Here is a 57,671-nt window from a genome sequence, read left to right on the forward strand (position 1 = left end):
GCTTTCAGTACCCAAAGCCAAATGTTAAAGTGGAAATCAATGACCTATATCAGCAAGGAACCTGGATCACTACGGGGCGTTTTACCGAAACCCGGGACCAATTGGGGCGAGTGGTGGAACTCAAAGGCGAAAGCTACGTAGAGGAGGAAAAAAAGTACCAGCCCAATTCCAAACTCCTCATCTATCCCCGTGGCAATTTCTCTACTTTGATCGACTCAATAGCCATCTACATTTGGAACGACGACAGCAACAACTGGGAAAAAACCTTACTTCAAACCAATTCCTACAATGCCCAAAACCGCCTGGCCAGAGAATTTGCGGAAATCACAGTTGATGGATTGAAGTACCAGTCAATGGTGACTTACACTTACAATGCAGCAGGTAAAAACGACACGATCAAAGAGATTAACATTTTCTACGGCATCATTTCGCCCGTTTCAAATACAGCCATGACCTATACTGCCGATGGAAAATTGAAAGAAGTATGGGTGAGTAAATACGAGAAAGGTGAATTTGTACTCAGTGAGCGGGAGACCTATGCTTATGCCCCTGATAAGTATAGACATGAGCTGTTCCAAAAGGATGAGACTTATGGAGTTTGGCACAAAATCCAAAGTCTGCTCTATAAACTTGATACCTGGAACCGTATCGTTTCTGTGGAAAAGTCTTTCTTTGGATTTGATGAAGATCCGGATACGCGGGAATTGGTTTTGTACACCTATGCCGTAGCTGGTGATCAACCGGATTATCAAAAGCTATCCCTTGAGCAGACTTTGCAGTGGGACAATGCTGCTGAAAAATTCAATCTGAGCGACCGCAAGTTTTACCATTACCGCGGTATCAGTACCGACCTGCCAGATCTGGAAGTCAAGACAAAAACATTGCTCATTTACCCAAACCCTAGCCAGGAAAAAGTACAGCTGTCGCTGGAAGAAGATGCACAGGTTTGGGTGTTCAACGCCTTGGGGCAGCAGATGTTGTCGCGGAGATTGGCGGCAGGGCAGTCTTTGGATGTGATGAACTTATCTAGAGGAATCTATTACGTCGTTGCAAAACAAGAGCAGATTTTGTACACGGGGAAGTTGATTAAGCAGTAAACGTGAATCGCCTCTGGGTTCTTGGGGCACAACCAAAGCGACATTTTTTTACCACAAAGAAAAAAACAAGGAACACAAAGGGCACAAAGTTAGACGTTGACGACGCTTCGCTTTGTATCCTTTGTGTTCTCTCTTTTTTCCTTTGTGCTAAAAAAATGTCGCTTTGGTAACTTTTTGAAAATTTGGGATGACTTATGTTCTTACAACTGATCCCCCACCCAATACAAAAACGCATCCGGGCCAAAGGATGAATTGCCCCAATAATGCCCCAAGCGGACAATCACCAAATTTTTGGTAGGGTGAACGAATACGAATTGGTTGAGCACACCTGCCGCATAATAAGCTGGAGAACGATAAGCTACCCGATAAAACCGGCTCCGTCCATCTCGGCCAGGACGACTGTTTACTACGCTGGGATAGGGAGTTGATTGACTGAATGCATAGGCTTCGGTTGAATCCCGAAAGGTGCGGGTCGATGGACGGCTCCACCACTGGTTTTTATAGCCATTGTATTGTTCCATAAGTTTGGGGTCTGTACAAGCCCTGACCCAATCTGTAGAAACAATTTGCTGGCCATTCCATTGCCCCTGGCACAAATACAAGCGGCCTAATTTGGCAAAATCTCGGGTAGTGGCATTGATGCAACAAAAGGCCCGAACGGTTTTACGGGCGTCGGTATTCCAACTCGCATTGCTTTCCATTTGCAAAGGAGTCCAAATTTTGGCTTGCAGGTAGTCCTGTAGTTTTTGCTGGGTGGCCCTTTCCACAATCAGCCCCAACAATTGAGTATTCAGATTTTTATAATCTTTTTCGCCTGGCGTTTTTTCGGTTTTGGATTTGAGGGCAATTTTGGTGACGTTATGCCCAAAACTCAATTTGATCACATTACTAAAAGGGCTGTTGGCAGTTTCCAGGCTTTTGATGCCACTGCGCATGTCCAGCAAGTGTTGGATGGTCACTTTTTCCAGGTTGGGATCGCGTTTTTTTAGTTCTGGTAAATAAGTGGTAATGGGATCATCCAAACTGTGGATTTTGCCTTCATCTCGCGCAATCCCTACTAAGGTAGCTACAAAAGATTTTGCTACCGAAAAAGAAGGCAGCTGCGTTTCGGGCTTGATGTTGCCAAAATAATTTTCATACAAAATGGAATCATTGCGAATGATCAAAAATGAATAGGTATGGGTTGGGGCCAGGATGGAATCCAGGGTTCGTTTCAAACGGGTTTTACTTGTACCAGCTTCAATGAAATGAAAGGGCTCTTCACTCTTTTGCAAAGGCACCGAAGGGAGTGAAGACAAAGACTCCAACTTGAGGTGGCGGTACTTGTAGGCTGTCAAAAGATAACAGGAGGGCAATGCCCCAAAACACATCAACAGCAGCAATATACAATAGCAGAGACGCATAGGTTTTTCATAGTTTTTAGTAAAAACGAACTTTTTTACAAAAATGTCATCAAAAATAAATCCAAAATTCGGCCCCGACTCGTACCCCATTAAGTTCTCAGCATTACACCTAAAAATAAAAGTATCCCTATTAATTCAAACTAAAACTGGCCGTTGTTTCACAATCACTACCACACCTTAATGTAGTTTAAAAATTCAACAATTCGAAGATGAGAAAAATTGACCTGTTTTTACTCGTCCTGGCTGTAGTATGCCTCAGCTCCTGGATGGGTATGCGCAAACCGTATTCACCAAGTGATGATTTACCCTTGGTTACTTATCAGGCTTTTGATATTGCAGGCATTAGTGATGAGGATGGCGAGGCCTTGGCCCAAAAGGTACGCCAATGGTCTGGCATTACGGCTACTACTTTTAATCCAGACTCCGATTTATTGGTATTGAGTTACACTGAGGCGCATACCGAAGCTGCCCTGCTTTCCAAAATTCAAGCCAATACGAGCACGACCGTCAGCAAAAAGGTGTTCGAAAAACCAGCTGGGCCAGCGTGCCCGGTGCCCATGAGTTTGATTGTAGCTTTCCCCACTTACTTATTCTGGGCGGGTATTTTTTTTAGTATTTGCCTGGTAATCAGCTTTTATTTCCTCCCTTTTCAAAAGCGTTTCAACTTCGGCTAACAAAGTAAAAACTGTAGTGTACCCCCTGTGGTGTGCACAACTCAATCGAACATTATTCATCAATCCAATTCATTCATTTATGAAAAACTCATTCCGATTGTTGGCCATTTTGCTTGCGGCCTCCTTTACCCTTACCTTTTGTGACAAAGACGATGAGGCTACGCCCGCTACTTTGTACGATCGGCTAGGCGGCATTGCTGCCATTTCAGCGGTAACCGATCAGTTCCTCACCAACGTGGTAGGTGACAATGTAATCAATGCCCGCTTTGCTGCAACAGTTGCCAACCCGGCACGGACTCAATTGCTGCGCAACAACCTGATTGACCAAATTTGTGCCGGATCGGGCGGCCCTTGCCAATACAAAGGCAAAACCATGTTGGAGTCGCACAAGGGGATGAACATCACCGATGCGGAATTCAACGCATTGGTAGGTGATCTGGTTGCTGCACTCGACAAATTCAATGTACCCCAAAAAGAAAAGGATGAGCTACTGGCCATTCTTGGACCAATGAAGTCTGATATCGTTGGAAAATAATTGAAAAATTTGGTTTTGAATGTCTGATGAATCCCCGACAGTGTCGCACTGTTGGGGATTCTTTTGGGTTAATATTTGGTTCCTGCCGTCGAATCATCCTGTGGGCGGAAACTGTGCAACAAATCCCGGCAAGCTTTAATCAGCAACAAAGTGTCAATTCCGATGGCTACCATATTGGCACCCGCAGCAATGTATTCATCGGCGGTAGGTTTGTCCAGAGCCATTACCCCAGCAATTTTTCCAGCCTTGCGGATGCGACGCAGGGCATCAAGGACCGTACTTTTTACGTCGGGATGGTTGGAATTGCCCAAATGCCCCATGGAGGCTGCCAAATCCGCTGGTCCGATGAATACCCCGTCTAAATCTTCTATTGCCAAAATCGCATCCAGATTTTGAATCCCGGGTACATTTTCCACCTGTACAATCATGCAAATTTCGGGGCCTGCCGTAAATAAATAATCCTCATTTTGGGCCCAATGTGCCGCTCTGGCCATAGCTGTTCCGATCCCCCGGATTCCTCGGGGTGGGTACTGGGTAGCTTGCACCATGAGCTCGGCTTCTTCCGCCGAGTCAACCATGGGGACCAGGATATTCTGCACCCCCAGGTCGAGGATTTGTTTGATGATGATGGGGTCACTTTTGGGGATCCGCACAAAAATGGGCACCTCGTAGCGTGAAGAGGCCTGCAATTGAATCAGGATGCTTTGCAAGTCGAAAGGCGCATGTTCTCCGTCGACCAGCACCCAATCATAACCTGCACTAGCCAATATTTCGACAACTGAACTATCGACCAAGCCATTCCATAAGCCCAATTGGGGTTTGTCGCTATTGGCTGCAGCGGTACTTTTAAAGGTATTCTTTTTTACTTCCATGGTGTCTGTTGATGAGCCTACAAAAATAGTAGAATCACCCAGACGGGCAAGGAAAATATTTATTCCACCAGCAATTTGAGTACACTATGCTTGCCATTGGAATCTATAGTGGACAAAAAGTAAAAACCTGATAAAAGAGGATAAGTTGATAGTGAAAGGGGATTCACTCCTTTTTCCAACCACATTTTCTTAGAAAAGCGGCTTCGCCCGCTTTGATCATTCCAATTGAGGTGATAGATACCCGCTTCAGAAGTAACAATGTTCAATTGATTGCACGAACTACACGGGTTTGGAAAAACCTGGATTCTGTCAATCCCAACTCCATCTATAGCTTGGACTTTGCTGTAGGTAATTTTCCCTTCGGTATCCACCATCTTCAATCGATAATAGGAAAACCATTGATCAAGAGGCATTTCAACTTGATAAGAGGTTTCTTCCTGAGCAAAAACTTTGCGTGAAGGGGCAAAACTTAAACCATCCCGGCTCTTTTCCACTTCAAAATAGGCAGGATTGGAATACGCATCAACGGCCCAGGTAATGAGGGCTTTTTGTGCTTCAGTTCGCTCCACAGCAAAGCGCAACAAGGTAATGGGTAAAACGCCGGTGTTGTTGTTGACCGTCCACTCCGAAAATGAAGTAACTCCGCTCAAAGTTTGGGCCCAGGCGTTTGCGCCTACACTGGATGCCGCACTTACTTGTGGGGTATAACCAGTATATACGATCGAACTTCCACTTACCTTGTAAACACTACAGGCAGTACGATTAAAGGTCCCCCCCTCTGAGCCTTGATCCCATTGCAGGGTGATGATGGCCGTATTCCCGCCAGCAGTATTTTCATCGATGGTCCAGGTGCATTTCACCGCATCCTGGGAAATGCCCGAGTTGACCACCGCAACAGTAAATGTTTCGGCGGGGCCTGCCGTATTGACAATTTTGACAGCTGCATAATTGCTCAGAGTTGGACCTACCGGAAAAGAAGCGGCTCCGCCAGAATTCAGCGTGATGGCCAAACCACCTGAACTGGAGGCGCTCCCAAGGTTATCTCCGGTCACTACAAAAGCGGTAGGGCTACCACCACTGATTGCTGCAACTTCTAACAAGCGTCCATTCGTGTAAATTGGGCCATTCAGGCTCAGTGTTCCCGATAATTTTATGTCGTTGCCACTCATCAGTACCCCTTGCGGATTGGAGATGGTCAGGTTGTTTAAAGTCAGCGGAGAACTACCCAAAACCTGCTGCAAATTGGATCCAACCATGCTGACATCCCCCGAAAAAACGCCACCGTTGTAAGTTAAGTTGCCCAAAACCTTCAGCGTGCCACCGGGGGCAACGATCAAGTTTGAAATAAATCCTCCTTTGGTAAGATTGTTACAAGACCCACTGGCGCTACTAAAGATGTTAACCTGGCTGCCAAAAGCATTGATGATTACGTCATCAGCGCTAGTAGGTACAGTTCCAGTACTCCAGTTGGCTGCAGTATTCCAATCGTTGTTGGTTCCACCAATCCAGGTGCAAGTCACTGCAAAACTTTGTTGCTGAGCCATCAAAAAGAGGCTCAGCAAAGTGATCATGATTCTCATAGTTTTTGGGATTTTGATGTTTGTTGGTGCATAAAAAAAAGGAGCAGTAACCTGCCCCCTCAATCAAAATGTTCAGAGATTATACATGTACTACTTTGATCCTTTGGGTTAAAAAAATGAAATAGGAAGTGCTCCTTCCCCTTTGAAGGAAATAAAAAACTTACTGACCGACCTTTCAGTCAAGTATATGAGAAATCCCGTCCCTAAGTTATTTGGCGTTTTCGCAGAGAAATTTATCTGCAAGAACCCCGTCCGCATAGTGCTTTGAGGAACCATACTTCCCAGCTCCCGTATATTCCTGCACAATGGTAATGCTGTACAGGATACAATTCCCGTCGTTCTTTTTGGCAACTACAGCTGCCTCCTGGGTCCGGGCAATGATATTCCCGGTAATGTTGTGGTAAAGCGTTGACCAATCCCTGGTAAGCAAATTGATTTTAACAACACTTTCCTTCCAGCCCATTTCCGCAATTACCTTTTTGAACTCTGCTTCCAAGGCTGGATTCACCGTTACTGCTGCTGGCATTTTGGTGTTTTTCATTTTTTCGACCTCGTTTTTATTGAACTTGGCCAACATTTGAGCCTCGCTACCCAGGCGCACTAAGGCCGCTTTGACCGCTTGCGAGGCGGCGGCAGGAGCAGGTAAATTTGGAAAAATTTTAACGATGGCACCCCAATAAACGTCCATCCCCACCAATTCTCGATGGGTAGTCAAACCCGCTTTGGAAGTATTTTCATTGATGCTTTTTTCATATTCCGCCACCGCTCCTGCGACAAAATTGGCCTTCTGGGTGGCGATTGATTCCTTGCTTTTGATCACAGACTGGTCTGGATTGGACGCCAAGAATTGGTTTACTTTGTCCGTAAATGCCTGAATTTTCGCTTGATGCGCAGGTATGCCCTGTTCAAGATTAAGGTTGGAGGAATAAGAAGTTTGGTCACTTTCAAACAAATCAGACATAAAGCGAATGGTGTTCGCGGCGATATCCCGAGTTGTTTCTTTCTGAGTGTTGGCACCTTGGTGCTCCGCTTTGTATTTATCCAATTCAGCTTCAAGCGCTTTGGTATCGTAGTTGGGGTCGCGCATTTTGATGTTGCGCAAATTGGTTTCCGCACTCGTTATATTGCTGTAGTACAAATTGTATTGCTGCCCTGCCGACGCTGCTTTGAGTTTATCAATGGCCTTCCAGAAGTTGGCGATGAAACTTTTGGCCGGGCTACTTTCAGCAGTGGCATCCAGAGCCGTAGCCGTATTGGTACCGGTTGAAGTGGCGGCAGGTCTGCTGCTGCTGGAGGAGGGAGCAGGAGTTGGTCTACTGGTATTGGGATTACTGGGCGCGGGATCTCTTTTTTCAGGAACACTCTTGCCTAAATCCTTAGCCGCTTTGATGGGGTTGATTTGGCCTATGCCCGGTACATTTACATAAATCAAAATTACCCAAATCAAAAGATATGGAGGTCTTTGGCGCATAAAATCGGTTTTTGAGAACATTAGGCTTAGCAAACCACAATTACTAGGTCATCAAGCCTTTCGATACACAATGATAGTGTACACAATTCATTTACTGGTCGTGAATAGGATCAACGATAGCTTTGATTGAGTGTTCGAGAGGGATGTTTTATTCACCCAACTGTGCCGAATTCAGCTGATTGAGCAATTCCAGCAAATGGGTCTTTTTGCGCTGCGCTACGGGTAGCAATGCTCCGTCGCTCATTTCCACTTCTCCTGAAAAACGATTGTAATAGCGCCGCAGGTGATCCAAGTTGATCAGGTGGGATTTGTGGATGCGTTCAAACTGGTAGGGAGTCAGCAACAACTCTAATTCTTTCAAAGTTTTGGCTACCAGCAATTTACTCTTATCTTCAAAAAAAACGGTGGTATAGTTCCCATCCGAGGCGCAACGGACGATGTTTTTTACAAAATACAAATGAATCCCTTCCGCCGTAGCTAACGACACCCGTGGGCTCAATTGAGGGGCGGCCAAATGGCTGAGGTAACGGCGGATTTGTTGCTGGATATCGGATTGTTGCTGGCGGAGGGCTTTGTATACGGCAGCCTTGAGTTCATCAGCATCGATAGGCTTGAGCAAATAATCCAGGGGGCTGAACTTGATGGCCCGCAGCGCGTATTCGCTATAGGCAGTGGTAAAAATAGTTTTGAACCGATCGGTATCCACATTTTGCAATACATCAAACCCATTGCCATCAGCCATTTGGATGTCCAAAAACAACAAGTCAAAATGAACAGTTGATTGAATGACCCGAATCCCTTCCAGTACCGAGTCGGCTTCGGCCACCACCATAATTTCCGGGCAGTGCAGGCGGATCTCCAATTCCAGGGAGGCTCGTGCAGCGGGTTCGTCGTCGATGATAATGGCTCGGATCATAACATTTTTTTGTATTGGAAAGGAATGAGTAGTACCACTTCGGTGCCCATTGGTCTGCCCAATTCGTCGACTACATCAAGAATCTGGATTGGTGTTTTTTCCGTTTGCCCCAATAATTTTAGTCGATCGCTCGTGATTTGAGTAGCCAGAGGTTTGTGCATATCCCGAAGTTTGTGTTGCCCGGAAGCCGCCCGACCTACTCCATCATCTTTTACCTGCACCACCAGGTCCTGTTCTTGGACCGAAAATATGACCTGGATAGTCCCTTTGCCCTTTTTAGGCACCACCCCGTGGATGACCGCGTTTTCCACAAAGGGTTGAATCAGCATGGATGGAATCAGAAGCTCAGCCGGATTGATTCCGGGAGCTATTTGCATATCGAGCACGATTTTATCAGGGTAGCGAATTTGGGAGAGTTGCACATAAATACGAAGCAAATCCATTTCTTGGTCCAAGGGAATCAAACTGTCCGAATAGTCTAGGTTCAATCTCAAGAGTCGTGCAAATTTTCCAATAAAGGCATTGGCCTCCACCACTTTATCCTGCCCATAATAGCCTTTGATGGTGTTGAGTGCATTAAAGATGAAATGGGGATTCATTTGCAGGCGCAAGGCCAACATCCGCAAATCCGAGATGCGTTTTTGCAATTCGGAGTTTTCGCGGCTGCTTTTCATCAACAGATTTTCAATTTCGTATTTGCGCCGCAGCTTTTGTTCCCGGGCTCTCACATACCAGACGATGGACAAAATAATCAAGGCGGTAAGCAAGACATAAAACCAGTTTTCCCGCCAAAAAGGCGGTTTGATCCGCAAACGCAGCTGGGTACTGTGCACACTGGCAATACCCGACCCGTTCAGCGCAATGACCTCAAAGGTATAGTATCCCGGTTGAAGGTTGACGTATTCCACCGCTTCGACGGCGGTTTCGTACCATTTTTCATCCAGTCCCAACAAGCGGTAACGGTAACGGATATTCTGTGACTCCCGATAAGAAAGTCCCTCGTATTCAATGCTTAAAGGTCCCTGTGAATAGCGCAGTGGAATGGCTTTTTTTGAAGAAATGGGTTGTACAACATTGTTGATTCGCAAAGACTTGAGCAAGACCACAGGTGGTGGCGACGCTGAGGCCAAAACCGCACGAGGCACTTGTAACAAACCATCATCTTTGCCTATATAAATGTGATCTTCGCTGACTTCTATGGCGTTGATTTTTTCTGAACCCAAGCCCAATACGCCCCAATAATCGATCAATTTAAGTTCACCTGGTTTGCCCACCACCCGAAACAAACCTCCTGCGGTACCGATCCAGATTTCGTTGTGCTGATCCCTGCATAAATCCCAACAGATGACTCCACCACGTTTGTTGGCAATCGCAATGCTATCAACCAGTCGGCCGTGCCGAATGGCAAACAAACCCTTTGACTCAGTCAACACCCAAAGCGTTTGATTTTTTGTATCAAAATCCAGGTCTTTGATGCCATAAGGTAGAATCTGTTTTTCGGTTTCATTGCCCTTAAAACTGAATAATCCATTGGGGGTAGCCAGCCATTTTCGGTTGTTTTCATCAAAAACAAGTCGCTCTACTCGAATTCCAGGTAGTCGATTGATTTTCACCCGGCTGTACAAATTTTCTAGTCCAAATCTTTGCAATTGCTGATGAGACACCAATACATCAGGCAGTGTTTTTAGATCCAAATGAAACAGCCCCGTACCACCCACCCAATATTCGCCTGACTGATCAATGTTGACATCCAGGGAACGGTGACAGAGGTATTTTTCAACACCTTTATTTAGATACAAAGTAGCAGCTTTGCCGACTACAAGCGTAGTCCCATTGGTAAAGTGGCGGATGTTGCGGATGTTTTTGTTTTTGACATTTTCAGGAAAAATTTGCCTGGATTGGATCTTTTTTCCATCATAAATTGAATACGCACTACTTTCCGAACCGATCCAAAGGCGATGCTCCGCATCCTGACTCAAACAGGTGATGCGGTTAAAAATCAGTCCATCCTGAGTTGTAAAGTGCTGGATGTTGGGAGCTGGCACGTAAAACAGTCCATCTTCAAAAGTGGAAAACCACAAACCGCCCTCCCGGTCCTCCAAAACTGAGGAAACTGATCGACCGGCGAGAAAATAGCGTTTAACCCGTAAGGAAGGATAATCCAATAAATACACTCCGTTGCGGGTTCCACACCAGAGCTGTGCTCCACTTCGCCGCAAATAGATGAATTCATTGTTTTTCTCCAAAGGAGTAGGCAATTCCCGATATTGAAATTGGCCGCTCTTGGGGTAACAGTGGTATAACTTATGACTGGTGGAGATCAATACAGAGTCGCCAGCCGGAATCGCCCGAGCCGGTTGAAGGATGGCCGGGGGAATCATCTCCGGTTGAATTCCATGCTTAGTGATGGGACCAAAATCTCGTCCTGCGCCCATCAATTGACCAAAACGATTTTTCCAGGCCAAAATAATCCCTTCGCCACAGGAGCGTTCTTCTACTTTTTTGTGAAATAGATCAATGATCAAGACCTTATGCGTAGAACAGTAGGCGATGCGCCCGTCCTCCAGTTCGATGATGTTGATGATCATGCCCTGAACGTCACAACGCTTGAGGAAAGGAAGGTTATTTTCACTAAAAATGCTGTCGCGGAAGTAAAAGCAAGGCTTACCCCTCAATGTAGCAAACCAGAGGCGGCCATCGCGGGCCTCGTACATCGAAAACACCTCGTTGTCAGGCATGCCATGGGCCGTGTTGTAGTTTGTGAAGTTTTGCCCATCAAAGCGGCTTATACCAACGTCGGAACTGACCCAAATGTAGCCCTTGCGGTCTTGAAATACAGAATAGATGTAATTGGACAACAGCCCGTCCTTGATTTGGTAGTTTTTAAAAAAAGGCTGCTGGGCAATCAAAGGCTCAATTGCAAAAAGGACAACCCACAAAACAGCAATAACTCGATACATGCAGCATCGAAGATAATGCTTTTTAAATAGGTGGCTAAGGCGTAAACTCAGAGAATTCTCCCGCTAAATCAATCAAGGCCTACAAAATTACTTGGGGTCGGCCCCAAGGGCGCAACCATTCAGCACATCTCCATCCCGCTCCACAATAGCTGTGTACGGAAATTTTTGGGCATCATGGCCAACACTGCAAGAATCTGGAATGATTTTGATGGTCATTTTACTTTCTTTGTCATAAAGATTCAACCTGGTATTAAAAACCGTAGTGTCTCCTTTTTTTTCTTCCATCCGTTTGAGGTAAACGAGTTTTTTTCCACCACCTCGTTCATACACAATACTATCGGGATAAATATCGACTAACCACAATACCGGGCTTGTTCCCCTACAGGCAAATTTAACCACGGCGGGTTCAATCGGTTTTGCTTCAACTACAGGGACCTGTTTTGGGTTTTGACAAAACTGAACAATTAGTCCAGCCCCCAACAAGAGAAAAGGTGTTTGTCTCATGGTGGAACATTTTTTAACACGTTACCTACAAATAAACAGCGTATTAACGCAAAAAAGGGAACGACGGAGGGAACCAAAAAAAATGGGTATGCGTGGGGGCAATCCTTCGTAGTTGCCCATTTACAATTTAATACCGATAAGCTTTAATGGTATCTACAAATACCCGGACCGATTCCAAATCGAGGTCAGGATACAATCCGTGGCCCAGGTTGACGATGTGTTTGGGGCCAAAATCCTGCACCATTTGTAAGGCACCTGCCCGAATGGTTTCGTGATCGGCGTAAAGAAAACAAGGATCCAAGTTGCCTTGCAACACTGGGCGCTCCCCTACCCTAGCTCGTGCCTCCTTTGGCGTGATGTTCCAGTCGAGGCCAATCACCTGGCAATTGAGGGCAGCAATGTCTTCGAGGGCAAACCAGGCCCCTTTGGAAAACACCGTCACTGGCACTTCAGTAATGGCGTCACAAATTTTGCTGATGTAATGTGTGGCAAATTCGCGGTATTGCGCCGGGCTCAGAATACCGGCCCAGGAATCAAACAATTGGATCAAGTCGGCCCCATTGGCAATTTTGCGCTTGAGGTAAGCAATGGTGGTATCGGTAATGCGCTCCAGCAACAGATGAGACAAGGCTGGCTCGCGGTATAAAAACTGTTTGGCTTTGGCAAAAGTTTTGCTTCCCTGACCTTCCACCATGTAGGCGAAAATGGTCCAGGGCGCTCCGGCAAAACCGATGAGTGGAACTCGCCCGTTCAGCTCCCGTTTGGTGATGCGCAGGGCTTCGTACACGTACTCCATGTTGTCGGCGGCAGCTTCACCACTGATCAGGTCGGCAATGTCCTGTGCCGTTTGGATGGTTTTGGGGAACAGTGGGCCCCGCTTTTCCACCATATCGTAAGGCAGACCCATGGCTTCGGGCACCACCAAGATGTCGGAAAAAATGATCGCAGCATCCACGCCCAATTCGTCAATGGGTTGGATTGTCGCCTCTGCGGCGGCAGCTGGATGAAACAAAAACTCTCGGAATCCCGCAAATTGGGCGCGTAAAGCACGGTATTGGGGCAATACCCGCCCGGCTTGCCGCATAAGCCAAATGGGAGGACGATCGGTGCTTTCACCTTTGGCTACGCGTAGGAAAATGTCGTTTTGCAGTGTTGTCGCGGTTTCGGTCATAGTTGTTACTCTGTCCCGCAATGATAGGGATTTTTTGGGTGATTTGTTGAGAAGAGTTTGTTTTTTGAAAAATGTGTGAAAAATGTAAGGTTTGCGTTTTTTGGTAAAACCTTATGGCGCCCAAAGCCGCTACCCCCTCACCTCCCGAAAACAATCCAACAACACCTCAAAATCATCCGGCGTATTGTACACATTGGGCGCAACCCGAATCGCATTCCCACGCGTGGACACATATACCCGGCGTTTTTTGAACTCCGCCTGCAAGCGTGGCATGTCCATACCCTCTGGCAGTCGCACCCCGATCAAGTGATGCGCCAGGTGGGTATTTGGGTCGATCTGGCAGCCCATTTCCCGCAAGTCCTCAATGGCATTGGCGGCAATGCGTTGGCAATATCCCTGCACATTGGCCACACCCCATTCCAGGAGTTGTTCGATTGCAGCGGTCAACATGGGGGCCAGCACAAAATTGCTTTGCTCGCCCATCATGTAGCGGCCAGCCTGAGGCTTGTATTCGTCGCGGTAATTGATCAGGCCACTAAAATCTTCACTGTTCAGGCGGTTGATCCAGTTTTCTTCGAGGGGGGTACCGTTGTCAAAGCGGGGCCCGTAATAGGCTACCCCCAGAGAATAAGGGCCCATCAGCCACTTGTAACCTCCACACACCAAAGCATCCAGGCGCAGCTCACTCACATCCAGGGGTAAGGCACCAACGGACTGCGTTCCATCAATCACCAGCAGGGCTCCGACCTCTTCGGTACGCACTCGAATCCGCTTCAAATCGTACAGCGTCCCATCCGCCCAGTGCACATTGCCCAAAGCGACCATTGCAGTATTGGCGTCGATGGTTTGTAGGATGGCTTCGGTCCAAAGGGTTCCACGAGGAGAGCCCGTCGGAGCTTTGACCACTTTTAATTCAGCGCCACTTTCTTCCACTACCCGTTTCCAGGCGTAATAATTGCTGGGAAATTGTTCTTCAGCTACGATGACGTTTTGGCCGGATTTAAGGTTCAGGTTGCGGGCCACCGTTCCCAACCCGTAGGACACGGAGGGAATCACGGCGATCCGGTCTTTTTCCTGGGTATTGATTAAGCGGGCAAAAGCAGATTTGAGTGCTTCGCCAGGTTTGAAAAAATCGTCGGGTTGGATCAACCAGGGTTGGCTTTTGCGGCTCACCATTTCCTGGCCGATGCGCTCCACTTGTTTGAGTTGGGGCGACATGTAGGCGCAATTAAGATAGGTGATTTCTTCAGAAATACTGAACAGGGATTTTTGGCAACTCAGCATAGTCGTAGCTGTTATTTTAAAAGTAAAATTGCCTAAGGTGTCTCTTCGGTGTCTATGGTTTCTTAGGTGGTTCAAAATATACTCCAAGCGACTTATTGAACCACCTAAGAAACCATAGGCACCGAAGAGGCACCTCAGTAGAGAACTGAACATTCCTCTATAAAGCTAAAATCACATTATTCAATGGTGTTGGGCGAAATAGCGCATCAAATCTACCAATACCTGCACACTTTCCAAGGGCAGGGCATTGTACATCGAAGCCCGAAAACCTCCCACCGTTGGGAATCCCTTGATACCCACCACATCATGTTGAGCAGCGAAGTTCAAAAAAACTTCTTCCAGTTCTGGTCGGGTAATGCGGAAACAGGCGTTCAAGGTCGAACGATCAGCAGCTTGTACACTACCCTCGAACAATGGGTTAGCATCGATTTCATGATACAATAATGTGGCCTTTTCAGCATTGCGTCGCGCCATTTCCTCCAAGCCTCCCTGGGCCAATGTCCAGCGAAGCGCCAAACAAGCCACGTAAATTGGGAAAGTCGGCGCAGTATGGTACAAAGATTGGGTCTCGATATGGGTTTGATAGTCAAATATGGTTGGAATTGCCCGTTTTTTGCGTGTATTCAACCAGTCTTTGTTGATCACCACGCAGGTACAGCCTGCAATGCCAAAGTTTTTTTGGGCACTGGCAAAAATCAACCCAAACTTTTCAATGGGCAAAGGGCGAGTCAAAAAATCAGAGGTCATGTCCGCCACAATGGGAACAGATACATCCGGATACTTTTGCCATTGGTTACCATCAATGGTTTCATTGGAAATCAGGTGCAGGTATTTGGCGTCGGTGGGAAGTGTCCAGCTTTTAGGAATGTGGTCAAAACGGCTCTGTTCCGAGCTAGCCAATACGCTTACCCGGCCAATTTCACTGGCTGCCTTGATTGCCTTTATCGCCCAATAACCCGTATTGATCAAGGCTACAGAATGCTCCTCGTCCAAAAGGTTCATTGGCGCAATCGCCAATTGAGCCGATGCTCCACCCTGCATCCAAATGACTTCATACTGATCGCCAAGACCATAAAGGGTTTTGACCAAAGAACTTGCTTCCTCAACCACCGCCATCACTTGTGGCGCCCGATGGCTCATTTCAGCAAAAGACAAACCACTCCCCTGGTATTCGAGTAGACCCTGGGCGGCTTCTTCCAACACTGAAGTTGGGATGATGGCTGGACCTGGGTTGAAATTGTGTTTTTTCATCGGTGATTTAGTTGAGGAGTTGAGAGGTTGAGGAGTTGAGGCTACCGCGAGCGACACTTCGACTTCGCTCAGTGACCGCTCGCAGCAGGCTAAACTTCTCAACTCCTCAACTCCTCAACCTTTTATGGTTTTAAGGCTTCAACTTTCTTCCGCAAATACCCCAGCATTTCCGGCCGGGTACAAGTATTTTCCAATTCATCATAGGTAATTGGATCGCCGATGTGTACCCGAATTTGGCGCTTCATTTTATTGATGGTTTCGTACAACAACATGCCCAAACGCAAGGCCATACTGAACTGGCTGACCATTTGAAACATCCGGCTGTTTTGCCCCTCAATATACAAGGGGACTACAGTAGCCCGGGATTGTTGAACCAGCTTCAGCACAAAATTTTTCCATTCCATATCTTCGGCAGGACCGAAATAAGTTTTAGACGTAGACACTGCTCCAGAGGGAAAGATGGCCAGTGCCTCACCTGCCTTGAGGCGTTCAATGGCTTTATCCCGGGAATCCAGATTGGTACGCAGGGCTTCTTTGGTTTCTCGAAAGTCGATTGGCAACAAAAAGGGCTTGAGGCGCTCGTCGCGCGTGAGGACTTCATTGACTAAAAAAACAAATTCATCGCGCAATTCTGCCACCAGGGCGGCCAGCATCAAGCCATCAACGATTCCAAAGGGGTGATTGGAGATAAAAATGAGTGGCCCCGTTTTAGGCATACTCATCAGTTTTTCCCGATCGTACAACATGTCAATTTGCAGCTGTTGTAAGCCCAGGCTCCACAAGGATTTGGCCGGTACATCCAGGTCGCGAATCCGGTTGTACAAGCGTTCGATTGTACCCCGACCAGTAGAAAATTCTACCGTTTCAATCAGCTTTTTTTTCCACCAGGGGTCGTTCTCATCCGCATAAGAAAAACTGGTCCAACGCCCAGCGCCAACTTCTAATACATTGTTTTTCATATCAATTAAGCTATACAGTGGGGCGAAGATAAGTGTTCCCTTTTTTGGCAAAATGAACACTTATCTTTTTATGCCCCTATTCTTGCGATACTTGCGATCATTTTACGAGCTACATCGCGGTAATCAAAAGCTGATTGGATCAACCCCCGGGCAGCTGCACCTAATTGTGCTGCAATTTCGGGTTTTTCCAGCAGAAAGCTTACTTGCCTGACAAAATCTTCGGGAGTATTGGCTAGTAACACTTGGCGGCCGTCTTGTGCAGGAATTCCTTCCAGTGCAATTGAGGTTCCCAGCACTACCCTACCCAGAGCCATGGCTTCCAATACTTTTACCTTTAAACCACTCCCAGAACGCAAGGGAGCAAGGGAAATAGCATGGGCCGCAACAAAATCTGCGGCATTGGGTACTTCGCCCAGGAACTGCACTCCTGGGATATTTTCCTGTAAAAAACCTTGTGGGGCATTACGTCCGGCAATGTCAAAAACAAGGCTGGGAAAACGCCGTTGCAACAATGGCCATACTTTTTGTAAAAACCATTGCAGGCCTTCTTGATTGGGCATCCAATCTAAAGAGCCAATAAAACCGAGTTTGGTTGTCTCGTTTTTTTCCAAAGATTTTACAACATAAGCTTCCGCATCCAAACCAATCGGTGCCACCAGATGATAACCAGTGTACCCCAGTGCTTTAAACACCTGCAAATCGTATTCGGAAACGGGAGCCAACAAGTCGTAGTTTTTCAACTGTTCGATTTCAAAACGCCGCAGTTTTTGGGTGAGGTAGTGCAAGTACTTGCGTTTGAGGGTAGAACGGGTGTGAGCCGTAACGCGTTCCCAAATGGCAAACTCTACGTTGTGGCTGCGCATGACCACTACTGCTTTGCTTTTTGCCCGAATCAACGGAATGTAGGGGGCCAAATAGAGGGTTTCGAGCACGATGGCGTCGTACTGATTCTTTTCCAACAAAACAGTTAGCGCCGCGGCAAATTCGGGCGTATCAAAACGGGACACGTGATAGGATGCACGGGAAAAAAGATTGCTCAAAGCCCCGCCAATGCTCAGCTGGTTGTTTACTTCCACCGCCTGGACTTCCCGGTAATGGGCAAATTCCTGTGGCCATTCCGATTGTGTATAATGGTGCTTGCTGGTGTTCATCGTCAGCAAATCTACCTTACAGCCTTGCTCTACGAGCCCCCGACTGAGGTAATACACCGCGATGGCTTCCCCTTCTTTGAGTGGGAAAGGGAATTTTTTGCACAATTGGAGGATGTTCATAAGAGGACTCTAAGTTCTATATATCCCAAAAAATCCATCACTTCAAGTAAGCACCAAAGCGGCATTTTTTAAACACAAAGGAAAAAAGAGGGCTCAAAGGGCACAAAGTTAGACATTGACAATGCTTTGCTTTGTGTCCTCTGTGTGTCTTTGTTTTTTCTTTGTGAAAAAAATGCCGCTTGGGTTTTATTCTTTGAAATCAGGAGAAATTCCTGCCTGAATCCTATTCCACGATTTCCGTTTCCTTCGACCAGGCCGGATCCACAATACACAAAAAGCGCAGCGTTTGTGAGCCTGTATTGTCCACGTATTGCTCTGCACCCGCTGGAATAAACAGCACATCGCCCGTTTTTAGGTGGGTGGCCTGTCCATTCACATAAGCCGTACCCTCCCCTTCCAATATGATGTATACCTCCGAGCGCTCCATCAAACGGTGGGGCAAAGAGGCTTTACCCGCTTCCAGTTCGGCATGCGCCAGACTGTAAGACATCGGCACGCCTTCATTCTTGGGATGCAACACTTCCCGAATGAGGGTATCATCACCGGCGGTAAAGGGCGGGATTGCTGCAATGCTTTTTTTGATCATGGCTAGTTTCTGCTGTTGTTGTTCCGATCCACATCAGCCATGCGCAGGCTGGGGTCAATTTCAACACTCTGTACATCCGTTGCTGGAACACTTAGCCGCAATTCATAGGTTGGATTCACCCAGGGCCAATCAGTGGCTACGCGGTAAGGAGTAGAGGTTTTTTCAGCTGGCTTGGCACCACGCATGATGTCGAGCGGAATGTTGATGATTTCCTTGTTGCCGTTTTTATAGGTCACGACCACATCCAGAGGCATAGGCATTTTGCCAACCCGTTTGAGGATGACCTTGGTCGCATTGCCATCTGATTCAATGGCATCAACCCCATAATCGATGGTATGGGTGGTATTGACCCAATATTCCTTGTACCAATCCAGCTCCAGGCCCGATACCTTTTCCATGATGCGGATCACATCGTTGGAATTGGGGTGTTTGAACTTCCAGGTATTGAAGTAGAGCAACAAACCTTTGTCCAGCGCGGGTTTACCAATGACGTACTCCAATTGGTTCATAAACACTGCGCCCTTGCTGTAGGCTGCCAGGCCATAAGCAAAGTTGGAAGAAAAGTGATCGGCGTGGGTGCTCATCGGTTCTTCGTCGCCGGAAGAAGCCAGATTAAAATACCCTGCGTAGGTTTGCAGGTAGGGATTGTCCATTTTTTTCAAGCCCGGCACCAGGTTTTCACCTGCTAGGTAATTCTCAATATCCTGGGTTGCAAAATCAGTAAACCCTTCATCCATCCAAGCATACAAACTCTCGTTCGAGCCCAAAATCATCTGGTACCAACTGTGCATCAATTCGTGCACCGATACTCCGACCAGACTCGGCATCGAGCGATTGCCCGTAATCAAAGTCGCCATCGGGTACTCCATGCCCCCGTCTCCACCTTGAATGAAGGAGTACTGTTGGTAAGGGTATTGCCCGTAACGGCGGTTGATGTAGGTGAAAGCTTTGTCCATTACCTTGGGCAGGGCCGCCCAATTGTCTTGATTGCGTTCGTTTTTGAGGTAAAAAAAGTTCAAAGTCAGGCCATCCGGACGCTTAAGGCTGGTATGGGTGTAGTTGGGGTCAGCCGCCCATACAAAATCGTGCACATTGGGTGCTTTGAAGTGCCAGGTGAGTTTGTCGCCTTTGGCAGGTTTCGGCGTCTGACCTTCTGGCAAGTACCCGTGGCCAATTTCTTCCGGGTTTTGCAAATAACCCGAACCCCCAATGACGTAATTTTTATCGATGGTAATTTTGACATCAAAATCCCCCCAAATCCCGTAAAATTCCCGGGCGATATAAGGATGGGCATGCCAGCCTTGATAGTCGTATTCCGCCATTTTGGGGTACCATTGGGCCATGGAATAATCCACCCCTTCCGCATTGTCCCGGCCTGAGCGGCGAATTTGAATGGGCACCTGTCCATCGAAATTCATTTCAAAAACGACTTTACTTTTGGGCAAAATGGGCTTATCAAGGGTCACTTCCAGAACGGTGCCTTCCGTGATGTGCTTCAATTCCTTGCCATCCTGCGTCAGTTTATTGACTTTGAGGTAGCCAATTTCATTGGGTTTCAACTTGCTGATGCGAGCACCAACCCGGCCGTCAGGGTCAGGCAAATTGCGCGAGCGCACGTCCATCGCACTGCCTGGTTGAAATGCATTGAAGTATAGGTGGTAAAAAACCCGGGTCAGGGTATCCGGTGAATTGTTGTAGTACACCAGGCGCTGGGTACCTTTAAATTGGTCTTTGTCGACGTCAAAATCGATTTCCATTTGGTATTCAGCCCGTTGCTGCCAACGATCGGCTTGTGCCCAAGTCAGCACTGGTAAGCACAATATGCTTGCAATCTGCGCCAAGCGGCTCCATTTCTTCATGTATACAACTTTTACCTTGCGGTTAAAAAATAGAATTTACGGATTTACAAATTAGTGAAGCGAAAATAACAAGGAATAGCAAAGCTGCCGCTAATTATCGCCGGAAAACAGGGATATGTAGGTTAATGGCAATTGTGGGCCTTTTGAACGAAATGGAAATTAAAGTGTAGAGTGTGATCGAAGCGACCAAAAGAGGAGAAAAAAATAAGGTGAGACACACAACGGGCGCTCAGACTTCGTACCCTTGCTGCGTTTCCACCCTGGGGGATTAGAAGGAGCAGCACCAAGTGCGCTCACCGGACTGCAAAAGTAGTATAAGCCAGCAATTCTGCAAATACTTTTGATTTTTTTTATTCTTTTTGTAAAAAAAATAAAATCAGGCAATCTTTTGAATCAAAAACTTTAGCCCAAGCCAAATGCGTTTATCTAAAAAATCTCTGGTAACATCATGTCTAGAATAGGTCTGTGGTTTTGTTTCAGCCTCCTTGCACTAAGTGCTCAGGCTCAATTTGGTATCAACACCAGCTTTCGCTTCAACGATGCGCCTGGCTGGAGTTTTTCCAACCCCGTCAACAACAGCGTCAACGAACTGCCCGGCAATAACCTTGCTTTTGGTCTCGACGTTTGGATTCCCATGAAAGGGTTGCGCCTCGACTTCCTGCCCGAGCTCAATTACGCCCGCTACGACGCCGAAATCGTCGACATCGGAAAATTAGAGCAGCAAATGGGTAGCCTTTTCCTCAATTTCAACCTTTATTTTTTAGATTTGAAGGGGGATTGCCAATGTCCAACTTTTTCCAAGTCGGGTTCTACCCTGGGTAAAGGTTTGTTCCTGCAAGTGTCGCCGGGGTATAGCGTGCTGGAAGGAAGAGCGGATTTGTTCAGCGGTGCCCGGGCGAAGAGTCGCAGTTATGCGCCGAGTTTGGGACTAGGTATGGGATTGGACATTGGTTTGTCGGATAAATTCACCTTCACGCCTTTTGGTGGGCTGCGCTATTATCCAAAGGCTCGTTGGTTTGGCTTGGAGGAAGCGCTGGAAGTGGATCCTAGCGTGGGCAATTTTGAAGTATCGAATAATTCGGCGATTTCGCAGGTGTATGTGGGTGTGAGGATGGGCTTTCGCTTTGATAAACAGTAACAGCTAAGGTGTATCTTGGTGCCTTAGGTTTCTTAGGTGGTAAAAAAATGTGCCGCTTGCTTTTTTTCACCACCTAAGAAACCTAAGGCACCAAGATACACCTCAGAAATGCCCCTGTTAACTTAATTGTTGTCGCTTTTGTCATTTTTAAGCTATAAACAGGATTCATGAAAACCTACATCTACACTTTTTTACTGCTGCTCACCAGCAGTTTTTGTTTCGCACAAACCAATACGACCCAGCTCAGCGGCCCGCAACAGCTAACAGTAGCCAAAACGCCCGAAGCCGCAGGCATGTCTAGCGAGCGGCTCAGTCGCATCGATAAGGTATTCCAGGAGTTCGTCAGCCGCGACCAATTGCCGGGCATGGTGGCCCTCGTTGTGCGTGACGGACAGATTGTGTACCACAAAGCCTTCGGTACTGCCGACGCCCAAACGGGCCGCGCTTTCAAAACCGACGACATCTTCCGCATTGCCTCCATGTCCAAAGCCATCACGGCTACAGCGGCGATGATGCTGTACGAAGAAGGTAAATTTTCGCTGGATGACCCCATTTCCAAGTGGATCCCCGAATTCAAAAGTCCGCAGTTACTCCAAAGTTTTAGCTGGAGGGATACGAGCTACACTACTGTTCCTGCAAAAAGTGAAATCACAGTGCGGCAGCTGATGAACCATACTTCCGGCTTGAGCTACGGCGTCATTTCGGGCGATGAACGCTTCAGTGCCATCAATGCCAAGGCAGGCATCGTGGACTTGTACACCACCAAAGCGGTGACCGTAGCCGACAACATTAAAAAACTGGCCAAAATGCCCCTGTTGAACAACCCGGGAGAAAAGTACAGCTATGCGCTGGGCCTGGACGTATTAGGCTACCTGATCGAAATTTGGTCGGGTCAACCTTTTGACCAATTCCTGCGCACCCGCTTACTCGACCCCATGGGGATGAATGATACTTACTTTTATTTGCCGGATTCCAAAAAAGATCGCCTGGTGCCGGTGCAACGCCCCAGCAAGGGTGCTCAAAAATGGGAGCGCTATCCAGTGACTTTTTACGATCCAAATTACCCGATCAGTGGGGCCAAAACCTGGTTTTCAGGCGGCGCAGGCTTGTCAAGTACAGCCAAAGACTATGCTTCTTTCCTGCAAATGTTGATCAACGGCGGGGTATTCAATGGCAAACGCTTTTTAGCACCTTACAATGTGTACTTGCTCACCCAATCCAATCAGGTTGGTGATTTGTTGGGTGGCGAGAAGGGTGATACCCACTTTAGCCTGGCCTTCGGTGTGCTGACCAAACAAGGACAAGATAAAGGAAACGGCAGCATCGGCCGCTTCAGTTGGGGTGGTTATTTCAATACCAACTACTGGGCTGATCCGAAGGAGAAGTTGATCATGGTGCTGATGAAACAGACGCAACAAGTGGCCGATCCGGGCAGTGAAGGGATGTTTACGAGGTTGATTTATTCGGCGGTGGATAAGTAGAATCTAGTTTGGTTAGCATAGAAATTATTGCCTCTACTTGCAAAAAGAATGGCGTGAACTTGGTCAAGTTCACGCCATTCTTTTTGCAACATCTCCCTTAGGTGGCGCCTAAGGTGAACTCAGGTGTCTAAGGTGGTGAAAAATCCAACCTGCGAAGCAGGGCCCATCAACCCTAAAATATCCCGTTCCCCGCCGTCAACACAATCGGTTTCCCATCCGTCACCACGATGGTATGCTCGTGCTGCGCAACAAAACTCCCATCCTGGGAAGCCAAGGTCCAGCCATCGGGCATGGTATGTGCGTACCGGGTACGCGTAGAGATGAAAGTCTCCACCGCCACTACTGAGTTCTTTTTAAAGCGGGTATAATTGAACCGATCGTAATAATTCGCAATATCGTGTGGCTCTTCGTGCAAGCTGCGGCCAATGCCGTGCCCGGTCAGGTTTTTGATCACGCGGTAGCCAGAGCGTTTGGCTTCTGTTTCAATCAGGCGGCCAATTTCGGCGATGCGCACGCCTCCGCGGATGTTGTTGAGGGCTTTTTGCAGGATGCGTTTGGAGGTATCTACCAGGTGCTGGTGTTTGTTCAAGTCGCGGCCTAGCACAAAAGAACCGCCGTTGTCCGACCAGAAGCCATTCATTTCTGCTGAAACATCGATGTTGACCAGGTCTCCCTCCCGCAGGATTTTTCCGGCGCTGGGAATACCGTGGGCAATTTCGTTGTTGATGCTGATGCAAGTCCAGCCAGGAAAACCGTAGGTTAGCTTAGGTGCAGACTTGGCTCCATACCCATTGAGGATTTGACCACCATAATCATCCAGTTCCTGAGCACTCATGCCCGGTCTGGCGAATTCACGCATGAGGCGAAGGGTTTCTCCTACCACTTCGCTGATTTGTTTCATGCCTAGCAGCTCCGAATCTTTGGTGATCGACATACGAAGTTTGGGTGTGGGTGTGAGTGGGTGTGTGACTACCCTAAAAAACCTTTAAACCGGCCTGGTTCCCCCTCACACATCATTTTATAAATCGTTTCAAAAACGTCTTCCGGGTTGGGTTTGGTGAAGTAGTCACCGTCCGAGCCATAGGGCGGGCGATGCGCTTTGGCAGTGATGGTCAGCGGAGCAGCATCCAGAAACTGATAACCGCCCTGTACTTCCAATACTTCACGCATCATGTAGGCACTGGCACCACCAGGCACGTCCTCATCCATGAAGACCACTCGGTTGGTCTTTTTCAAAGACTCCACAATTTGGTGGTGAACGTCAAAAGGCAGAAGGCTTTGAACATCGACCAATTCTACCGAAATGCCCATTTTTTCCAACATCTTCATGCCTTCCTGGGCTACCCGTACACAAGAACCGTAAGTCACCAGCGTCACATCCGTCCCCTCATGCAAGGTTTCGGGTATACCAACTGGAACGGTGAAGGTGCCAATGTTATCCGGCAATTGTTCTTTCAAACGATATCCATTGAGACATTCCACGATGATCGCCGGTTCGTCCGAAAGCAACATGGTATTGTACATGCCAGCCGCCTGGGTCATGTTGCGCGGAGTGAGGATACACATGCCGCGCAAGGAGTTGATCATCATACCCATGGGAGAACCTGCATGCCAGATGCCTTCCAAACGGTGGCCGCGGGTGCGTACGATGAGCGGCGCAGTTTGGATGCCATTGGTGCGATAGCGCAAACAAGCTACGTCGTCAGACAATGGTTCCAGGCCGTAGAGCAGGTAATCCAGGTATTGAATCTCCGCGATGGGTTTTAAGCCACGCATCGACATGCCAATCGCCTGGCCCATGATCGACCATTCGCGGATGCCGGTATCAAACACCCGTTCTTCACCGTGTTTGGCTTGCAAGCCAGCAAATCCTTGATTGACATCCCCAATTTTACCCACATCTTCGCCAAAACCATACACCCGAGGGTCCTTTTCAATGATGGCGTCAAAATAGGCGTTGAGGATTTCAAAACCGTTTTTCACGGGAGAATCTTCACTGTATTCAGCCGCAACTACGGGCACTTTTAGCGCCGCGTTGGGCGTCTCGCTGTACAGGTGAGTATGGTAACGCTGTTTGGCCAGCGCTTCTATCTTTTTAATCCAAGTGACCAACTCTTGCCGCGCTGCAGAGTCTTCACCAATGGTTTGGTACACAATCCTACGGGCACTTTGCAACAACTCGCTGATCACCGGAGTAATCAACTCCTGGGCTTCTTTCACCAAAGGCTGGATTTGTGGGTGGCTACCCAACATTTCCTGATAAATGCCTTCCAGTTGTTTGCGCGTTTGGATGGTTGGAGTTGCATAAGCTTTCCAGGCCCGGTCGCGTGCTTCTTTGACCGTTTTACGGGCCTTATCCCGAATTTGGCGGGTTTCATCCGGACTAGCCAAACCCTCCGCGATCATCCATTGCTCCATTTGCAGGATGCAGTCAAAATCGCGCTCCCACTGCAAACGTTCCTTGGATTTGTAGCGCTCATGTGAACCCGAGGTGGAGTGCCCCTGAGGTTGGGTCACTTCCTGGATATGAATCAGCGCGGGTTGGTGTTGCTGCCGCGCATCGTCAATTACTCTTTTGTACAGTGCAACCAAATCAGGATAACGCCAGGCTTTTTCGGTATAAATGCGGACTCCAGCACTGTTTTCATCGGGTTCAAAACCACTTAAAACCGCCGAAATGCTACCTTTTGTGGTTTGGTATTCCACTGGCACGGAAATGCCATATCCATCGTCCCACACCGAAATGACCAGCGGCACTTGCAATACGCCCGCTGCATTGATGACTTCCCAAAAAATACCTTCGGATGTACTCGCATCACCAATGGTAGAAAAACAAACCTCGTTGCCATTCACCGAAAATAGAGTGCCTTGCGATAAGGCTTCGCTCTCCCGATACTTCTTGGAAGCAAAGGCAAAACCCAATGCCCGGGCCATTTGGCCAGCGGTGCAGGAAACATCCGATGAAACGTTGTATTGTTCGAGCTGATTGGCCCATTCCCCCGTTTGTGGATCAACGATGGGGGTAGCGAAGTGGTTGTTCATTTGTCGCCCGCCAGAAAATGGATCATTTTCGGTATCGGCGTACAATTGGGCAAAATAATCTTCCAAACTGACTATCCCGAGGGCAAACATCCAGGTTTGATCCCGGTAATAGCCTGCACGGTAATCCCCTTTCATAAAAGCCTTTGCCATCGCAACTTGTGGGACCTCCTTGCCATCGCCCGTTACGGCGAATTTGGCTTTTCCGGTCAACACTTCCTTGCGTGCCATCAGGCTGACTTCGCGGCTCACACAACAGATGCGGAAATCTTCGAGAACTTCCTCCCGATTCCATTGCGCATCCTCGGTTACTTGAGCTGCTTTGTTTTTTTGTAGATCACCCACCATGTGCTAGTTGGCTATGGTTTTATGTCCGTTAGAGCATGTCTAAAAATATTTAGACATGCTCTTAGCGTTTGCTAATTTCGGGGCGAAGATAGGAAAAAATAATGATGAGAGAGGAATGATAAATGATGAATTGTCAAAATGCCATGTAGGCATATTACCCTGACTGATGATCAAACCTTTAATCATCAGTCAGGGATTGTAAAAATTATTGAACCACCAAAGTTTGGGTTAGGACTCCTTGTCCAATCTGCATGCTTACATGATACATGCCCGGGTTCAAAGATTTATTCCATTGCAATTGTTGTTTGCCAGCGTTCAGGTAACCTTCGTAAACGGTACCCACATTTTGCCCCAGGTTATTGAACAATTGAACCTTGACCTGGGTGGCCTCGGGCAGTTCAAAACTGATTTGAGCAGCTCCGTGGGTGGGATTCGGGAATACTTCAAGCTGGTAAAGCGCCTGCAATTCAGCCCGTGTACTAGTGGTAATCAAGGCAGGTGCCGTAGGCAATTTTTTGGAAGTCAACAAAAAATATTGCCCTGCTTGGAAGGTAAAGGACTGGCTGCTTCCCGCAACATTGATGCTATCCCGCGTGAAGTAGTTGTAATATTTGCCCGGTCCAGGGAAATTCACGGTGAAAGTCGCGCTTTGCACGCCAAAGTTTCCTGCGAATACGATGTCCAGATCCGTATTAAGCAAAGCCATTTGTTTTTCATTGCCCGGCCCTAAATTCATCCAATAATCGTCGGTATGGAAAACCGGGTAATTTTTGCGCAGGAACAACATGCTTCGGGTGATGTCGAACAATCGTTTGCGATCGGCCTGGTCCAGGTAATCCCAGCGGATAGGCTTGTTGTCCAGGCGGCAATTGGTGCTGATCGTGCCATTGGTGCAATAGTTGATCGAGTAGTCGTAGCCCATTTCCCCAAATTGCCAGAGCATTTTTGGGCCAGGCACGGTGTAAAAAAGAACGGTAGCCAACTCATTGCGGCGAAGCGCAGTAGCCAGGTTTTTGACCGAATAGTTGCCCGCTGTATTACCAAATTGCAGGTTTTTGTACATCAAGCGCTCTTCATCGTGGCTTTCCATGTAGTTGATCGCAGCGGGTGTGGTCCAACCTCTGGAGCGGTAATTCAGGGGCGTGAGGTTGTTGCTGTAGCCCATCGTGGCTTCGTTGAACTGATTGTTTTGGTTCCCCCAAACCAACATGCCGTTGTTAATGAGTTCGGTTTCTTCATTGTTGTCGGCAAAATGCTCTAGAATGATGTAGGCGTCGGTGGATTTGGAGCGAATGAAGCCAGCATAGTCTTTCCAAATGGCAACCCGCGACGCATCGTAATTGCCCCAGAGCGGAACGTTGCCCAGGGTTTGTTTTTGGGTAAAACCTTTGGACAAATCGAAACGGAAACCATCGACCCGGTATTCACTCAGCCAATATCCCAGGACATTTTTTACAAATTCCTTGGTTGCTGCACTTTCATGGTTAAAGTCGTAACCCACATTAAAATCGTGTTTGGCCGTGACGTTCAGCCAGGGGTTGTCCACAGCGGGGCGGAAATTGGCGTCGTCCCAGTAAAGTTGCGCCAAGGGACTTTGGCTAAAAGCATGGTTGAATACCACATCCAGGATCACCGCGATGCCCCGTGCGTGGCAGGCATCCACAAATTCCTTGAATTTTTCGGGCGTGCCGTAGTATTTGTCCAGGGCCATGTGGTACGAGGGGTTGTAGCCCCAGGAAAGGTTACCTTCAAACTCATTGACCGGCATCAGCTCGATGGCATTGATACCCAGGCGCTGGAAATAATTCAGGGTATCGATCAAACTTTGGTAATCGTGCCGGGCGGTAAAGTCGCGCAGGAGCAACTCGTAGACGGCCAGTTTTTCCTTGGCTGGGCGTTGGAAGTTACTGGTTTTCCAGGGGTAAGCCGCTTTGCCGGGTTGAATGACGGAGACGATGCCCGTGGTTTTTCCAGTTGGATAAGCGGGCAGGTTTGGAAAAGTTTGGGCGCTGATGAAGCGGTCATTGTCGGGGTCAAGCACGAGGGTGCTGTAAGGGTCACCGATGCGGCGGGTGCCGTCCACCACGTATTGAAAACGGTAAGTTTCACCTGCTTTGAGGGTAGGCAGGTCAATCCAGTGGGTAGCGCCATTGATGCTGCGGCTGAGCAGGTATTCGGTGGAAATGGTCCAATCGTTGAAGTCCCCGATGACGTAAATGCCCACTTTGCCAGGGGCGTAAAGGGCCAAGCGCACCTTGTCATCGGCCAGGTAGTTGATGCCCAGTTGGGTGCCAGCGGGAGCATCCTGTGGCGCTTTAACGATGGGCACCAGGTAATTGAAGGTTTCGGTATCCCGGGCGGAAGCGGTGGCCGCGATGAATTGCACCTTGTGGTTGCCGGGAGGGCCTGCCAGGAGGTTGTAATTGAGTTCGGTGCCAGTGCTTTGGATAAGTTCAACGCCGTTATCCAAAAGCTTCAAATCCGCTGTTTCGGAAACCACGGCTTTGACGGGTATGGAAGTTCCTTCGGTCACCACCTGGTTGCGGTTGGTGGGAGCCAGCAGGGCGGTCAGCAGGCCGCTTTGGTTGTAGACATCCAGGAAGAAGTCTTTGCCCCCGGTATCCTTGCCTTCGCGGTTGCCAGTGCCATTGCGGAATACAAAAGCCATTTTTTGCACGGTACCGCTCGTGATTTTGTAATACTCGTTGATACTGGGCTTAACTTCGTACTTGTACACATTGGGTCGCCCGGCTACGGCGCTCATGGCCCAGGCGGCATTGGCTTGCCCCCAGGTGGTCTGCACATTTTTCCAGTCACTCGTGGAGGTGCTGGCATTGGTGATCACGCCGGTATGCACGTACACGGTGCAGCCACAATCTTTGAGGCCACCAGTACCCTGGGCAGCGTCAAAATACACGGTAACGGGCTGGTTGGGGCGGGGAAAAAATGGCTCGGTCCAGACGGCCTGGGCAAAACTCGTTTGGGCCAGGGTACAGCATAAGAATGCCAGTAGCCAAAGGAAGTGTTGATTTGGTTTCATGCTAATCTAAGATTTTTGAGGGGCAAGATAGGGGGATGTGGGGGGAATTGCAACCGAGGATGGGGGGAATTGGGTGAAAAAGCTGATGGATGATTTGAAAATTCAATGGGTTGAATGCTTGTTAGATTAACAATTCCTTGTTATATTCGCAAACGAAACGTATTATTAAGTTTTTGAATCACTTAGACAAAAGAAAATGAGATGTAGATTAAGCAAATATACACACAACTGACGGCTAAGTAAAGGACGCAATGTGGGTTTTACTTAGTCGTTAGTTGTGGGAATAATTAAGTTAGCAACAATGAAAAGTAAAAAATATGGCGCACAATTTTTTTTTAAGCCATTATAGCAGAGACAAAGAGATTGCTGAAATAATAGCAAATGCTCTTAATCGTATTTCTCTACGGCAAATTATGCCATGGTATTCATCAGATAGTTCTGAAAGCGGTGGGCTCAAACCTGGAAATATTTGGTTTACTGAAATTCTTGGTAAAATAAATCAAAGTAGAGCGTTAGTTGCCGTACTTACTCCTAATAGTATTGGAAGACCTTGGATATATTTTGAGAGTGGCATTGCTCAATCATTGGAAAATTGCGAAATTATTCCTGTCTGCGTTGGAATAATTAGAGACAACATTCACCCTCCGCTCGGAATGTATCAATGTTATCAATTAACGGATTACCGATCCTTGAAAGAATTTATCGGCAAATTACTTGCTAAGTTTGAAATCACGTTTGATGAAGAAATGTCAAAGCCTGTTTTAGAGAAGGCTATTTCTGATTTAGCAAAAGTTGAATTTAAAGAAGAGGGAAAAACAGAAGAAAAAAGTATAGACATTCAGGAACTACTTACTGATTTAAAAAGCCATATTGATAAAAGATTTGTGGACATGCTTGATAGGCAGTCAAATTGGTCACTTGATAAGAGCATCGCCCAAAACGAAGAAGTTGCTTTCGAGGAAATAATCTACACAATTACAATAATAGTTAATTTTCCAGAATATAAAGGAAAGAGATTTTTAGAAGTAAGAATTGATGATACTGTTCAAGATGTTCTAAATAGTATGTACTTTTTATTGAAGGAATATATTGAACCATTTACATACATGGAAAAGTGGGTGCTAAAAAATCCGAAAAATAATCAAAGAATGATTCTTCGTGAAATAGGAAGGATGGTACCCGCAAAACATATTTTTAAACAAGAAATTGAATGGGAAGCCATCAAGTTAAAAGAAGAGTATAAAGCCAGTAGCAGCAAAGATATTGTGAGAAACCAATAGGATGTTGCTAACAAAGGCTTGCTGTCCATGCCGCCGAACAGCCAGCCCGCACATCCAAAGCACGGCGGCACGACAGCAAGCCAAACGTTGTGCTTCAGCTAAAAAAAACAGAGACACTATGAATGAATTTGGTGGTGATTGGACAGAAAATAAAATAGAAATAATTGTTGAATATGCGAAAGCATATTTAAACATAATGAACGTGTATGCAGTTAAGTATAGTTGGAAGTTATTGTATTTTGATGGCTTCGCAGGGTCAGGTTTCATAATTAAAGGAAAGGACGAAAATCAAAAAATCATTGTGGGTGCTGCAAAACGAATATTAGAAATAGAAGAGCCTAGACCTTTTGACTTATTTTACTTTGTAGAAAAAGATGAACTTAATGCCAATCACCTAGAAGAAAACACAAAAAAACTATACCCTAACAAAAATGTACACGTTGTTAAAGAAGACTGTAACGACAAAATAAAATCTATGAGTCAATTCTTAACAACTTCAAAAGGGAAAAAGCACAAGGTTTTAGCATATATTGACCCTTGCGGAATGCAATTGAATTGGAATTCTTTGCAGACATTACAAAAACTATCAGTTGATGTTTGGATTTTAGTCCCAACTGGAATGGGTGTAAATAGACTTTTAAAAAAAGATTCAAATATTTCAGAGGCTTGGGTGTCAAGACTAGAAGTTTTTTTAGGTATGGAGAAACAGGAAATACTAAACCATTTCTACAAACAGACCATAAATCACACCTTATTTGGAGATGAGACTATTGTTTCAAAAGAAGACAAAGCAATAGAAAAATCAGCAGTTCTTTACAAAGAAAGACTATCAAGTTTGTTTAACTTTGTATCTGAACCGTACATTTTAAAAAACAAATCAAATTCAGTTATGTTTCACTTTTTTATGGCTTCAAACAACAAAACAGCAGTAAAAATAGCAAACGAAATCATAGCGAAATACAACAAACAGAGATAATATGGCACAATCAAGCATAGAATGGACTGAAATGACTTGGAACCCTACAACAGGATGCGACAAGATTTCAGCAGGTTGTAAGTTTTGTTATGCGGAAGTTATGTCGAAGCGTTTGCAAGCAATGGGCGTTGACAAATACAAGAACAACTTTGATATAACTATTCACGAAGATGAATTACAAACGCCTTACACATGGAAAAAGCCAAAGGTTGTTTTTGTTAATTCTATGAGTGACTTATTTCACAAAGACGTTCCAATTGACTTTATTAGAAAGGTATTTAAAGTAATGAAGGACAATCCTCAACACGTATTTCAGGTTTTGACTAAGAGAGCAGACGTTTTGAGATATTATGATAGTGAAGGTTGGTTGGAATGGACACATAATATTTGGATGGGTGTTTCAATAGAAAACAGTAAGGTAACAAAACGTATTGACTTGCTTCGTGAGACAGGAGCAAGAGTTAAATTTCTTTCTTGTGAGCCACTTATTGGAGCAATCCCTAATATGAATTTGAAAGGTATTGATTGGGTAATTGTTGGTGGTGAGAGCGGACGAAAACCCCGACCAATGAAAGAAGAATGGGTAACAGATATTAAAAATCAGTGTTTAAAAGCAGATGCTGCATTTTTCTTCAAACAATGGGGCGGGACGAACAAGAAGAAAACAGGACGACTTTTGGAAGGAAAAACTTGGGACGAAATGCCAGAAATAGAGCTTCATAAAAATGTATAGAAAAGAAAGTCGAACGCGCTACATTCAGGAACTAATTGGCCACGAAGGTATTAAAATAGCCGAGTCTTTATACACATAAAGGCTGGAATCTAGTCAAAATCCCTATTGATGATCTTAAATTTAGTCACTTGCTTGCTTGATTGATTTGGTTCTTGTTTTTACCTTACTGATCAAATATCTCATGATGTGTATAAATCTAGAAATAAGGACTTAAGTTTGGCCAACAGAGATAGAAAAGGAGTGCTGACTAAGCAGAGACACATGCACCTTGGAGCAACTAAGTAAAAGGTGAAGTAGGCTAGTGCTTAAGTTCGCTTTAATTAAAAAAAGAAAATAAATATGTATTTAGAAAAAGACTTTAGACGGAGATTTATCTCTCAAAATGAAATATTCTCCGACGCTGTAAAATTTGCAATATACACTTTTTTTCTTTTAGCCACTCACCTTTTTTTAGAACCTCCAATACATGAGGGATTAATCCTTCTATTGATTTTGATGATTATTATATCCAAAATGAAATCGTATGCAATTATTTTTAAAATTTCGCTCCTATTGTTAGTTGGAAATATTCCATTTATTTTAGATCACATTGAAAAACTTTTAAATTTCCATCCAACAGAAAACACAGATTACTATTTTTACACAAATGATTTTTTTACAGAATGGAGCTTTTTAAGGAAGTTTTTAATTTTATCGTTGGCCTGTTTAATGTTAATGATTTTCCTTGAACTTAGATTTGTTGCAATATTTTTCTTTGGTTTTACCTCCTTTTTAATCTCTTCATTAGTTGATTTTTTTGAGATAGAATTTTGGGCTTTCGAACTAATTTCTTTTGCGATATTATTTTTTCTTTCATTAGCATTGGATTATTTACTTGATATCGATTACGCCTATTGGGGCTATTTCGAATTAGGGTTATTTTCTTATTTTTTAGTTGTTCAAAATGAAGTCTTTTACAGAGATTCAAACCAATCAATTATTTCTATTTTATTTCCTCTTGTTGTAGGCATTTTGCTTAATCGGAGGATACTGTTTTTATTTGGAATTATAGGTTTGATTGTAACACTTTTGAGGTTATTTTTTCAACATGAAGGTATTTTACTGATTGTTCCATTAGCCATACTTTTGATACCATCGAAGTTTTCAAAAATTAGCTATATTTTTTCATGGGTAAAACTTCAAAGCCTAAAAGTATTGCCTAAAATAATTAATCTTATTCATTTTAACAGAGTTGAAAGCTAAGCCATGATAAAAAGAGCGATATTTATTACCTTAACAGTATTACTAGCATTAATTCTCAATGGATGTAGTGGTGTTTCCAATAATGCACCTCAACTACCACCATCACAAGTTCCCAGAACACTTAGTTCAGGACAGATTGTCTATGAAATACCTGATACCATGGCAGTTAATGTGAGAAGTGAAATTAGACTTAGAATAGCGAGATTAATTCAAGATGAAATTTTTAGAGAAGGACTTGGGGAGAATGTTGACCAATATTCCATTCAAGTTTCTGACATTATGGAAGTACAATTAAATGATGAATCAGGTGCCGAAGATTGCTTTAAAATCTCAGAAATTTCAGAGAGAGAACAACTATTACTTCATCAGGATTTCACAGAGTGGGCATGGTATGTTACTCCGCTAAAAGCAGGCAATTGTTTGTTAAATATAAAAGTAAATGCAATAATACCTATTGAAGGGACTGATAGAAAAAAATCTGTTATAGTTCTTGAAAAAGAAGTCAAGATAATAGCTATAAAAGGAGAATTTTTTAGCAATAAAATTTGGGCATTTTCTGATATATTAATGTTCGTTTCATTGATTGGAATATTTGTGTTTATAGTTTACAAGAGAATTGCCCAAAAAGAAACCATCGAACTAAGTATCTCAGAATTAAAGAAAATGATTGCGAAAGATGATTCAGAAATTGTGATTAAAAAGCTCTATTCAATTTTTTCAAATCTAAAAAACCAAAAGGCTTTAAAAGAAGTAATTATGCTGTCTGCGAGTTTAAATCAGCTAAATAGTGAGCAAAATATGAACATTATTACTCATGAAGATTCGCAAATAAAGAAGTCAAAAATAAATTATGCTCTCATAAATATTATCGAAAGATACTTAGAAAATGAAACTGAAACGAACGAAGCATAGCCGTCAAGCTTCCCTATGCGGGCAGCCTGCTGCTATACAAACCGTTCTCGGCAAACACCACGAACCAAAAATAAAAGACCAAAATAAAACAAAATCTCTCCAAAATAGTTCACCTTACGATATAAATCAAACAAAAAATCAGGTATGATCATTGCCATATCCATTTTGAAGACGACTCTGCCTGGGATTTCATGTACGAAATCGAAGAAGTCTCATTCATGCCTTGAGAAAACAACCTACTTTTCCAAAAACTTCAAGCGATATCCCTATCTTTGATTTAAGCCCTTAGCTTATTTACACATGCCCCACAGCCGAAGTAACTTGAGGCAAAACAAGGCCAGCTTCCACACAATGTCCCTCAAAACAAAACCCACAACGCCAACCCCACCAAAGCAATTTTTTTAAAAACTATTAAACAAACAAATTCATTTTCAAAATGATTTACACACTCAAACACTTAGCAAAACCAGCTATTCTTACCTCCATGCTCGCCCTGGCGGTATCCGCAATGGCTCAAGACGGTACAATCTATCCGCTCGACGCTCCTGCCGAGCCGAAAGCCATTCTACTCGGCACTGGTGGTGTTGACAACCAACCCGCCAAGGAGAGCTGGTTCCGCCAGTGGGGCGACCCAATGGCGCGGAACATCACCACGGCAACCCTTACCCCCTTCCTGCCCGAACCTGGCAAGGCGAACGGTACAGCCGTGATCGTGGCACCTGGGGGTGGTTACAGGTGGCTTTCGATGGGCAACGAGGGCTGGGAGGTCGCAGAGGCACTCGCGAAAAAGGGGATCGCCGCCTTTGTGCTCAAGTATCGGCTCATCCCGACCCCAGAGTCTCTCGAAGACTTCAAGGCATGGATGAATCGCCCGCGCACCGCACCAGCTCCGTCTGCAGATACTGCACGGGGTGTAACACCGCCGCGTCCTCCACAGCAGGATCTATCCAACCAGCTCGAAGATGCTGAGGCCGCCTACGCCATGATCGTCAACCGGGCTAAGGAGTGGGGTGTTGACACCAAAAGAATTGGCATGATCGGCTTTTCGGCTGGTGCCGGACTCACAATGCACGCAACGCTCCACTCAAAGACCATGCAACTGGCCTTCATCGGTCCAATTTATGGCGGTATGGGCCCGGTAGAGGTGCCGAAGAACGCACCGCCCATGTTCAATGTTATCGCTTCTGATGATTTTCTCTTCCGCAGTCAATTCGGCATTATCGATTCCTGGTTCAAAGCGGGTCGGCCTGTAGAGTTTCACCTTTACCAAAACGGCGGCCACGGTTTCGGCCTCGGGAATCCCAACCGAACCAGCAATCGTTGGTTCGATGCCTTTATTCACTGGCTGGATGTGAACAAGTTTCTAGCCCCCATGCCTGGGAAGTGATTGCGGGGTCAGTTAATCTCACATTGCGCATTTTATTTACCACAGAGTTTCACGGAGTACACGCGGAGTTTCACGGAGTTTTTTAGTATAAAGGAGTTTGCCACCTGCGGTGGCTGGAGTTTGTGCTCCAGAAAAATCTTGCTTGAGACAAGCCAGTGATAATGGGACTTGATAAAAGGACCCGAGCTTCAATAATGGCGATCTCCATATCCTCTTCGCACCGCAGGTGCCTCTAAAAAACTCCGTGAAACTCCGCGTTTACTCCGTGAAACTCTGCGGTAAAAAATGCGTAAATCCTTATTCACCGACTAAAAAAATAAGCACTCCAAAACATCTACCATGTACTTCCCCAACCTCGACCCGACCACCTTCTACGACAACGACGACTACGCCCTCGCCAACTACGTCAGCGACCCACCCTCAGACGAATTGATCCACTCCATCGAAACAGAACTCGGCTACAAACTGCCTGCCGCCTACATCGCCTTGATGAAAATTCAAAACGGTGGTATGCCCAGGAACAACTGCTTCCCAATCCCCAACGCTCCGGCAAACAGCTACGTCGCAATTACTAATATTCTTGGTATTGGCCGGGAAAAAACCTATTCGCTTTGTGGCGAACTCGGCTCACAATTCATGATCGACGAATGGGGTTATCCCGATACAGGCGTCTACATTTGTGATTGCCCTTCCGGCGGGCACGACATGGTTATGTTGGATTATTCCAATTGTGGGCCAGAGGGTGAACCCGAGGTTGTGCACATTGATCAGGAATTTGACTACCGCAAAACGTTTCTGGCTCAGGATTTTGCTAGTTTTGTAAATGGACTGGTCCCTGAAGAAACTTTCCAAACTTGAAACCCTAAAAATATGACCAACCTACCGCCTCCTCGCCTTCACGTACTCCTCGCCTCCCAGGCACCCCTTGGAGTCGTCATCCGGCGCGGCCCATCCAAGCAGTTTTGTACCCTATTGTGGAATCGCCAAACCGACACCTTCACCATGGGTCAATGGCTCAAAGGCCGCATTTACGAACACCGCTCCGACCTGTCGCCGGACGGGAAACATTTTCTCTATTTCGCTATGAACGCCCGACGCTCTCATCAAGGGCCTACCTGCTGGACTGCTATCTCCCGCGCACCTTACCTGAGGGCCATTGCCTTGTACGGCGATGAAGAAACCTGGTTTGGGGGCGGGCGTTTCCTGGACAACAAAACCTATTACGTGAATGGGGGCTTTTTTTTCCACATACTTCGAGAATCGAAGGAGGTTGTGATGAAAAAGCCTGACCCTAAAGCGCCAGTTATCTCTTTGCAGGAGGCGATGCAAAATGCCAAATACCCTATGACCGGGGATTTAGGCGTGTATTGCCATCGATTGGAGCGGGATGCTTGGTCGCTCGCTACCCGAGAAACAAAAAACCACTTTGTATTCGAAAAACCTTTTGGACGCAATTGGATGCTAAGGTCGAAGGTCAACCAAGGGTCGCCAAAGGGGGCAGGCAAATCTTCTACCTGGAGCGAATATTCCCTGGAACACTTACCAACAGGAACGGTGCAGCATTTCCCCGATTGGGATTGGGCTGATGTCGACCGGTCGCGATTGGTTTGGGCAGCTAAAGGGCAAATTTGGGCCGGACGGCTAGATGACAATGGCCTCAAGGAAGAAAAAATGCTGCACGATTTTAATGACATGCGCTTTGAGGCAATCAAGGCACCTTATGAATGAGATACAATTGTGCTAGGGCAAATGGAGTTGAAGTCCTTATTTTTGGGCTAAACAAGACTCAATGTGATTTGATTATCAAGTGATTGATACATTTTCTACATCCACCAAGAACCTGATAATCAACTCACCCCTTCCTAATCCACCTTCCCCGCCAAATCCAACACAAAGGCCCATTCCCTGGCCGTTTCCTTCAAGCGAGCAAAACGCCCCGAAGCGCCGCCATGCCCGGCTTCCATATTGGTGTGCAAGAGCAGCGGATTTTGATCCGTTTTGAGCAAACGAAGTTTAGCCACCCACTTGGCGGGCTCCCAATACTGCACTTGAGAATCGTGTAAACCCGTGGTCACCAGCATGGCCGGATAATCCTTGGCTTCCACATTATCGTAAGGTGAATAAGACTTCATGTAGTGGTAATACTCCTCTTCGTTGGGATTGCCCCATTCGTCGTATTCAAAAGTGGTGAGTGGAATGGTGTCGTCGAGCATAGTGGTCACCACATCCACAAAGGGGACTGCCGCTACTATTCCCTTCCACAAATCGGGCTGGAAATTGACCACCGCCCCCATCAACAAACCTCCCGCACTGCCTCCCATGGCGTACAAGTTTCCGGAATAGGTATAATTATTGGCAATCAGCCATTCTGCACAGTCGATAAAATCGTAGAAGGTGTTCTTTTTTTCCAACAACTTACCTGTGTCGTACCAGTGCCGCCCCATTTCCTCGCCGCCCCGAATGTGGGCAATCGCGTAGGCAAAGCCCCGGTTCAACAAACTCAATCGCGCGGAACTAAAGTAAGGTTCCATGCTGTAGCCATAAGAGCCATAAGCATAAAGCAGCAAGGGCTGTTTGCCATCCTTCACAAAATCGCGGTGGTACACAATCGACATTGGCACCTGCACGCCGTCGCGAGCAGTGACAAAAACCCGCTCCGAGCGGTAGTTTTCCTTGTTGAATCCACCCAGCACTGGTTCTTCTTTCAACAGCGTAAATTCCTTGGTCCGCATGTTGTAATCGAAAGTAGAATTGGGTGTAGTGAGCGATTGGTAGCCAATGCGCAACAATTCAGTATCCGACTCCGGGTTGATGCCCACGTATGCCAGATAAGCTTCCTCTTCGAAAGGAATGTAGTGCTCATTTTGCCCCGACCAGGTGCGAATCCAGAGTTGGGTGATGCCCGCTTTGCGCTCTGAAATCACGTAATAATCCTTGAAAAACTCCATGTTTTCGAACAACACATCGGCCCGGTGTGGAATCAACTCCACCCAATGTTCCTGGGTCGTTTGCTCTTCGCCGCAGTACATCAGGCGGAAGTTTTTGGCATCGAGGTTGGTGCGAACGTAGAAACGATCCCCAAAATGGTCGATGTCGTATTCTAAGCCTCGCACACGAGGGGCAAATACTTTGAAAGCCGCTTCAGGCGTGGTGGCATCCAGGTACAGGTATTCCGAGGTGATGGTTTGCTGAGAAGCAATCACGATGAATTTTTTGGACTTGCTAATCCCCACCCCTACATCAAAGGTCTCATCGGGTTCGTGGAATACCTCCACATCGGCCTCGGCGGGAGTGCCGAGTTTGTGGCGGAAAATTTTGTAGCCCCGCAGGGTTTGTGGGTCTTTGGCCGTATAAAAAAAGTGCAGATTGTCTTTGGCCCAAACCGCCACACCCGTGGTATTGGGAATTTCATCTGCTAAAAACTCGCCAGTTTCCAAATCCCGCAGCTTGATGGTGTAAATCCGCCGGCTTACCGTGTCTTCACCAAAGGCCAGGTACCGGTTGTCAAAACTGACACTTTTGCTGCCAATCGAAAAATAGCTGTGCGGCTTGGCCATTTCAGGTACGTTGAGGATGATTTCCTCGGCAGCGTCCTGAGTGCCTTTTTTGCGGGTATGAAAGGGGTATTCGGCACCTTCTTCAAAACGGTTTTGGTACCAATAGCCATTTTCAAAGTAGGGCACCGATTGGTCATCTTGTTTGAAGCGAGCCACCATTTCGGTGTAAAGGGTTTCCCGAAAATCCTTGGTATTGGCCATAACCGCCTCGGTATAGGCATTTTCGGCGTTGAGGTAGGCCAGCACTTCGGGGTTTTCGCGCTCATTGAGCCAAAAATAATCGTCGATGCGTTGATCGCCGTGGGTGACCAGTATTTTGGGATCGCGCTTCGCAATGGGTGCGCTAATGTTGCTTGTCTGCATGAGGTAAAATGTCTCGTGTGGGCGGTAAAAATACGCTAAGGGAATGGATAGGGGGAGAATAAGTTGAAAAATTTCTGTGCTTTTATTTCCAAATCCTTGACGAATTCTAACCCAAAGCTTCCGAATTCTCTTTTTCACCCGCCAATTGTAAACAAGGCGGCATCTTTAATGCGTTAATCTATTGTAATATTTCATCTATATAATTAAGCGAATCATGAAAAAAAGAGCCTGTTTTTTGACGATTATCTGTATGTGGGGTTTCTTGAATGCTCAAGCCCCTTTTTCCCTGGAGGATACTCAAATGGATGCTTATTTTAGCAATCCAACAAATGTTCCGGTCATCAAAGGACGTTTGTTGAATTGTACAGCCGGGGATTTGGATACCCTATCAGTCCGATATGTGCTGGTAGTTCCCAATTCGGAGCGGCAGACCACCCACTATGCAGACCTAAAAAAGGACGGTTCATTTGAAATCAAGTTGGATTACGCACTTCGTTATCAACAGGTTTTTTTGATGTTGCCCTACAGTTTTATAGAAGTGATTGCACACAAAGGTTTGTATGTGGAAGCAGATTTAAAAGAATTGAGAAACGTCTACTTGAGGTATAAACACAGCACCGACTCCATGAATATGTATCAAAAAATAAACTTTAGTGGCCCTGATTCATCCCTTTGTCAATTAAAACAATGGTACCACAAATTTGAGCCCGAGGTAAAAGAGCAATTTTATACCTTACAACGCACTGCTATGAATTTCAAACTACCAACCAGTGAAAACTTCAGGTTGTGGAATCAGGCTTTCGATTTGATTGCAGAACACCAAAATCGCTTTTTAGAAAAATTCTCCTCCAAAGATGCATGGCTACTTGAAAACGAGCGATTGTCTGAATATTATGCTCACCACTTTGTCTTTCACTGGAATAAACCCATCCCCAAAGACGGAAGTTTAGACGCTGCACTGCGGCACCAACCATTGCTGATTTCCAATGATGGCATCGCCTACTATCGTTACCTACAAATGATGTTGTCGGTTGCCCACAAAGGTGATCCATTGAAGGGTTTTGAAGAAATCCTGATGCCACCCAGGAAAGCTGATTTGGTAAAAATAATGGGTGGCCCGGAAGGTTTATTTGAGCGGGAGGAATACATGGAAAAAATCCTTCCCACTCTACAGGCCTCCTGGTGTAAACAAATCATCCAGGAAGAATTAAGTAGCAAAAAGAAACAAACCGAACAAATCAACAACAACCTCAAAAACATGCCCCTAAGCACGACCAAAACCACTTTGGGCAAGTTTGTTGGTTCTTTACCCCAAGGCGCCAGTTTGTACAGTGCCGAGGAGAAAAACATCGATAGCTTGGTACAACGCATTCGGGCCCTGTACCCCAATCAAGCAATCATCCTGGATGTATGGGCTACCTGGTGTGCCCCTTGTATCAGCGACATGAAAAACAGCAAAGAGGCCAAGGAGCAATTGAAAAAACTACCCGTTAAAGTGGTTTACCTGTGCGTAAATAGTAACTCTGACGAAGAAAAATGGAAAAAGAAAGTCGCTGAGCTAGGGGTGGATGGAGATCATATTTGGTTGACAGGCGATTTGTCAACCAGAATTATGGAGCGCTACGGCCTGACTGGATACCCGAGTTATATTTTTATTGATGCCAAAGGTACCTATCATCCTAAGTACATCAAAAGCATTCAAAATCTGGATTTTGATGCATTAAAGAAAAAATTGTAATCCCCGTAGGGGCAACCCTTCGTGGTTGCCCCTTACCTGATTTGGGCAACCATAAAGGGCAACCACGGAGGGTCGCCCTTACCCCCGCGCACAATGCAACAACCAATTGTTCCCATATCGATCCGTCAATCCCCCAAACAACGCCCCCCAAAAGGTAGGTTCAATCGGATGTGTCGCTTGCCCACCAATCGACAATTGTTGGTAAATCTCCTGAATTTCGCCCTCATCCTGGCATTCGATCAGGATAGAAACCGCATTGCCTTTGACCAGTCCCTGCTCCCCTACCATGTCCGTTCCCATCAACAACATCGGGCCGCTGCGCAAGGTAGAATGTAAAATATATCCTTTAAGATCATCCGGCATTCGCTCCGCCAGCGGGGATTCTCCGATGGTTTGAAACTCCAGTTCACCGCCCAAACAGCTTCGGTAAAAACTCATGGCTTCGCGGCAATTGCCATTGAACGTAAGGTAGGTGACGAGTTGGTTCATAACATGAATATTATCTACTGCAAAGATGCAGTGTCTTTTTGGCCAAAAAAGGGTGCAAAAACGCCTGTTTCGGGGGTTGATCGCGCCAAAAGGATTCATTACCTTTGACGCATGAAAAAGGTATCAATTCTCGTCCCTGAATCAGCTGTCATGGAGGCAGTAGCCGATCCGCGCTACCTATTCACTGCCGCCAATCAATTTTTGCAATCCGCAGGAAAGCCTCCGCTTTTTGAAGTAGAATTGGTGGGCCAACAACGGGTAGTACTGCTGCACGATGGGGTTTTTGCCGTTCAAACCGACAAAGTCCTGGAGGAAGTACAACAAACCGACCTGATCGTCATCCCGGCCCTGTTTGGCGACATGCAAAGAGCAGTAGCAAAAAATCAGGAATCGATACCCTGGATCATCAAACACCACCTCCGTGGGGCTGAGGTAGCTTCGCTATGTGTGGGTGCTTTTTTATTCGCTTCCACTGGCTTGTTGAAAGGCAAAAAATGCTCCACCCATTGGGCATTTTACAACGAATTCAGGGAAACCTTTCCCGATGTTGAAGTGGCCGATGGCAGCATCATCACCGACGAGCAGGGCTTGTACTCCAGTGGTGGCGCCAACTCTTATTGGAACCTTCTCTTGTACCTGTTGGAAAAATACACCGATCGGGATACCGCCATTTTAGCCGCCAAATATTTTGCCATCGACATTGATCGCAACAATCAGTCGGCTTTTGCCATGTTTACCGGGCAAAAAGACCACAAGGACAAGGAAATTCTCAAAGCCCAAGAGTTTATTGAAATCAATTACGCCGAAAAAATCAGTGTGGATCAATTGGCCGACTCAGTGGTAGTAAGCCGCCGTAGTTTTGAACGGCGCTTCAAACAGGCCACCGGCAATACCGTAGTAGAATACCTCCAAAGGGTAAAAATTGAAGCGGCCAAGCGCAGTTTTGAATCCAGCCGCAAAAACATCAATGAGGTAATGTACGATGTGGGGTATACGGATACGAAAGCCTTTCGCACCGTTTTCAAAAAAATCACCGGATTAACCCCGATTGAATACCGCAACAAGTACAACAAGGAGGTGGTGTTTGTGGATTAATTGCATTTTCGCAAAACTTAGTCACAACCATAGATTTCAGTCGCCTTTCCGAAAGGTCCACCCTTTCGGAAAGTTCTTTAGCGTACGATTTTGTACTGAAGAGCGTGATTGTACGCTTTGTGTTCAGGATTGTACATGCTCAAACGCTTCGAAAGTCTGAAACTTTCGAAGCGGAGCTCCGGGTCGGTGCTTAATGCACAGTATTTCAGCGATTTCCTGTTTTTTTAAACGTTCGCCCGTATGGGCACTTTAATCTCCCGCTCTACAAATACCACCGTCATCAACACCGATACCACAAAATAAGCCCCTACCAGGTACACAAACCAAATCCCCCAATTTTGCGCAGCGCCAAACCAATCGCCGCCCGACTGGTAAATAATGTACAGTCCAAGGGCAGATTTAATGGCTTCAAAATATACCGCAAAAGGGTTGCGGTCCATCAATTCGGTGTAGGCAAAAATGGCCAGAAACAAAAAACCACCGTAGTAAAAAATACCGGGGCTGCCAATTTTTGCTAGGCTGGCAAAAAAGTAGGTCAGCAAAAAGTAGTTGAAAAACATTTGTGCCCAACTCCAGGCAATCAGCGCCCGCGAAGCTTTGGTATCGTATTTTTCAAAGTGGTAAACATCCTTAATGCTTTCCGTAGGGTATTTTTCAATCACATCCGCCGGGCGCCAGCCCGTAGGCATAAACCAAACCCTGATTTTATCCCACCAGCTGCGGGTACGCCAAGCATCTTGCATCAACAGCCACAAGTGTTGAAAATTGATCTTGATGGGGTTCCAGGTGTGCACCGGGCGGGTTACGCCGTATACACAAGGAACATCCGGCAATTCAGCCTGGAAAGTGCCAAAGAGTTTATCCCAAAAAATAAAAATCTGTGCATAGTTTTTATCAATGTATTCCTTGTTCATCGCATGGTGTACGCGGTGGTGCGAGGGCGTAACCAGGATGTATTCCCAAATCCCCATTTTGTTGATGAGCTGGGTATGGTACCAATATTGAAGGAACAGATGCAATGGCCCAATCACCGCCACTACCTGGGTTGGAACCCCTAGCAGCGCAGCTGGCAAAAGCAAAATGGTGAAATAATTGATGAAAGAAGAGATAGATTGCCTCAGTGCACAAGACAAATTAAACTCCTCACTGCTGTGGTGAATGATGTGGCGGTTCCACAAAAAATTGATCTCGTGCGACCAGCGATGGATCCAATATCCTTGAAAATCCACCACGATGAAGGCAATCAGATAAGCCCATACCGAATTGGCGGCCAAATGGGTGAACGCGACCCGCTCTACCAACCATTGATAGGTAATCACACTAATGCCGATGCCCAGCACATCCTTAACCACATTGGTGATCCCGGAGGAGAAACTGGAGACACTATCCAATCCTCGAATGACCTGGGCTCCCCGATACCATTCCACCACTTTTTCCACCAAAAAAAGGATGACAAAGATGGGCATGACAATGTTTAAAATCGTTCCGTAGGCTTCCATTTGCGATCTGTTTGATTAAAGAAATGCCAAATTACAGTATTTTGCTTTTTTGAAAAATAGTTCCCAAAAAAACAGCGAATATTCGCTACTAAAATGCTGTAATAATGTACAAGCTACTACTCAGCTGCCTTCTTTTGGGCAGTGTTTCCTTCCTTAAGGCCCAAGATGTCATCAAAGGCACCATTCTGGATCAAAACGACAAACCTATTCCATATGTCAACATTGGGGTCTTGAATACCGCGATCGGAACGGTTAGTCAGGAAAATGGCCAATTTGAGCTGGTCGTCGATCAAGTTAAAGCAAGTGATACCATCAAAATTTCCACCATCGGTTTCAGCAGCAGGGCTTTTGTGTTGCAAAACCTGCGGAGTATGCTGGCGCAAAATCCACAAATCAAATTAAGCGCCATCCAGTATGATCTGGCTGAAGTCACCATCAAACCCTTGAGTTTTGAGGAGTTTGGTTTTGACAAAACCTCCATGGATCGCAATACCAATTTTGCCATTTCGAAATACCCTCGGCAAAATCTCGGCGCAGAAATTGCCCGGAAGTTCAAAATGAGCAAATACACCAAACTCAGCAAAAGTAAAGCCTGCCGCCTGGACGCGCTCAAGTTTTATCTGGGTTATTGCGATTACGATTGGGCCAAATTGCGGGTGATGGTGTACCATTTGGAGAACGGCCAACCTGGAACACCTCTATTGAATGAAAACGCCATTGTAGAAGTAAAAAAAGGGCAGACGGGCTGGGTTGAAGTCAACCTTAAGCCCTATGATTTAATCGTGGATGAAGACATCGCCATTGGCCTGGAATGGATAGATCATTCGCCTACAGGCAGACGGCTCAGTTTACCCATTGCTTTTCCGGCAGTTGGATCAACTCATTTTTATCAATTCGGGAGTCAGAATGCCTGGAGAAAATTCCCCAACATGTCGACACCTATGGTGATTAAGGTGGCGTACTAAGGTGTCAGTAAGCCTACTTGGTACTGTTTTTTATCCTCCGTTTCTGCATAAATCCAAAGTACCCCACCGGGCAATGCAGCACAAGCACGGGGACAAATTTGGGTTTTGTTGCTACCCAAGGTAGTAAGATGCTCCACTTTTGACGAGCTGAGCAACACTTTAAAAACCGCAGATTTGCCCTTGTCATTGTACATCAAAACCAATTGCTCGTCTTTGACAAGCAAGGCAAAGGAGTCAAAATATCCATAGTCCGCACTGACCTGATTTTTGTATAAATTGATTAAACTACGCGAGTTTAGGTCTGGGGGATAAGTGAACAGGAGTACCTGGCCATGACTACTATTGCCACTTTGGCCAGCTAAAAACTGTTCGGCCAGGAGCGAAATGCGCCCATTCGGTGAAAGCTGTAGACCATGAAACTGGAAATTCGTTAAACGTTTAGATACTCTGGTCAGGGAGTTTAACTCTGAATCGATAAAATGCCCGGCATGGGTTTTTACCTCACCGGTCTTTTGGTCGATGATGCTGGCAAAAGCCCCGAGGGTCTCTTGAAATCCATCATTAAAAAGACCAGCACAGATTACATGCCCCTGGTTATCCAACTCCAACTCCGCTTTTTGCAAATTAAAGTTCCCCAAATGCACTTCGTACTGCCTCAGCATTTGACCGTTGGCACCGAAGTGAAGCACCTTGAAATTGGGATCAACAGTGACTCTCGGTACCCCCTTTTTGGCATGAGTGCTCAACACCATTACCTCAGCATTGTTGGCTACTTCATAATCCAAAAACAAAGTTTCGGGGTCGATCTGGCTGTTTTTGGCCGAAAGAGACCACTCACATTTCATGTCTGCATCAAAGACGGTCAGCCAATTGCGGGACAAATTTTCGGGAACGCCCGGAAAACTATTATATACCAACATTTTACGCTGATCGGCAGAAATTTTTATGGGTAACTGGTCCTCAAATAGCCCTTCGACCCAATTGATTTCCAAGATGTTCCGGGGCTCATGTTTAGGCTCTAAAGTTTCCATGTCAATTTCCTGAGAAAAGGCTCGAACCCTACCTCCAGCGGGGCCACGCCTGCGCCCAATCACATAGAGGCGACCGTCCAGCATCAGCACTCTTTCCAGGTCCAGGCTTCCGGACTTACTTTCCAAACGCAGCATAAGCTGCTTGTCCAGTTTGAGATCATTGTTGTAACGCTGTAAAATCGGGGGTAAAACAGCAGGCCTACGCACATCCGTTAATAACGTAAAAATCCCCATCGAGGTTCTTCCAATGACTTGTCTGATCTGGACATTTTTATCCAGCTTTTGCTGAAGTTCCCCCCATTGTATTTTTTGTCCTTCTAAACAAAACACTTTACAAAAAAGGAGAATGACAATTAGGTATTTCATCGTGGGTCTCGTTTTTAGTTCTTGTTTCGATTTTTTTCGAACTAAAAGTCAATAGTCCAAATGTATCAACTTTGCCCTAAAACTCCAATAACCCGACTTGATAGTGTTTTTTATCCGTCGTTTCAGCATATATCCACAATTCCTTATTAGATAAAGCTGCACAATTGCGGGGGCAAACCTTGATTTTTTCAGTACCGGTGTATTCCAGTGGCGTATTTTGAGCCCCATTGGCATTGAAGCAGGCTTTGCGCATGGGGGTTTTACTCTTATCATTGTAGAGCAAAAGGTACTGTTCATCCTTGGCTAAAAAAGCAAACGAATCGAAATAACCCTGATCAAAACTTATCTGGTTTTTATTCAAACTGAACAATTTTCGGGTGCTTAAATCTGGAGAATAAGCAATCAGGAGAACCTGCCCATAATACCGTTGATCATTGCCTCGGTAAGGTGGCAAAAACTGCTCAGCCACAATGCTGATGCTGCCATTGGCCTCCACGTGTAGCGCCCGCAATTGGTAATCAGGCAAACGTTTGGGGGTACCTTCTAGGGATTGTAAATCCTCGGCACTAAAAGAGTGGATATGAGTTTGCACCCGTCCGGTATTCAAATCGATGGCAATGGCAAAGGCCCCAGTGGTTTCACTTTCCCGATCGCCAAGCAAGCCACCACAGTACAATTGACCAGCCTGATTGAGTTGAATGGCAATTTGGTGCGGATTGGCTGCACCCAGATTAAAATCGTACCATTTGAGTTTACGTCCATATTCCTGGTAGGATAAAATAGCGTATTGGGGCTCGGGGTTTTCCTTTTCACGGTGGGTGGCCAGCACAATCACTTCACCATTGTTGTTGACCTCATAATCCATCAAGTGTACAACGGAAGCTTTCCAGGGAAATTTAGGTTCAATACTCCATAGTGGCATTAAGGCTTCGTCACAGAGCATGAGCCATTTGCGCGAAGAATTGTTGGCTGCATTCGGGAAACGATTGTAAATGAGTAGCTTGCTCCGATCTTCCGATACCTTGTATCCGATTGAGGCATCAAAAACGCCCTGTTCCCAATTGATTTCGTAAATCGGGCGAGGCGCACGGTAGGCCGCTAGCGATTGGGGATCAATTTCCTGTGTGTAGAGGCGTAATTTGTTCAGGGCCGGGTCTTCCAAACTGAGCAAAAGGTGCAAACGGTCTTTGAGCATTACCGCAGTTTCCAATTTCAAATCCCCAAAATCAAAATGCAAACGCAATGGAACCTGTCGCTCTAATTTCAGTTCGGTATTGAAACATTGCAAAACAGGCGGTAAAACGGCAGGATCGCGCATATCGGTCAATAGGGTAAAAATACCCGTGGAAGTTTTCCCAATTACCTGGCTGATGTGCAGGTTTTTATCCGGTTTTTGATGGGGGCGACCCCACTTGACATCCTGGGCAGTTAAGCCCAAATAAAATAGGGTACAAACAGTGGCTACCAGGTATTTCATAACAGGTTCTTTTACTGAAAAATGGTAAAAAGCGTAAGGTGCCCGGTGTAGATGCTGGGCAGAATACAGTAGCCGATTGATTATTCTGGTTGGAATGAATATTGGCGAATATAATTGCTTAATGTGAAAAAGCAAGGTTAATTTTTGTGAATTCTTTTTGTTTAATTATTTATCCTTGGCGATTAACCATATGATTTTTGCTTATTCCTTGTTCTTGCGCGGTGCAGTGGGATACCTGGCTTCCAATGCTTTTAACAAGCGGGTTTGGATAAAGGCCAACAAGGCAGCAGCAGCGAGTACCAAGAGGGTGTGCTTAAACCTGGATTCGAGGTCTCTTTCCGGACCACTCCACAGGTCGATGAAGATAAAAGTGATGACAAAAACGGACATTCTGGCTATAAAACGGATCGCGTTCATTCGCTTATTTTTTCAGGACTTGTTTCCAAATTGGGTTTGTTTTTAGGCTTGTAGGAAGATTGATAGGGGTATTTTTTATGCAGCCAACCAAAAAGAAAGTGATTGATCAGTGCTATGATGATGAGCAAAGCAAGGTGAAGAATTCTTAATTTCGTTGACTGTTCTGGATTGGTATACCAATTCAAAAGGAACAGCGGCACTACAAAAAGAACCAAGCTTAAAATTAAATTCCTAATTTTCATCATTTCTAATTTTTCGTCAATATACTACTTTGGCTTTTCGCCTACAAGTCATTATAAATATGTTTTGACCAACACCATTTTTTCTTCGGCCAATGCTTGAATAATTGCCCGGAAAAAGTGAAACTTAGAGCTTGTTTAAGATTTTTGGGCGGAAGCGAAAACGAGGCCATTTTTGCATAAATGAGGCATGAAAAGCGGAGTTTAGCAGCGCTAAATGAGCATTTTCGGAACGAAATTTAGGCAAAAATTGGCCGTTTGCAGCCCGAACAAAAATTTAAACAAGCTCTAAGGCATCCAAAACCAGCAATTTTGATTTTACCAAGTTCTATCCAGGAAGTCAACGACGCGGCGAAAATTGAAGAAGTCGTCGGCGATTTTGTGAACCTCAAGCGACGTGGGGCCAACTACAGCGGCCTATGCCCCTTCCACAACGAAAAATCTCCTTCCTTCAACGTCAATCCGGCGCGCAACATCTTCAAGTGTTTTGGTTGCGGCAAAGCAGGTGATCCGATCACCTTTGTGATGGAACACGAGCAGGTCTCGTACCCCGAAGCCATTCGTTTTTTGGCCAAAAAGTACCGCATTGAGCTAAAGGAAACCGAATCCTCCGACCAGCAGCGCCAGGAACAACAAGCTATTGATAGCCTTTATTTGATCAACCAGTTTGCGCAAGAATATTTTCAAACCCAATTGTTCGATACCGACAAAGGGCGCAGTGTGGGCCTTTCCTACTTCAAACAAAGGGGCTTTCGGGAAGAAACCATCAAAAAATTTGGCCTGGGTTTTGCCCAAAACGACATGGATGGGCTCCTGCGAGCCGGGAAACAAAAGGGATACAACACCGACCAACTGAAAAAACTGGGTTTAGTCACCCAATACGACCGCGACTTTTTCCGCGAGCGGGTCATGTTTTCGATCCACAACCTGACGGGCAAGGTCATCGCCTTCGCTGGGCGGATCATGGCCAAAGACCCTAAGCAGCCCAAGTACATCAACTCGCCGGAAACGGAGATTTATTACAAAAGCAAAGTCCTCTACGGCATCTTTTTTGCCAAAAAAGCCATCCGCCAGTTTGACGAATGCCTGCTGGTGGAAGGTTATACGGATGTGATTTCCCTGCATCAATCGGGGATTGAAAATGTGGTGGCCTCTTCAGGTACCGCGCTCACTCCCGACCAGATCCGCCTGATCAAACGTTTTACCAACAACATCAAAATCATTTACGACGGCGATGCGGCGGGTATTAAAGCGGCATTGCGCGGGCTCGATCTGGCCCTGGCCGAAGATATGAACGTACGCCTGGTGCTTTTGCCCGATCAGGAAGACCCGGATTCGTACATCCAAAAGGTGGGTTCGGAGGCCTTTTTGGCATATCTGAAGGAAAAAGGCAAAGACATCGTCCAATTTGAAACCGAACTGCTGCTCAAGGAAGCGGGAGACGACCCCACCCGGCGAGCGGGTGTTTTGGGCCAAATTGCCAATACCATCTCCAAAATCAAAAATCCCCTGCGTCGCGATGAGTACGTGAAGGTGACCCGACAGGTACTGGGCGTCGATGAGGGGCGGATGATTTTTGAAGTCAACAAACTGCTGCGCCGCGATCTGGAAAAACACCAGGCGTTGGAAGGGGTTACACCGCCGAGTTCGGATGATTCCTTCCCGACAGAGGAATACGTATCCAATCCGGTGATGGCCGAGGCGGAAATGAGTGTAGGGGATGAATTTCAGGAGAAACACATCGCCCATATCCTCATCAATGCCGGGGGTGAGTGGTACGATCAGGCGCACAATACCACCGTAGCCCAATACGTGTGGATCAACATCGAAGACGTCATCGATTATTTCGATAGCAATTTGTATAAAAAAGTGGTAGTCGAGATCATGCAACGCGTCAACCAGGGACTCGACATTTCGGCGCAATACTTCATCAACCACCCCGACACGGATGTGCGCCAATTGGCCTCCACGGTGCTGACTAGCCCCTATGAATTCAGCGAAAACTGGGAGCTAAAACACGAGGTTTTCCTCAATCAGCGCAAACCGGAGGACAATTACTTCAAAGACGCAGAAGCGGCAGTCAAGCGCCTGAAATTGCGCAAAATCGGGCGGATCATCGCGGACAATCACGCAAAAATGAAGGTGATCAATCAGGGCGATGTGGAGCAGTTGCTGCCGCTGATTAAGCTGGATCAGAAGTTGAAGGCGATGCGGAACCAGTTGGCTGGGGAATTGGGGATGGTGGTGGTGAAATAATTCTATGTACCAAATCTATTTTTAAAATCGGCCCTCCTCATCTTCTTTTCATCAAACTCTTCCCCGCATTAGTTGTTTACCAATCAACAAAGCACTACTTTTGCCCACGTTTTTACAAAACCTGCTTTTTAATGGCTACTGTCAAGTTTACTTTTGAAGATAAAAAAATAGCGCAACCTATTGTGGTGGAAGGAGTGGCGGAAGGCACCTCGATTTTGGAAGTAACCGAAGATCACGATATCCACCTGAATCACAACTGTGGCGGCGTTTGCGCTTGTAGCACCTGTCATGTGTACGTGCTCAAGGGAGAAGACGATCTGGAAGAAATTTCGGACAAAGAAGAAGACTTCATTGACCGGGCCCACAATCCCCGCCTCAATTCCCGCTTGGGTTGCCAATGTGTGATCCTCGACGATGAGGCTTACATCGAAATCGAAATTCCCGATCAGAGCCGCATCATTGGCCACGAACATTAATTCTCACTAGCTCTCAAATCCTCATCATAATGGCATTTGACCAATTTGACAACCTCCCCATCAATTGGGCGGATCACGAAGACATCGCAATGAAGCTTTACGAGCGTTTTGGCGATGATTTTAGCGAAGGCAAAATTTACCGCATCCGCTTTACCGACCTGATTGAATGGATTCTGGAAATCCCCAATTTTGCAGGCACTCGTGAAGGCTGTACCGAAGCACACCTGGAGCAAATTCAGGCCAAGTGGGTGTATGAATGGCGCGACAACCAATAAACGAGTATGAATCACCTGGAAGTTTTCAGTACCATCCACACCTTCATTTTTGATGTGGATGGGGTATTGACCAATAATGAGGTACTCATCACCGAGAATGGGGAGTTGCTGCGCAAAATGAATGTCCGCGACGGGCTGGCCATCAAAATCGCCATCGACAAGGGCTACAAAATTGCGATCATCACTGGAGGGCGTTCTGAAGGGGTCAAAAAACGCCTGGAAGCCCTGGGAATTAAGGACATATACTCTGGCATCAGCGACAAGCTGGAAGCATTCGAAGAGTTTGTAAATACCTATGAACTGGATCCAGTTGGCATCCTGTACATGGGCGACGATCTGCCCGATTATCCGGTTTTGCGGCGGGTTGGTTTGGCCACCTGCCCCAAAAATTCAGCTCCAGAGCTATTTCCAATTGTCAATTACGTATCGCCCTTAAACGGCGGCGAAGGCTGTGTACGGGACGTGATTGAAAAAGTTTTGCGTTTGCAAGGCAAATGGTCGGAAGATTAAACAAAACAAGCGCAAAATAAGTACCGTTAATCGGTGCATATTTTGTACGCTTATCTATATTTGTAGGGATTAGAATACTGGATACTTTCATACAAATGATCCTAATGTCCCTCTTCCGCTTACTGAGGCTGCCCAATTTGTTAATTGTGGCTCTAGTTCAATCCTTGGTCTATTTTCGCCTTTTGCTACCCGCCTTTGCACAGCAAGGCATTAGCCCACGACTCAATACGCTTGAATTTCTCTTTTTGGTTCTGGCTACCCTCTGTACTACTGCTTGTGGTTACATCATCAATGATTTGTACGATTACGAGATGGATTTGCTCAACCGCAAAGCCAAAGTCATTGTCAACGAAAAAATCAGCGCCCGGACCTGCATCTGGATTTACGCGCTTTTGGGCTATGTTGGTTTTTTGTTGTCCCTTTACCTTGCTCTTCGCATCGGGCAAGTGTACATGCTGGGCTTGTACTTATTGTCCTTTGTGTTGTTGTTTTTGTACACCAGAATCCTTAAAAAGCGGCCTTTACTAGGCAATATGTTGGTTGCTTTGTTTTGTGCTGGGGTGGCAGGTTTGGTATGGTTGGCAGAATTACCCGGCTGGTGGGCCCTACAAAATGCGGTACCACAAAAGGCTCAGACCTTACAATCCATCATCAATTGGTATTGTGCCTTTGCTTTTTTTAGTACCCTATTTCGTGAAATTGTCAAAGATTTGGAGGATAAACCTGGTGATGCAGCTGCGGGTTGCCGTACCTTTCCCATTGCGGCGGGCGATGCAGCAGCCAAGTACCTGGCGATGGCGATGGCAGGGTTGTTGCTGGTTTTGCTCGGAGCTTTGTATTTCTACCAGGTGCCTGGTTTTAGTGCCCCCTTTTATCTAGGTGCACTGATTGGTGTAGTTGCTCCCTTGATTTATGCGATTTACTTGCTGCAAAACGCCCAAACGCCCAACGATTACCACCGCATCAGTACGCTGGCAAAAGTAGTCATGCTGGCCGGTGTTTTACTGCTCCTTGTTTAAAAATTACCTTAATGAATCCATTGTCCCTAAACATCATCCTAGCTTCTACTTCACCCCGGCGTAGTCAGCTCCTGCGTGAAGCAGGATTCAATTTTAAAATCAAAACCACAGAGGTAGAAGAAACGTACCCACCAGATACTCCCGTTGATGAGGTAGCCGGGTATTTGGCACACAAAAAAGCCCACGCTTCCCGCGAGTTTATCCAAGAGGACGAAATTATTCTGGCTGCCGACAGCGTAGTTATTCTGGATGGAGTCATCTATGGCAAACCAATCGACGCAGCGGATGCCCGGCAGATGTTGCAAAAACTATCCGGGCAATTGCACCGGGTTATCACGGGGGTTTGTTTGTTGTCCAAAGAGCGGGAGAAGGTTTTTTCTGCCGAATCCCGGGTGCAATTTGAACCCTTGAGTGAAGCTGAAATTGATTTTTACGTCGAAAAATACCGGCCATTTGATAAGGCCGGATCTTATGCCATCCAGGAATGGATCGGACTTTGTAAAATCTCCCGAATTGAAGGTACTTTTACCAATATTATGGGCTTGCCAGTGGATCGGGTTTACCGGGAGTTACTGGATTTTGCTTGAAGTTGAGGAGTTGAGAGGTTGAGAAGTTGAGGCTACCGCGAGTGACTTGGACAAGATTCTTGTAAAAATCACTCGCGGTAGCCTCAACCTCCTCAACTTCTCCACTCCTCAACTCCTCAACTTTTTCTTATGAATCAACCCATTGAGGTGCTTCGCCAGTATTGGGGACATGAACAATTCAGGCCCCAGCAAGAGCACATCATTCAGTCGGTTTTGGACGGGAGAGATACCCTGGCGCTGTTGCCTACGGGTGGAGGGAAATCCATTTGTTTTCAAGTACCTGCCCTTTGTCAAGAAGGTATATGTATCGTCATTTCACCACTGATTGCCCTGATGAAGGACCAGGTGCAAAACCTGCAAAAAAAAGGCATTTCAGCCCTGGCCATTTATGCGGGGATGGCCTATCGCGACATCGACCGTTTGTTGGACAATTGTGTACATGGCGATGTAAAATTCCTCTACCTCTCGCCCGAGCGGCTGGTGAGTGATTTAGCCCGGGAACGCATCAAACGCATGAAGGTCTCCTTTTTCGCGGTGGATGAAGCCCATTGTATCTCGCAATGGGGCTACGATTTTCGACCGCCTTATCTGGAAATCGCCAAAATCCGGGATTATTTCCCCCAGGTTCCCATCATTGCATTGACCGCCACCGCCACCCAGGAGGTTGTACAAGACATTCAAGCCAAGCTGGCTTTCCGGGACCAACAGGTTTTCCAATCCAGTTTTGCCCGCCCCAATTTAGCCTATATCGTTCGCCCCAGCGAGGCCAAGGAAGAACAGCTGGTTGATATTTTGCAAAAAGTTTCCGGCAGTGGGGTCGTCTATGTACGCAATCGGCGGCGCACCAAAGAGATTGCTCAATTGCTGCAAAAAAAACGCATTTCTGCTGATTTTTACCACGCCGGCCTTACCCCCGACGAACGTTCCGCCAAACAGGACGCCTGGGTCAGTGGGCGTACTCGGGTGATGGTCAGCACCAATGCTTTCGGAATGGGCATTGATAAGCCGGATGTACGCACGGTAGTACATCTGGAATTGCCCGATAGCCTTGAAGCCTATTTTCAAGAGGCTGGGCGGGGCGGACGCGACGGCCTTAAGTCTTACGCTGTTTTGTTGTACAACCAAAATGACCGCCGCAGCCTGGAATACCAGTTCGAACAGGCTTTTCCTAGTCTGGATGAGGCTCGGCAGGTCTATCGGGCATTAGGCAGCTATTTCCAACTCGCTTTGGGGGGCGGCCAGGGCGAGAGTTACGATTTTGACATCTCCATTTTTTGCCAAAAATTTCAGCTGGAACCGGTACGTACCTTCAACTGCCTCAAATTGCTGGAGCAGGAGGGCTGGATTAGTTTGTCCGAGGCGGTTTTTACCCCTTCTACCCTACTGATCAAGGTGGACAAGGAGCGTTTGTACGATTACCAGATCAAAAACCGGGAGCTGGACAAAGTGCTAAAAATCATCCTACGCAGTTACCAGGGTGTTTTTTCCAGCTACGTTGCCTTTGGCGAGCGAAAGCTGGCGGAGTATTGTAAAATTTCACATGAGCAACTACAACGGTCGCTCTTGCGCATGCAGGAAGACCATATCATTGAATACAACCCCCAAAAAGACAAACCCCAATTGAGTTATTTGCGCGAACGGGTGGATGCTGCCTACCTTACCTTTGACACCCAATTGTATAATTTCCGCAAAACCCGCCACGCCGAACGCATCCAAAAAGCCATTGCCTACGCCGAGGAGAAAATCTGCCGCAGCCAACAATTGTTGCATTATTTTGGTGAAAAAGATGCTCCAGCCTGTGGCGTTTGCGACGTCTGCCTGGAGCGAAAAAAACAAAGTCTGGATGGCGAAACCTATGAGCGGATTCGCCAAAAAATCCAAAGGTTGTTGGAGCAAGAAGCGCTACCAGTCAAAGCAGTAGTCGATTCCTTCGCGCCCAAAACACAACAGCAAGTTCTAGAAGCACTCACCTTTATGCAAAACGAAGGTCTCTTGATTGAAAAAAACGGCAAACTCCAGCTCAAAACATGAAACTGGTTTTCACAGTCACCAATGATTTGTGCTACGATCAACGGATGCAGCGCATTTGCAGCACCCTGTGTGCTGAAGGGCATGAGGTGACCCTGGTGGGGCGATTTCGCAAAACATCCCCCCTCCTACTCGCTGCTACTTACCGGCAAGTTCGGCTGATTTGTTGGTTTGAAAAAGGGAAACTGTTTTACCTGGAATACAATCTCAGGTTGTTTTGGTGGTTGTTGCTGCGAAAGAGTTTTGATGTATACACGGGCATCGACCTGGACACCATCATGCCTTGCTTGGGCGTTGCCCGTTTAAAAGGTAAAAAATGCTATTACGATGCGCATGAGTACTTCAGCGAGGTACCGGAAGTAGTTGATCGACCTTTGACCAAGCGGATTTGGGAACTGGTTGCCCGAATTTGTGTTCCTCGCGTGGATCGGGCCTATACTGTTGGCCCGGCCTTGGCCCAAATTTTCCAAAAACGCTACGGCATTCCTTTCCAGGTTGTGCGGAATATGCCATTCCAAAACAGCAGCCCTCCTCAACTCCTCAACTCCTCAACTTCACCCATTATCCTCTACCAAGGTGTACTCAATGCTGGCCGGGGCCTGGAAACGGCCATTGCGGCGATGCAAAAGATTGAAGGTGCTGTGCTGTGGTTGGCGGGTGAAGGGGATTTATCACAGGAATTGCGACAATTGGCTAAGGATTTGCAAGTGGAAAGCAAAGTGCGCTTCTTGGGCTATTTGAGCCCTGTGGAACTACGTTCGGTCACGCAACAAGCCAGCATAGGCTTAAATCTGCTGGAAAACCGTGGTCTGAGTTACTACTACTCCCTGGCGAATAAGGCTTTTGACTATGTGCAGGCGGGAGTGCCCTCGATTCAAATGAATTTCCCAGAGTATTTGGCATTGCAGGAAGAACACCAGGTATTTTATTTGATCAATCGTTTGGAGGTGGAGGTGTTGATGCAGGCGATTGAGCATTTGCTGGGGGATAATGAGTTGTATTTGGCCTTGCAGGAGCATTGTAAAATAGCGGCGAAGGAGTGGTGCTGGGAGCGGGAAAAAGAAAAATTGATTGCAATATATGCTTAGGTGTAGCTTAAGTGCCTAGGGTTCCTTAGGTGGTAAAAAACTTATTTCACCACCTAAGGAACCTTAGGCACTAAGACTCACCTAAGTAGTTACTCTTTACTCACCACATCGCCCGAACCGGAAACCTTCGAGCTCATCCGTGGCCGACCTTTGTAATATACGTCACCAGAGCCGCTGATGCGCACATCCAGGTTTTCGGTGCTGTGGATGGAAGTATTGCCGGAGCC

The 57,671-nt window shown here is 46.4% G+C and carries 48 protein-coding genes (2 of these 48 only partly in view); 24 read left to right on the forward strand and 24 right to left on the reverse strand.

Annotation, left to right across the window (positions count from 1 at the left end; all coding sequences use genetic code 11):
- Positions 1-1,097 carry the 3' portion of a T9SS type A sorting domain-containing protein gene (locus ACO08K_RS26805; RefSeq protein WP_421799570.1) on the forward strand. It extends 256 nt beyond the left edge of the window, so only the last 1,097 of its 1,353 coding nucleotides appear in the window; the start codon falls outside the window, past its left edge; its stop codon occupies positions 1,095-1,097.
- A 200-nt stretch (positions 1,098-1,297) separates the two neighbouring features.
- On the opposite strand, the gene ACO08K_RS26810 is transcribed toward ACO08K_RS26805, so the two are convergent.
- Positions 1,298-2,500 carry a serine hydrolase domain-containing protein gene (locus ACO08K_RS26810; protein WP_421799571.1) on the reverse strand — a complete coding sequence of 401 codons (1,203 nt, stop codon included), beginning with the start codon at positions 2,498-2,500 and terminating at the stop codon, positions 1,298-1,300.
- 209 nt (positions 2,501-2,709) lie between these two features.
- On the opposite strand from ACO08K_RS26810, the gene ACO08K_RS26815 reads away from it, so the two are divergent.
- Together ACO08K_RS26815 and ACO08K_RS26820 are read left to right on the forward strand one after the other, a co-directional pair.
- The gene (locus tag ACO08K_RS26815; protein ID WP_421799572.1) at positions 2,710-3,174 is read left to right on the forward strand and encodes a hypothetical protein; all 465 of its coding nucleotides are present in this window, start codon (positions 2,710-2,712) and stop codon (positions 3,172-3,174) included.
- Between the two features lie 79 nt (positions 3,175-3,253).
- Positions 3,254-3,709: a group I truncated hemoglobin gene (locus ACO08K_RS26820; RefSeq protein ID WP_421799573.1), complete on the forward strand. Its 456-nt coding sequence runs from the start codon at positions 3,254-3,256 to the stop codon at positions 3,707-3,709.
- A 68-nt stretch (positions 3,710-3,777) separates the two neighbouring features.
- Here the strand turns inward: ACO08K_RS26820 and ACO08K_RS26825 are convergent, their stop codons facing one another.
- The 13 genes from ACO08K_RS26825 to ACO08K_RS26885 form a co-directional block, all read right to left on the reverse strand.
- The gene (locus ACO08K_RS26825; protein ID WP_421799574.1) at positions 3,778-4,581 is read right to left on the reverse strand and encodes an aldolase/citrate lyase family protein; all 804 of its coding nucleotides are present in this window, start codon (positions 4,579-4,581) and stop codon (positions 3,778-3,780) included.
- A gap of 59 nt (positions 4,582-4,640) precedes the next feature.
- The gene (locus ACO08K_RS26830; RefSeq protein WP_421799575.1) at positions 4,641-6,161 is read right to left on the reverse strand and encodes a hypothetical protein; all 1,521 of its coding nucleotides are present in this window, start codon (positions 6,159-6,161) and stop codon (positions 4,641-4,643) included.
- Positions 6,162-6,369: 208 nt separating this feature from the next.
- The gene (locus tag ACO08K_RS26835) at positions 6,370-7,632 is read right to left on the reverse strand and encodes a hypothetical protein (RefSeq protein ID WP_421799576.1); all 1,263 of its coding nucleotides are present in this window, start codon (positions 7,630-7,632) and stop codon (positions 6,370-6,372) included.
- Positions 7,633-7,780: 148 nt separating this feature from the next.
- Complete coding sequence (locus tag ACO08K_RS26840) at positions 7,781-8,548, reverse strand: LytR/AlgR family response regulator transcription factor (RefSeq protein ID WP_421799577.1); 768 nt, start codon at positions 8,546-8,548, stop codon at positions 7,781-7,783.
- The gene (locus ACO08K_RS26845; RefSeq protein WP_421799578.1) at positions 8,545-11,508 is read right to left on the reverse strand and encodes a ligand-binding sensor domain-containing protein; all 2,964 of its coding nucleotides are present in this window, start codon (positions 11,506-11,508) and stop codon (positions 8,545-8,547) included. The genes ACO08K_RS26840 and ACO08K_RS26845 overlap by 4 nt, the downstream gene beginning before the upstream one ends.
- An 87-nt stretch (positions 11,509-11,595) precedes the next feature.
- Complete coding sequence (locus ACO08K_RS26850; protein ID WP_421799579.1) at positions 11,596-12,012, reverse strand: hypothetical protein; 417 nt, start codon at positions 12,010-12,012, stop codon at positions 11,596-11,598.
- Between the two features lie 127 nt (positions 12,013-12,139).
- Positions 12,140-13,183, reverse strand: a complete 1,044-nt coding sequence (gene hemE, locus ACO08K_RS26855) for a uroporphyrinogen decarboxylase (RefSeq protein ID WP_421799580.1) — start codon at positions 13,181-13,183, stop codon at positions 12,140-12,142.
- A gap of 129 nt (positions 13,184-13,312) precedes the next feature.
- Entirely contained in the window at positions 13,313-14,467 is a 1,155-nt protein-coding gene (locus ACO08K_RS26860) for an aminotransferase class V-fold PLP-dependent enzyme (protein ID WP_421799581.1), read from the reverse strand.
- A 180-nt stretch (positions 14,468-14,647) separates the two neighbouring features.
- Positions 14,648-15,718, reverse strand: coding sequence for a 3-phosphoserine/phosphohydroxythreonine transaminase (serC, locus tag ACO08K_RS26865; protein ID WP_421799582.1), 1,071 nt, complete (start codon positions 15,716-15,718; stop codon positions 14,648-14,650).
- Between the two features lie 122 nt (positions 15,719-15,840).
- Complete coding sequence (locus ACO08K_RS26870) at positions 15,841-16,677, reverse strand: lysophospholipid acyltransferase family protein (protein ID WP_421799583.1); 837 nt, start codon at positions 16,675-16,677, stop codon at positions 15,841-15,843.
- A gap of 68 nt (positions 16,678-16,745) precedes the next feature.
- Complete coding sequence (locus ACO08K_RS26875; RefSeq protein WP_421799584.1) at positions 16,746-17,948, reverse strand: glycosyltransferase family 4 protein; 1,203 nt, start codon at positions 17,946-17,948, stop codon at positions 16,746-16,748.
- 223 nt (positions 17,949-18,171) lie between these two features.
- A complete protein-coding gene (locus ACO08K_RS26880) occupies positions 18,172-18,534 on the reverse strand; it encodes a cupin domain-containing protein (RefSeq protein ID WP_421799585.1) in 363 nt (120 codons plus the stop codon).
- Positions 18,535-18,536: 2 nt separating this feature from the next.
- Positions 18,537-20,393, reverse strand: a complete 1,857-nt coding sequence (locus ACO08K_RS26885) for a M1 family metallopeptidase (RefSeq protein WP_421799586.1) — start codon at positions 20,391-20,393, stop codon at positions 18,537-18,539.
- 448 nt (positions 20,394-20,841) lie between these two features.
- Here ACO08K_RS26885 and ACO08K_RS26890 point away from each other — a divergent pair, with 448 nt between their 5' ends.
- Both ACO08K_RS26890 and ACO08K_RS26895 read left to right on the forward strand, forming a co-directional pair.
- Positions 20,842-21,531, forward strand: a complete 690-nt coding sequence (locus ACO08K_RS26890; RefSeq protein WP_421799587.1) for a hypothetical protein — start codon at positions 20,842-20,844, stop codon at positions 21,529-21,531.
- Between the two features lie 167 nt (positions 21,532-21,698).
- Complete coding sequence (locus tag ACO08K_RS26895) at positions 21,699-23,012, forward strand: serine hydrolase domain-containing protein (RefSeq protein ID WP_421799588.1); 1,314 nt, start codon at positions 21,699-21,701, stop codon at positions 23,010-23,012.
- Between the two features lie 172 nt (positions 23,013-23,184).
- Here the strand turns inward: ACO08K_RS26895 and map are convergent, their stop codons facing one another.
- The 3 genes from map to ACO08K_RS26910 all read right to left on the reverse strand — a co-directional run bounded on the left by map (position 23,185) and on the right by ACO08K_RS26910 (position 29,439).
- A complete protein-coding gene (gene map, locus ACO08K_RS26900) occupies positions 23,185-23,946 on the reverse strand; it encodes a type I methionyl aminopeptidase (protein WP_421799589.1) in 762 nt (253 codons plus the stop codon).
- 35 nt (positions 23,947-23,981) lie between these two features.
- On the reverse strand, positions 23,982-26,399 hold the full coding sequence (locus ACO08K_RS26905; protein ID WP_421799590.1) for an alpha-ketoacid dehydrogenase subunit alpha/beta: 2,418 nt from the start codon (positions 26,397-26,399) through the stop codon (positions 23,982-23,984).
- Positions 26,400-26,604: 205 nt separating this feature from the next.
- Positions 26,605-29,439, reverse strand: a complete 2,835-nt coding sequence (locus tag ACO08K_RS26910; protein ID WP_421799591.1) for an alpha-amylase family glycosyl hydrolase — start codon at positions 29,437-29,439, stop codon at positions 26,605-26,607.
- Between the two features lie 317 nt (positions 29,440-29,756).
- Between ACO08K_RS26910 and ACO08K_RS26915 the strand changes: the two genes are divergently transcribed.
- From ACO08K_RS26915 to ACO08K_RS26950, 8 genes are all read left to right on the forward strand, one after another.
- Complete coding sequence (locus ACO08K_RS26915) at positions 29,757-30,719, forward strand: toll/interleukin-1 receptor domain-containing protein (RefSeq protein WP_421799592.1); 963 nt, start codon at positions 29,757-29,759, stop codon at positions 30,717-30,719.
- A 118-nt stretch (positions 30,720-30,837) separates the two neighbouring features.
- Positions 30,838-31,695, forward strand: a complete 858-nt coding sequence (gene tcmP, locus ACO08K_RS26920; RefSeq protein WP_421799593.1) for a three-Cys-motif partner protein TcmP — start codon at positions 30,838-30,840, stop codon at positions 31,693-31,695.
- A 1-nt stretch (position 31,696) separates the two neighbouring features.
- Positions 31,697-32,428: a DUF5131 family protein gene (locus tag ACO08K_RS26925; RefSeq protein WP_421799594.1), complete on the forward strand. Its 732-nt coding sequence runs from the start codon at positions 31,697-31,699 to the stop codon at positions 32,426-32,428.
- Positions 32,429-32,767: 339 nt separating this feature from the next.
- On the forward strand, positions 32,768-33,670 hold the full coding sequence (locus tag ACO08K_RS26930; protein WP_421799595.1) for a hypothetical protein: 903 nt from the start codon (positions 32,768-32,770) through the stop codon (positions 33,668-33,670).
- 3 nt (positions 33,671-33,673) lie between these two features.
- On the forward strand, positions 33,674-34,582 hold the full coding sequence (locus tag ACO08K_RS26935; protein ID WP_421799596.1) for a hypothetical protein: 909 nt from the start codon (positions 33,674-33,676) through the stop codon (positions 34,580-34,582).
- A 436-nt stretch (positions 34,583-35,018) separates the two neighbouring features.
- Positions 35,019-35,969, forward strand: a complete 951-nt coding sequence (locus ACO08K_RS26940; RefSeq protein ID WP_421799597.1) for an alpha/beta hydrolase — start codon at positions 35,019-35,021, stop codon at positions 35,967-35,969.
- 339 nt (positions 35,970-36,308) lie between these two features.
- A complete protein-coding gene (locus ACO08K_RS26945) occupies positions 36,309-36,827 on the forward strand; it encodes an SMI1/KNR4 family protein (RefSeq protein ID WP_421799598.1) in 519 nt (172 codons plus the stop codon).
- A 12-nt stretch (positions 36,828-36,839) separates the two neighbouring features.
- Entirely contained in the window at positions 36,840-37,697 is an 858-nt protein-coding gene (locus ACO08K_RS26950; RefSeq protein WP_421799599.1) for a hypothetical protein, read from the forward strand.
- Between the two features lie 134 nt (positions 37,698-37,831).
- Here the strand turns inward: ACO08K_RS26950 and ACO08K_RS26955 are convergent, their stop codons facing one another.
- Positions 37,832-39,889 (reverse strand): S9 family peptidase, encoded by a 2,058-nt coding sequence (locus ACO08K_RS26955; RefSeq protein ID WP_421799600.1) that lies wholly within the window; start codon positions 39,887-39,889, stop codon positions 37,832-37,834.
- A gap of 214 nt (positions 39,890-40,103) precedes the next feature.
- On the opposite strand from ACO08K_RS26955, the gene ACO08K_RS26960 reads away from it, so the two are divergent.
- Positions 40,104-41,627 carry a TlpA family protein disulfide reductase gene (locus tag ACO08K_RS26960; RefSeq protein ID WP_421799601.1) on the forward strand — a complete coding sequence of 508 codons (1,524 nt, stop codon included), beginning with the start codon at positions 40,104-40,106 and terminating at the stop codon, positions 41,625-41,627.
- A 78-nt stretch (positions 41,628-41,705) separates the two neighbouring features.
- Here the strand turns inward: ACO08K_RS26960 and ACO08K_RS26965 are convergent, their stop codons facing one another.
- Entirely contained in the window at positions 41,706-42,116 is a 411-nt protein-coding gene (locus ACO08K_RS26965; RefSeq protein ID WP_421799602.1) for a VOC family protein, read from the reverse strand.
- Between the two features lie 111 nt (positions 42,117-42,227).
- Here ACO08K_RS26965 and ACO08K_RS26970 point away from each other — a divergent pair, with 111 nt between their 5' ends.
- A complete protein-coding gene (locus tag ACO08K_RS26970; protein WP_421799603.1) occupies positions 42,228-43,211 on the forward strand; it encodes a GlxA family transcriptional regulator in 984 nt (327 codons plus the stop codon).
- A gap of 224 nt (positions 43,212-43,435) precedes the next feature.
- On the opposite strand, the gene ACO08K_RS26975 is transcribed toward ACO08K_RS26970, so the two are convergent.
- On the reverse strand, positions 43,436-44,710 hold the full coding sequence (locus ACO08K_RS26975; RefSeq protein ID WP_421799604.1) for a sterol desaturase family protein: 1,275 nt from the start codon (positions 44,708-44,710) through the stop codon (positions 43,436-43,438).
- Between the two features lie 104 nt (positions 44,711-44,814).
- Here ACO08K_RS26975 and ACO08K_RS26980 point away from each other — a divergent pair, with 104 nt between their 5' ends.
- On the forward strand, positions 44,815-45,675 hold the full coding sequence (locus ACO08K_RS26980; RefSeq protein WP_421799605.1) for a carboxypeptidase-like regulatory domain-containing protein: 861 nt from the start codon (positions 44,815-44,817) through the stop codon (positions 45,673-45,675).
- Here ACO08K_RS26980 and ACO08K_RS26985 read toward each other — a convergent pair.
- The 3 genes from ACO08K_RS26985 to ACO08K_RS26995 all read right to left on the reverse strand — a co-directional run bounded on the left by ACO08K_RS26985 (position 45,672) and on the right by ACO08K_RS26995 (position 48,966).
- On the reverse strand, positions 45,672-47,072 hold the full coding sequence (locus ACO08K_RS26985; protein WP_421799606.1) for a hypothetical protein: 1,401 nt from the start codon (positions 47,070-47,072) through the stop codon (positions 45,672-45,674). The two genes, ACO08K_RS26980 and ACO08K_RS26985, sit on opposite strands and share 4 nt — an antisense overlap.
- Positions 47,073-47,148: 76 nt before the next feature.
- Positions 47,149-48,549 (reverse strand): hypothetical protein, encoded by a 1,401-nt coding sequence (locus ACO08K_RS26990; RefSeq protein WP_421799607.1) that lies wholly within the window; start codon positions 48,547-48,549, stop codon positions 47,149-47,151.
- Between the two features lie 201 nt (positions 48,550-48,750).
- Positions 48,751-48,966: a hypothetical protein gene (locus tag ACO08K_RS26995; protein WP_421799608.1), complete on the reverse strand. Its 216-nt coding sequence runs from the start codon at positions 48,964-48,966 to the stop codon at positions 48,751-48,753.
- Positions 48,967-49,517: 551 nt separating this feature from the next.
- Here ACO08K_RS26995 and dnaG point away from each other — a divergent pair.
- The 8 genes from dnaG to ACO08K_RS27035 all read left to right on the forward strand — a co-directional run bounded on the left by dnaG (position 49,518) and on the right by ACO08K_RS27035 (position 57,444).
- Complete coding sequence (gene dnaG, locus ACO08K_RS27000) at positions 49,518-51,461, forward strand: DNA primase (RefSeq protein WP_421799609.1); 1,944 nt, start codon at positions 49,518-49,520, stop codon at positions 51,459-51,461.
- A 131-nt stretch (positions 51,462-51,592) separates the two neighbouring features.
- Positions 51,593-51,937 carry a 2Fe-2S iron-sulfur cluster-binding protein gene (locus ACO08K_RS27005; protein WP_421799610.1) on the forward strand — a complete coding sequence of 115 codons (345 nt, stop codon included), beginning with the start codon at positions 51,593-51,595 and terminating at the stop codon, positions 51,935-51,937.
- 29 nt (positions 51,938-51,966) lie between these two features.
- A complete protein-coding gene (iscX, locus tag ACO08K_RS27010) occupies positions 51,967-52,212 on the forward strand; it encodes a Fe-S cluster assembly protein IscX (protein ID WP_421799611.1) in 246 nt (81 codons plus the stop codon).
- Positions 52,213-52,218: 6 nt separating this feature from the next.
- On the forward strand, positions 52,219-52,722 hold the full coding sequence (locus tag ACO08K_RS27015; RefSeq protein WP_421799612.1) for a KdsC family phosphatase: 504 nt from the start codon (positions 52,219-52,221) through the stop codon (positions 52,720-52,722).
- A gap of 104 nt (positions 52,723-52,826) precedes the next feature.
- Positions 52,827-53,741, forward strand: a complete 915-nt coding sequence (locus tag ACO08K_RS27020; RefSeq protein WP_421799613.1) for a geranylgeranylglycerol-phosphate geranylgeranyltransferase — start codon at positions 52,827-52,829, stop codon at positions 53,739-53,741.
- 11 nt (positions 53,742-53,752) lie between these two features.
- Positions 53,753-54,328: a Maf family nucleotide pyrophosphatase gene (locus tag ACO08K_RS27025; protein ID WP_421799614.1), complete on the forward strand. Its 576-nt coding sequence runs from the start codon at positions 53,753-53,755 to the stop codon at positions 54,326-54,328.
- A gap of 129 nt (positions 54,329-54,457) precedes the next feature.
- Entirely contained in the window at positions 54,458-56,359 is a 1,902-nt protein-coding gene (locus tag ACO08K_RS27030) for a RecQ family ATP-dependent DNA helicase (protein ID WP_421799615.1), read from the forward strand.
- The gene (locus ACO08K_RS27035; RefSeq protein ID WP_421799616.1) at positions 56,356-57,444 is read left to right on the forward strand and encodes a glycosyltransferase; all 1,089 of its coding nucleotides are present in this window, start codon (positions 56,356-56,358) and stop codon (positions 57,442-57,444) included. Before ACO08K_RS27030 ends, ACO08K_RS27035 begins: the two co-directional genes overlap by 4 nt.
- An 89-nt stretch (positions 57,445-57,533) precedes the next feature.
- Here ACO08K_RS27035 and ACO08K_RS27040 read toward each other — a convergent pair whose 3' ends face one another.
- Positions 57,534-57,671, reverse strand: partial view of a head GIN domain-containing protein gene (locus tag ACO08K_RS27040; RefSeq protein WP_421799617.1) — the final stretch only. Its footprint extends 594 nt past the window's final position; the window shows 138 of its 732 coding nt (coding positions 595-732); its start codon lies beyond the right edge, outside the window; the stop codon is at positions 57,534-57,536.

The organism is Haliscomenobacter sp. (assembly GCF_965225875.1).
Lineage (GTDB): Bacteria > Bacteroidota > Bacteroidia > Chitinophagales > Saprospiraceae > Haliscomenobacter.

Coding starts and splice junctions, on each gene's coding strand:
- ACO08K_RS26810 (WP_421799571.1), bottom strand. CDS start 2,500: ATGCGTCTCTGCTATTGTATATTGCTGCTGTTGATGTGTTTTGGGGCA.
- ACO08K_RS26815 (WP_421799572.1), top strand. CDS start 2,710: ATGAGAAAAATTGACCTGTTTTTACTCGTCCTGGCTGTAGTATGCCTC.
- ACO08K_RS26820 (WP_421799573.1), top strand. CDS start 3,254: ATGAAAAACTCATTCCGATTGTTGGCCATTTTGCTTGCGGCCTCCTTT.
- ACO08K_RS26825 (WP_421799574.1), bottom strand. CDS start 4,581: ATGGAAGTAAAAAAGAATACCTTTAAAAGTACCGCTGCAGCCAATAGC.
- ACO08K_RS26830 (WP_421799575.1), bottom strand. CDS start 6,161: ATGAGAATCATGATCACTTTGCTGAGCCTCTTTTTGATGGCTCAGCAA.
- ACO08K_RS26835 (WP_421799576.1), bottom strand. CDS start 7,632: ATGCGCCAAAGACCTCCATATCTTTTGATTTGGGTAATTTTGATTTAT.
- ACO08K_RS26840 (WP_421799577.1), bottom strand. CDS start 8,548: ATGATCCGAGCCATTATCATCGACGACGAACCCGCTGCACGAGCCTCC.
- ACO08K_RS26845 (WP_421799578.1), bottom strand. CDS start 11,508: ATGTATCGAGTTATTGCTGTTTTGTGGGTTGTCCTTTTTGCAATTGAG.
- ACO08K_RS26850 (WP_421799579.1), bottom strand. CDS start 12,012: ATGAGACAAACACCTTTTCTCTTGTTGGGGGCTGGACTAATTGTTCAG.
- hemE (WP_421799580.1), bottom strand. CDS start 13,183: ATGACCGAAACCGCGACAACACTGCAAAACGACATTTTCCTACGCGTA.
- ACO08K_RS26860 (WP_421799581.1), bottom strand. CDS start 14,467: ATGCTGAGTTGCCAAAAATCCCTGTTCAGTATTTCTGAAGAAATCACC.
- serC (WP_421799582.1), bottom strand. CDS start 15,718: ATGAAAAAACACAATTTCAACCCAGGTCCAGCCATCATCCCAACTTCA.
- ACO08K_RS26870 (WP_421799583.1), bottom strand. CDS start 16,677: ATGAAAAACAATGTATTAGAAGTTGGCGCTGGGCGTTGGACCAGTTTT.
- ACO08K_RS26875 (WP_421799584.1), bottom strand. CDS start 17,948: ATGAACATCCTCCAATTGTGCAAAAAATTCCCTTTCCCACTCAAAGAA.
- ACO08K_RS26880 (WP_421799585.1), bottom strand. CDS start 18,534: ATGATCAAAAAAAGCATTGCAGCAATCCCGCCCTTTACCGCCGGTGAT.
- ACO08K_RS26885 (WP_421799586.1), bottom strand. CDS start 20,393: ATGAAGAAATGGAGCCGCTTGGCGCAGATTGCAAGCATATTGTGCTTA.
- ACO08K_RS26890 (WP_421799587.1), top strand. CDS start 20,842: ATGTCTAGAATAGGTCTGTGGTTTTGTTTCAGCCTCCTTGCACTAAGT.
- ACO08K_RS26895 (WP_421799588.1), top strand. CDS start 21,699: ATGAAAACCTACATCTACACTTTTTTACTGCTGCTCACCAGCAGTTTT.
- map (WP_421799589.1), bottom strand. CDS start 23,946: ATGTCGATCACCAAAGATTCGGAGCTGCTAGGCATGAAACAAATCAGC.
- ACO08K_RS26905 (WP_421799590.1), bottom strand. CDS start 26,399: ATGGTGGGTGATCTACAAAAAAACAAAGCAGCTCAAGTAACCGAGGAT.
- ACO08K_RS26910 (WP_421799591.1), bottom strand. CDS start 29,439: ATGAAACCAAATCAACACTTCCTTTGGCTACTGGCATTCTTATGCTGT.
- ACO08K_RS26915 (WP_421799592.1), top strand. CDS start 29,757: ATGGCGCACAATTTTTTTTTAAGCCATTATAGCAGAGACAAAGAGATT.
- tcmP (WP_421799593.1), top strand. CDS start 30,838: ATGAATGAATTTGGTGGTGATTGGACAGAAAATAAAATAGAAATAATT.
- ACO08K_RS26925 (WP_421799594.1), top strand. CDS start 31,697: ATGGCACAATCAAGCATAGAATGGACTGAAATGACTTGGAACCCTACA.
- ACO08K_RS26930 (WP_421799595.1), top strand. CDS start 32,768: ATGTATTTAGAAAAAGACTTTAGACGGAGATTTATCTCTCAAAATGAA.
- ACO08K_RS26935 (WP_421799596.1), top strand. CDS start 33,674: ATGATAAAAAGAGCGATATTTATTACCTTAACAGTATTACTAGCATTA.
- ACO08K_RS26940 (WP_421799597.1), top strand. CDS start 35,019: ATGATTTACACACTCAAACACTTAGCAAAACCAGCTATTCTTACCTCC.
- ACO08K_RS26945 (WP_421799598.1), top strand. CDS start 36,309: ATGTACTTCCCCAACCTCGACCCGACCACCTTCTACGACAACGACGAC.
- ACO08K_RS26950 (WP_421799599.1), top strand. CDS start 36,840: ATGACCAACCTACCGCCTCCTCGCCTTCACGTACTCCTCGCCTCCCAG.
- ACO08K_RS26955 (WP_421799600.1), bottom strand. CDS start 39,889: ATGCAGACAAGCAACATTAGCGCACCCATTGCGAAGCGCGATCCCAAA.
- ACO08K_RS26960 (WP_421799601.1), top strand. CDS start 40,104: ATGAAAAAAAGAGCCTGTTTTTTGACGATTATCTGTATGTGGGGTTTC.
- ACO08K_RS26965 (WP_421799602.1), bottom strand. CDS start 42,116: ATGAACCAACTCGTCACCTACCTTACGTTCAATGGCAATTGCCGCGAA.
- ACO08K_RS26970 (WP_421799603.1), top strand. CDS start 42,228: ATGAAAAAGGTATCAATTCTCGTCCCTGAATCAGCTGTCATGGAGGCA.
- ACO08K_RS26975 (WP_421799604.1), bottom strand. CDS start 44,710: ATGGAAGCCTACGGAACGATTTTAAACATTGTCATGCCCATCTTTGTC.
- ACO08K_RS26980 (WP_421799605.1), top strand. CDS start 44,815: ATGTACAAGCTACTACTCAGCTGCCTTCTTTTGGGCAGTGTTTCCTTC.
- ACO08K_RS26985 (WP_421799606.1), bottom strand. CDS start 47,072: ATGAAATACCTAATTGTCATTCTCCTTTTTTGTAAAGTGTTTTGTTTA.
- ACO08K_RS26990 (WP_421799607.1), bottom strand. CDS start 48,549: ATGAAATACCTGGTAGCCACTGTTTGTACCCTATTTTATTTGGGCTTA.
- ACO08K_RS26995 (WP_421799608.1), bottom strand. CDS start 48,966: ATGAACGCGATCCGTTTTATAGCCAGAATGTCCGTTTTTGTCATCACT.
- ACO08K_RS27005 (WP_421799610.1), top strand. CDS start 51,593: ATGGCTACTGTCAAGTTTACTTTTGAAGATAAAAAAATAGCGCAACCT.
- iscX (WP_421799611.1), top strand. CDS start 51,967: ATGGCATTTGACCAATTTGACAACCTCCCCATCAATTGGGCGGATCAC.
- ACO08K_RS27015 (WP_421799612.1), top strand. CDS start 52,219: ATGAATCACCTGGAAGTTTTCAGTACCATCCACACCTTCATTTTTGAT.
- ACO08K_RS27020 (WP_421799613.1), top strand. CDS start 52,827: ATGTCCCTCTTCCGCTTACTGAGGCTGCCCAATTTGTTAATTGTGGCT.
- ACO08K_RS27025 (WP_421799614.1), top strand. CDS start 53,753: ATGAATCCATTGTCCCTAAACATCATCCTAGCTTCTACTTCACCCCGG.
- ACO08K_RS27030 (WP_421799615.1), top strand. CDS start 54,458: ATGAATCAACCCATTGAGGTGCTTCGCCAGTATTGGGGACATGAACAA.
- ACO08K_RS27035 (WP_421799616.1), top strand. CDS start 56,356: ATGAAACTGGTTTTCACAGTCACCAATGATTTGTGCTACGATCAACGG.